Source organism: Williamsia sp. Y721 (assembly GCF_059683565.1).
In genome coordinates this window covers 459,519-517,189 of record NZ_JCASNH010000001.1, presented here as the reverse complement: position 1 = coordinate 517,189, position 57,671 = coordinate 459,519, and the positions used below count along the sequence as shown (strand labels likewise).

Annotated in this window: 51 protein-coding genes and 4 tRNA genes (2 of these 55 cut by a window edge); 22 read left to right on the top strand and 33 right to left on the bottom strand. The window is 63.7% G+C overall.

Annotated elements, in window-relative coordinates; translation table 11 throughout:
• Positions 1-113, bottom strand: the beginning of a protein-coding gene (locus AC56PL_RS02255) for an NAD(P)/FAD-dependent oxidoreductase (RefSeq protein WP_497152893.1). The gene continues 1,042 nt to the left of window position 1, outside the view; only the first 113 of its 1,155 coding nucleotides appear in the window; its start codon is at positions 111-113; the stop codon falls past the left edge of the window.
• A gap of 113 nt (positions 114-226) precedes the next feature.
• Between AC56PL_RS02255 and AC56PL_RS02250 the strand changes: the two genes are divergently transcribed.
• Positions 227-601, top strand: coding sequence for a VOC family protein (locus AC56PL_RS02250; protein ID WP_497152892.1), 375 nt, complete (start codon positions 227-229; stop codon positions 599-601).
• A gap of 95 nt (positions 602-696) precedes the next feature.
• Here AC56PL_RS02250 and AC56PL_RS02245 read toward each other — a convergent pair whose 3' ends face one another.
• The 16 genes from AC56PL_RS02245 to rplJ all read right to left on the bottom strand — a co-directional run bounded on the left by AC56PL_RS02245 (position 697) and on the right by rplJ (position 22,520).
• Positions 697-1,656: a hypothetical protein gene (locus tag AC56PL_RS02245; protein WP_495514795.1), complete on the bottom strand. Its 960-nt coding sequence runs from the start codon at positions 1,654-1,656 to the stop codon at positions 697-699.
• Positions 1,657-1,891: 235 nt separating this feature from the next.
• A complete protein-coding gene (locus tag AC56PL_RS02240) occupies positions 1,892-5,848 on the bottom strand; it encodes a DNA-directed RNA polymerase subunit beta' (RefSeq protein ID WP_495514794.1) in 3,957 nt (1,318 codons plus the stop codon).
• 40 nt (positions 5,849-5,888) lie between these two features.
• Positions 5,889-9,377 carry a DNA-directed RNA polymerase subunit beta gene (gene rpoB / locus AC56PL_RS02235; RefSeq protein WP_497152891.1) on the bottom strand — a complete coding sequence of 1,163 codons (3,489 nt, stop codon included), beginning with the start codon at positions 9,375-9,377 and terminating at the stop codon, positions 5,889-5,891.
• Positions 9,378-9,633: 256 nt separating this feature from the next.
• On the bottom strand, positions 9,634-10,344 hold the full coding sequence (locus tag AC56PL_RS02230; protein WP_497152890.1) for a hypothetical protein: 711 nt from the start codon (positions 10,342-10,344) through the stop codon (positions 9,634-9,636).
• Positions 10,344-10,967, bottom strand: a complete 624-nt coding sequence (locus AC56PL_RS02225) for a hypothetical protein (RefSeq protein WP_495514791.1) — start codon at positions 10,965-10,967, stop codon at positions 10,344-10,346. The genes AC56PL_RS02230 and AC56PL_RS02225 overlap by 1 nt, the downstream gene beginning before the upstream one ends.
• Positions 10,968-10,998: 31 nt before the next feature.
• Complete coding sequence (locus tag AC56PL_RS02220; protein ID WP_495514790.1) at positions 10,999-12,240, bottom strand: MCE family protein; 1,242 nt, start codon at positions 12,238-12,240, stop codon at positions 10,999-11,001.
• Positions 12,237-13,541: an MCE family protein gene (locus tag AC56PL_RS02215; protein ID WP_497152889.1), complete on the bottom strand. Its 1,305-nt coding sequence runs from the start codon at positions 13,539-13,541 to the stop codon at positions 12,237-12,239. Before AC56PL_RS02215 ends, AC56PL_RS02220 begins: the two co-directional genes overlap by 4 nt.
• Entirely contained in the window at positions 13,541-14,800 is a 1,260-nt protein-coding gene (locus AC56PL_RS02210; RefSeq protein WP_495516014.1) for an MCE family protein, read from the bottom strand. Before AC56PL_RS02210 ends, AC56PL_RS02215 begins: the two co-directional genes overlap by 1 nt.
• A complete protein-coding gene (locus AC56PL_RS02205) occupies positions 14,800-15,837 on the bottom strand; it encodes an MCE family protein (RefSeq protein WP_497152888.1) in 1,038 nt (345 codons plus the stop codon). The genes AC56PL_RS02210 and AC56PL_RS02205 overlap by 1 nt, the downstream gene beginning before the upstream one ends.
• 58 nt (positions 15,838-15,895) lie before the next feature.
• Positions 15,896-16,963, bottom strand: a complete 1,068-nt coding sequence (locus AC56PL_RS02200; RefSeq protein ID WP_495514787.1) for an MCE family protein — start codon at positions 16,961-16,963, stop codon at positions 15,896-15,898.
• On the bottom strand, positions 16,960-18,327 hold the full coding sequence (locus tag AC56PL_RS02195; RefSeq protein WP_497152887.1) for an MCE family protein: 1,368 nt from the start codon (positions 18,325-18,327) through the stop codon (positions 16,960-16,962). The genes AC56PL_RS02200 and AC56PL_RS02195 overlap by 4 nt, the downstream gene beginning before the upstream one ends.
• A 4-nt stretch (positions 18,328-18,331) precedes the next feature.
• Complete coding sequence (locus AC56PL_RS02190; protein ID WP_495516013.1) at positions 18,332-19,201, bottom strand: ABC transporter permease; 870 nt, start codon at positions 19,199-19,201, stop codon at positions 18,332-18,334.
• On the bottom strand, positions 19,198-20,004 hold the full coding sequence (locus AC56PL_RS02185; protein ID WP_482135614.1) for an MlaE family ABC transporter permease: 807 nt from the start codon (positions 20,002-20,004) through the stop codon (positions 19,198-19,200). Before AC56PL_RS02185 ends, AC56PL_RS02190 begins: the two co-directional genes overlap by 4 nt.
• Positions 20,005-21,171 (bottom strand): ATP-binding cassette domain-containing protein, encoded by a 1,167-nt coding sequence (locus AC56PL_RS02180; RefSeq protein WP_495514785.1) that lies wholly within the window; start codon positions 21,169-21,171, stop codon positions 20,005-20,007.
• Positions 21,172-21,512: 341 nt separating this feature from the next.
• Positions 21,513-21,893 carry a 50S ribosomal protein L7/L12 gene (gene rplL, locus AC56PL_RS02175; RefSeq protein WP_495516012.1) on the bottom strand — a complete coding sequence of 127 codons (381 nt, stop codon included), beginning with the start codon at positions 21,891-21,893 and terminating at the stop codon, positions 21,513-21,515.
• A gap of 66 nt (positions 21,894-21,959) precedes the next feature.
• The gene (rplJ, locus tag AC56PL_RS02170; protein WP_495514784.1) at positions 21,960-22,520 is read right to left on the bottom strand and encodes a 50S ribosomal protein L10; all 561 of its coding nucleotides are present in this window, start codon (positions 22,518-22,520) and stop codon (positions 21,960-21,962) included.
• 533 nt (positions 22,521-23,053) lie between these two features.
• Here rplJ and AC56PL_RS02165 point away from each other — a divergent pair.
• Positions 23,054-24,982, top strand: a complete 1,929-nt coding sequence (locus AC56PL_RS02165; RefSeq protein WP_497152886.1) for a CocE/NonD family hydrolase — start codon at positions 23,054-23,056, stop codon at positions 24,980-24,982.
• Between the two features lie 105 nt (positions 24,983-25,087).
• Entirely contained in the window at positions 25,088-25,762 is a 675-nt protein-coding gene (locus tag AC56PL_RS02160; RefSeq protein ID WP_497152885.1) for a GAP family protein, read from the top strand.
• Between the two features lie 4 nt (positions 25,763-25,766).
• Here AC56PL_RS02160 and AC56PL_RS02155 read toward each other — a convergent pair whose 3' ends face one another.
• The gene (locus tag AC56PL_RS02155; RefSeq protein ID WP_497152884.1) at positions 25,767-26,282 is read right to left on the bottom strand and encodes a TIGR04338 family metallohydrolase; all 516 of its coding nucleotides are present in this window, start codon (positions 26,280-26,282) and stop codon (positions 25,767-25,769) included.
• Positions 26,283-26,358: 76 nt separating this feature from the next.
• Positions 26,359-27,180 (bottom strand): DUF2786 domain-containing protein, encoded by an 822-nt coding sequence (locus AC56PL_RS02150; RefSeq protein WP_497152883.1) that lies wholly within the window; start codon positions 27,178-27,180, stop codon positions 26,359-26,361.
• A 132-nt stretch (positions 27,181-27,312) separates the two neighbouring features.
• Here AC56PL_RS02150 and AC56PL_RS02145 point away from each other — a divergent pair, with 132 nt between their 5' ends.
• From AC56PL_RS02145 to AC56PL_RS02075, 15 genes are all read left to right on the top strand, one after another.
• Positions 27,313-27,888 carry a TetR family transcriptional regulator C-terminal domain-containing protein gene (locus tag AC56PL_RS02145; RefSeq protein ID WP_495514779.1) on the top strand — a complete coding sequence of 192 codons (576 nt, stop codon included), beginning with the start codon at positions 27,313-27,315 and terminating at the stop codon, positions 27,886-27,888.
• 12 nt (positions 27,889-27,900) lie between these two features.
• Positions 27,901-28,455 carry a dihydrofolate reductase family protein gene (locus AC56PL_RS02140; protein WP_497152882.1) on the top strand — a complete coding sequence of 185 codons (555 nt, stop codon included), beginning with the start codon at positions 27,901-27,903 and terminating at the stop codon, positions 28,453-28,455.
• Positions 28,452-29,069, top strand: coding sequence for a flavin reductase family protein (locus tag AC56PL_RS02135; protein ID WP_497152881.1), 618 nt, complete (start codon positions 28,452-28,454; stop codon positions 29,067-29,069). The genes AC56PL_RS02140 and AC56PL_RS02135 overlap by 4 nt, the downstream gene beginning before the upstream one ends.
• 142 nt (positions 29,070-29,211) lie before the next feature.
• Positions 29,212-30,195 carry a substrate-binding domain-containing protein gene (locus AC56PL_RS02130; protein ID WP_497152880.1) on the top strand — a complete coding sequence of 328 codons (984 nt, stop codon included), beginning with the start codon at positions 29,212-29,214 and terminating at the stop codon, positions 30,193-30,195.
• Positions 30,195-31,757, top strand: coding sequence for a sugar ABC transporter ATP-binding protein (locus AC56PL_RS02125; protein WP_497152879.1), 1,563 nt, complete (start codon positions 30,195-30,197; stop codon positions 31,755-31,757). Before AC56PL_RS02130 ends, AC56PL_RS02125 begins: the two co-directional genes overlap by 1 nt.
• A 30-nt stretch (positions 31,758-31,787) precedes the next feature.
• Positions 31,788-32,804 carry an ABC transporter permease gene (locus AC56PL_RS02120; RefSeq protein ID WP_497152878.1) on the top strand — a complete coding sequence of 339 codons (1,017 nt, stop codon included), beginning with the start codon at positions 31,788-31,790 and terminating at the stop codon, positions 32,802-32,804.
• Positions 32,805-32,857: 53 nt separating this feature from the next.
• A complete protein-coding gene (locus tag AC56PL_RS02115) occupies positions 32,858-33,952 on the top strand; it encodes a zinc-dependent alcohol dehydrogenase family protein (RefSeq protein WP_497152877.1) in 1,095 nt (364 codons plus the stop codon).
• Entirely contained in the window at positions 33,949-35,142 is a 1,194-nt protein-coding gene (locus AC56PL_RS02110) for a DUF4380 domain-containing protein (RefSeq protein ID WP_497152876.1), read from the top strand. The genes AC56PL_RS02115 and AC56PL_RS02110 overlap by 4 nt, the downstream gene beginning before the upstream one ends.
• Entirely contained in the window at positions 35,139-35,894 is a 756-nt protein-coding gene (locus AC56PL_RS02105; RefSeq protein ID WP_495514771.1) for an SDR family oxidoreductase, read from the top strand. Before AC56PL_RS02110 ends, AC56PL_RS02105 begins: the two co-directional genes overlap by 4 nt.
• 38 nt (positions 35,895-35,932) lie before the next feature.
• Positions 35,933-36,646 carry an FCD domain-containing protein gene (locus AC56PL_RS02100; RefSeq protein ID WP_495514770.1) on the top strand — a complete coding sequence of 238 codons (714 nt, stop codon included), beginning with the start codon at positions 35,933-35,935 and terminating at the stop codon, positions 36,644-36,646.
• On the top strand, positions 36,643-37,791 hold the full coding sequence (gene dgoD, locus AC56PL_RS02095; protein WP_495514769.1) for a galactonate dehydratase: 1,149 nt from the start codon (positions 36,643-36,645) through the stop codon (positions 37,789-37,791). The genes AC56PL_RS02100 and dgoD overlap by 4 nt, the downstream gene beginning before the upstream one ends.
• A gap of 34 nt (positions 37,792-37,825) precedes the next feature.
• Positions 37,826-38,452 carry a bifunctional 4-hydroxy-2-oxoglutarate aldolase/2-dehydro-3-deoxy-phosphogluconate aldolase gene (locus tag AC56PL_RS02090; RefSeq protein ID WP_495514768.1) on the top strand — a complete coding sequence of 209 codons (627 nt, stop codon included), beginning with the start codon at positions 37,826-37,828 and terminating at the stop codon, positions 38,450-38,452.
• The gene (locus AC56PL_RS02085; RefSeq protein WP_497152875.1) at positions 38,449-39,399 is read left to right on the top strand and encodes a sugar kinase; all 951 of its coding nucleotides are present in this window, start codon (positions 38,449-38,451) and stop codon (positions 39,397-39,399) included. Before AC56PL_RS02090 ends, AC56PL_RS02085 begins: the two co-directional genes overlap by 4 nt.
• Positions 39,396-40,256 (top strand): SMP-30/gluconolactonase/LRE family protein, encoded by an 861-nt coding sequence (locus AC56PL_RS02080; protein ID WP_497152874.1) that lies wholly within the window; start codon positions 39,396-39,398, stop codon positions 40,254-40,256. Before AC56PL_RS02085 ends, AC56PL_RS02080 begins: the two co-directional genes overlap by 4 nt.
• Before the next feature lie 119 nt (positions 40,257-40,375).
• Positions 40,376-41,374 (top strand): MsnO8 family LLM class oxidoreductase, encoded by a 999-nt coding sequence (locus tag AC56PL_RS02075; RefSeq protein ID WP_495514765.1) that lies wholly within the window; start codon positions 40,376-40,378, stop codon positions 41,372-41,374.
• A gap of 147 nt (positions 41,375-41,521) precedes the next feature.
• Here AC56PL_RS02075 and rplA read toward each other — a convergent pair whose 3' ends face one another.
• From rplA to AC56PL_RS02025, 10 genes are all read right to left on the bottom strand, one after another.
• Complete coding sequence (gene rplA, locus AC56PL_RS02070) at positions 41,522-42,235, bottom strand: 50S ribosomal protein L1 (protein WP_495514764.1); 714 nt, start codon at positions 42,233-42,235, stop codon at positions 41,522-41,524.
• Positions 42,236-42,319: 84 nt separating this feature from the next.
• Positions 42,320-42,757 carry a 50S ribosomal protein L11 gene (rplK, locus tag AC56PL_RS02065; protein WP_495514763.1) on the bottom strand — a complete coding sequence of 146 codons (438 nt, stop codon included), beginning with the start codon at positions 42,755-42,757 and terminating at the stop codon, positions 42,320-42,322.
• Positions 42,758-42,861: 104 nt separating this feature from the next.
• Positions 42,862-43,719, bottom strand: a complete 858-nt coding sequence (gene nusG, locus AC56PL_RS02060) for a transcription termination/antitermination protein NusG (protein WP_495514762.1) — start codon at positions 43,717-43,719, stop codon at positions 42,862-42,864.
• A 43-nt stretch (positions 43,720-43,762) separates the two neighbouring features.
• A complete protein-coding gene (gene secE, locus AC56PL_RS02055) occupies positions 43,763-44,254 on the bottom strand; it encodes a preprotein translocase subunit SecE (protein WP_497152873.1) in 492 nt (163 codons plus the stop codon).
• 109 nt (positions 44,255-44,363) lie between these two features.
• Positions 44,364-44,436: transfer RNA gene (locus AC56PL_RS02050), tRNA-Trp, on the bottom strand.
• Between the two features lie 215 nt (positions 44,437-44,651).
• Positions 44,652-45,737 carry a fused (3R)-hydroxyacyl-ACP dehydratase subunits HadA/HadB gene (locus AC56PL_RS02045; RefSeq protein ID WP_497152872.1) on the bottom strand — a complete coding sequence of 362 codons (1,086 nt, stop codon included), beginning with the start codon at positions 45,735-45,737 and terminating at the stop codon, positions 44,652-44,654.
• Between the two features lie 162 nt (positions 45,738-45,899).
• Positions 45,900-46,067, bottom strand: a complete 168-nt coding sequence (gene rpmG, locus AC56PL_RS02040; RefSeq protein WP_028463290.1) for a 50S ribosomal protein L33 — start codon at positions 46,065-46,067, stop codon at positions 45,900-45,902.
• A gap of 178 nt (positions 46,068-46,245) precedes the next feature.
• Positions 46,246-46,322, bottom strand: a tRNA-Met gene (locus AC56PL_RS02035).
• A 66-nt stretch (positions 46,323-46,388) separates the two neighbouring features.
• Positions 46,389-46,461 (bottom strand) — tRNA-Thr (locus tag AC56PL_RS02030).
• Positions 46,462-46,620: 159 nt separating this feature from the next.
• Positions 46,621-46,701: transfer RNA gene (locus tag AC56PL_RS02025), tRNA-Tyr, on the bottom strand.
• A 162-nt stretch (positions 46,702-46,863) separates the two neighbouring features.
• Here AC56PL_RS02025 and AC56PL_RS02020 point away from each other — a divergent pair.
• Entirely contained in the window at positions 46,864-47,355 is a 492-nt protein-coding gene (locus AC56PL_RS02020) for a YajQ family cyclic di-GMP-binding protein (RefSeq protein WP_020107934.1), read from the top strand.
• Positions 47,356-47,487: 132 nt separating this feature from the next.
• The gene (locus tag AC56PL_RS02015; protein ID WP_497153548.1) at positions 47,488-48,387 is read left to right on the top strand and encodes an LLM class flavin-dependent oxidoreductase; all 900 of its coding nucleotides are present in this window, start codon (positions 47,488-47,490) and stop codon (positions 48,385-48,387) included.
• A gap of 53 nt (positions 48,388-48,440) precedes the next feature.
• Here AC56PL_RS02015 and AC56PL_RS02010 read toward each other — a convergent pair whose 3' ends face one another.
• Positions 48,441-49,460: an Lrp/AsnC family transcriptional regulator gene (locus AC56PL_RS02010; RefSeq protein WP_497152871.1), complete on the bottom strand. Its 1,020-nt coding sequence runs from the start codon at positions 49,458-49,460 to the stop codon at positions 48,441-48,443.
• Positions 49,461-49,591: 131 nt separating this feature from the next.
• Between AC56PL_RS02010 and AC56PL_RS02005 the strand changes: the two genes are divergently transcribed.
• A complete protein-coding gene (locus AC56PL_RS02005) occupies positions 49,592-50,983 on the top strand; it encodes a DHA2 family efflux MFS transporter permease subunit (RefSeq protein ID WP_495514758.1) in 1,392 nt (463 codons plus the stop codon).
• A 7-nt stretch (positions 50,984-50,990) separates the two neighbouring features.
• On the opposite strand, the gene htpX is transcribed toward AC56PL_RS02005, so the two are convergent.
• Together htpX and AC56PL_RS01995 are read right to left on the bottom strand one after the other, a co-directional pair.
• The gene (gene htpX / locus AC56PL_RS02000) at positions 50,991-51,848 is read right to left on the bottom strand and encodes a zinc metalloprotease HtpX (RefSeq protein ID WP_497152870.1); all 858 of its coding nucleotides are present in this window, start codon (positions 51,846-51,848) and stop codon (positions 50,991-50,993) included.
• A gap of 138 nt (positions 51,849-51,986) precedes the next feature.
• Positions 51,987-52,997, bottom strand: coding sequence for a polyprenyl synthetase family protein (locus AC56PL_RS01995; protein ID WP_497152869.1), 1,011 nt, complete (start codon positions 52,995-52,997; stop codon positions 51,987-51,989).
• A 53-nt stretch (positions 52,998-53,050) separates the two neighbouring features.
• Between AC56PL_RS01995 and AC56PL_RS01990 the strand changes: the two genes are divergently transcribed.
• Positions 53,051-54,304, top strand: coding sequence for a geranylgeranyl reductase family protein (locus tag AC56PL_RS01990; RefSeq protein WP_497152868.1), 1,254 nt, complete (start codon positions 53,051-53,053; stop codon positions 54,302-54,304).
• A gap of 77 nt (positions 54,305-54,381) precedes the next feature.
• Here the strand turns inward: AC56PL_RS01990 and AC56PL_RS01985 are convergent, their stop codons facing one another.
• On the bottom strand, positions 54,382-57,671 hold the 3' portion of the coding sequence (locus tag AC56PL_RS01985; protein WP_497152867.1) for a DEAD/DEAH box helicase. 49 nt of this gene lie beyond the right edge of the window; only the last 3,290 of its 3,339 coding nucleotides appear in the window; its start codon lies beyond the right edge, outside the window; its stop codon occupies positions 54,382-54,384.

Genomic DNA, 57,671 nt, shown 5'->3' with positions numbered 1-57,671 from the left:
GCGTCGGTCGTGACCATCAGAACATGCGCGCTGCCACCGTTGTCCCGGTAACCCTCTGCTGCGCCGATCGCGCCGGGTCCACTACCGATGATCAGTACGTCGCTGCTGTCCATATGTGGTCGCGTACCCGAATTCGAGATCCGTGAACCTCAACGGACCAAAACTGTCCGCAATTGCTGGGAAGCTGATTTCAGTCCCCGAAGAGCCCGCAATCAGGAGGAAAATCATGGACTGGACACTCGAAGTCATCACGTTGCCGGTCACCGACGTCGACCGGACGAAGGACTTCTACGAAAAGATCGGCTTCAACCCCGACCACGACCACACCGTGTCCGAGGACATCCGTTTTGTGCAGATGACCCCACCCGGATCGGCCTGCTCCATCGCTTTCGGCAAAGGAATCGTCGACGGCGAACCCGGGTCGGTGAAAGGCCTGATGGTCTGTGTCTCCGACATCAACAAGGCCCGCGACCATCTCCTCTCGGTCGGCGTCGACCCGGGAGAAGTACAAATCCAGCCCTGGGGTCACTTCGTCTACTTCGACGACCCCGACGGCAACCGCTGGTCCGTCCAGTACCTGCCCTACCGCGACAACGCCTGACCCCCGTCCCCCACCCTTCCCAAATTCGCGCCACTTGCCTGCGTTCGCGCCTGTTGCAACCGGCGCGAACGCAGGTAAGTGGCGCGAATTTGGGGTCAGGCAGCAGCCATCAGGCCGTGTACGGTCAGCGCCTCCACCAAGATCCGGTGCAGACGTTCCGGCTTCTCCAGATCGCGCCAGTTCCAGCGCACGACAAAGACCCCTATACGACGCAGCCTCTGCTCACGCCACTTCTCCCGCTCGTACGCCTGCTCAGTCGTTTCACCGGGACGGAGGTAGCGGATGTATTTCGCGTAGCCGTCGAACTCGCCGGCCACCAGACCATCCCAGTCGAAATCGGTGCGGGCCACAAAAGTTCCATCGGGGGTCAGGAACTCGTGCTGCAGACGTGGAACCGGTATGTCACCGAAGCTCAACATCAATGCGCGAGAGAGGGATTCACCAATGCTCTCGGACTTCCCGTCGGCCACCGCGAGTGCTGCGCGAGCAATCGAGACGCCGGTCCTCCCTGCGCTACGTCGTAAAACGGTCTCGAGCTCGGATCGCGACACGCCCGCGTACATCGCACCATCGAGCACACACACCGCCTGAAAGAACGTCCCGCAGCGCGCGACATCGATTGCCGTCCTCGCCGGCGAGGTCACCAGGAACTCACCAACCGTGACCACCTCGTCGGGCTCCCATTTTGCCCCGTGCACGACACATGCCCGGCCCTTCCGGTGGCCTCCCCCGATTCGGTTTGCAGTGAAGTGGACCCGGGTTTGGTCACCATCAAGCGCCGGTAGTCCGTGCAGGACTGCGGCAGACCAGTGACTGATCGCCTTGCCCGGCTCGCCATTGTCGGCCGCCGCGAGGACCTGCCGCCGATAGATCTCCCTTTCGCGCACAAAACGATCGAGCGCAGCCAGATCTGCGCTGAAGGTGTAGAAGCCGCGGTACAAGCGGCGTATCTCACCTGTCTTGACGCGGGTGGCCAGCTGCCGGTCGAGTTCGCCGATCTGGACTGCATCACGGCGACGGACGAGGTTGGGGTCTTCGATGTTGGGTTCGCTCATGCACCGACCTTCAGCGGCGGCACCGACCGAAACCGCGCTCACACGAGGCCCAGTCGCCCAGCCTGTGGATAGGAACCGCCCCTGTGCACAACCGAATTCGCGCCACTTGCCAACACATGCGCCGGTTGCAACCGGCGCGAACGCAGGTAAGTGGCGCGAATTTGGGGGTGGGGGTATCAACACAAAAAAGCGGGCGCCCCCTCGAAAGGGAGCGCCCGCTTTTGGTTGCGTTTACCTAGCGGTAGTCGCTGCTGAAACCGTAATCGTCCAGCGGGACAGCCGCACCCGACGGGGCACCGAAGGTGCCGTCCGGGCTGTAGTAGGTGTCGTCGTAAGACGGCACCGCGTACGCAGCTGCACGTGCTTCTTCGGTCGGCTGCACCTGGATGTTCCGGTACCGGTTGATACCGGTTCCGGCCGGGATGAGCTTACCGATGATCACGTTCTCCTTGAGGCCGACGAGCTTGTCGCTACGGCTGTTGATGGCCGCATCGGTGAGCACGCGAGTGGTCTCCTGGAACGACGCCGCCGACAACCAGGACTCGGTTGCGAGCGATGCCTTGGTGATACCCATGAGCACCGGACGTCCGGCAGCGGGCTCGCCACCTTCGGCCACGACGCGACGGTTGGCCGCTTCGAAGTCGGCACGCTCGGTGAGCGAGCCGGGCAGGAACTCGGTGGCACCGGAATCGATGATCGTCACACGACGCAGCATCTGACGAACAATCGTCTCGATGTGCTTGTCGTGGATCGACACACCCTGGCTCCGGTAGACCTCCTGGACCTCGTTGACCAGGTGGACCTGCACCTGACGGGGACCCATCACGCGCAGCACCTCGTGCGGATCGGCAGCACCTTCCATGAGCTGCTGGCCGACCTCGACATGATCGCCGTCGGCGAGCAGACGCTCACTGCCGTCTTCATGCTTGAACACGCGCAGACGCTGACGCTTCGAGATCTTGTCGTAGATGACCTCTTCCGAGCCGTCGTCCGGGATGATCGTCATCTTGTAGAAGCGATCATCGTCTTCCAGGCGAATGCGTCCGGAAACCTCGGCGATCGGGGCCTTGCCCTTGGGGACACGGGCCTCGAACAGCTCCTGGACACGCGGCAGACCACCGGTGATGTCGTCACCGACACCACCCTGGTGGAACGTACGCATGGTCAGCTGGGTACCGGGCTCACCGATCGACTGGGCCGCGACGATACCGACGGCCTCACCGATGTCGACGAGCTTGCCGGTGGCCATCGACCGTCCGTAACACGTGGCGCAGACACCGGTGCCGGTGCCACAGGTCAGGACCGAACGGACCTTCACCTGCGAGATGCCGGCCTCGAGCAGAGCCTCGATCGCGGGATCACCGAGATCGAATCCACGGTTGATGATGACCTTGCCGTTTTCGTCGATCGCGTCGGTGGCCAATGTCCTTGCGAACGTTGACGTCTCGACGTGAGCGTCACGGATCAGCGAGCCATCGGCCTGCTTCTCGGCGATGATCGTGTTGATGCCACGCTCGGTGCCACAGTCGGTCTCACGCACGATGACGTCCTGCGAGACGTCCACCAGACGACGGGTCAGGTAACCCGAGTCGGCGGTACGAAGCGCGGTGTCGGCCAGACCCTTACGGGCGCCGTGCGTGTTGATGAAGTACTCGGCGACGGTCAGACCCTCACGGAACGAGGACTTGATCGGACGCGGGATGAACTCACCCTTCGGGTTCGTCACCAGACCCTTCATACCCGCAAGCGAGCGAATCTGGGTCATGTTGCCCGCGGCACCGGACTGCACGATCATCGGGATCGGGTTGTCGTCGGGGTAGTGACGCTCCATGTCGGTGCCGACCTCTTCGGTGGCCTGTTTCCAGATCTCCACCAGAGCGTCACGACGCTCGGCAGCGGTCAGGGCACCACGCTGGAACTTGCGCTCCAGACCATCGGCCCGATCCTCGTACCTTTCGAGGATCTCACCCTTGTTCGGCGACACGAGCACGTCGGACATCGCGATGGTGACACCCGAGCGGGTGGCCCAGTGGAAACCGGCGTCCTTGAGCTTGTCGACGGTCTGCGCGACAACGATCATCGGGTAGCGCTCGGCCATGTCGTTGATGATCGTGGCCTGACGCTTCTTCGGCATCTGCTCGTTGACGAACGGGTAATCGTTCGGCAGGAGCTCGTTGAACAGCACGCGACCCAAAGTGGTCTCGATGATCCACGGGGTGCCGAACTTCCAGCCCTCCGGGAACTGCTCCCGCTCGATCGCCCGGGTCGGACGCTGGTGCGTCAGCCGGACCTTGATCGGAGCCTGAACGCTGAGCACGCCACGGTCGACGGCCATCTGAGCCTCGGACGGCGTCGAGTAGACGCCGCGCTCGACGTCGTCGCCGGTCGATGCGCTGTACGCGCCGACCGCCTCGGGCTTGAGCGTGGTCAGGTGGAACAGACCGGTCACCATGTCCAGACGCGGCATGGCGAGCGGACGGCCCGATGCCGGCGACAGGATGTTGTTCGACGACAGCATCAGGATGCGGGCCTCGGCCTGCGCCTCGGCGGACAGCGGCAGGTGAACTGCCATCTGGTCACCGTCGAAGTCGGCGTTGAAGGCCTCACACACGAGCGGGTGCAGCTGGATGGCCTTGCCTTCCACCAGCTGGGGCTCGAATGCCTGGATGCCCAAGCGGTGCAGGGTCGGCGCACGGTTCAGCAGAACCGGGTGCTCGGCAATGACCTCTTCGAGGACGTCCCACACGGCCGGGCGCTGACGCTCGACCATCCGCTTGGCGGACTTGATGTTCTGCGCCTGGTTCAGATCGACGAGACGCTTCATCACGAACGGCTTGAACAGCTCGAGTGCCATCAGCTTGGGCAGACCACACTGATGCAGCTTGAGCTGCGGGCCGACGACGATGACCGAACGGCCCGAGTAGTCGACGCGCTTGCCGAGCAGGTTCTGACGGAAACGACCCTGCTTGCCCTTGAGCAGATCGCTCAACGACTTCAGCGGGCGGTTACCCGGTCCGGTGACCGGACGGCCACGACGGCCGTTGTCGAACAGTGCGTCGACGGACTCCTGCAGCATCCGCTTCTCATTGTTGACGATGATCTCGGGGGCACCGAGATCGATCAGTCGCTTGAGGCGGTTGTTGCGGTTGATCACGCGACGGTACAGGTCGTTCAGGTCGGAGGTCGCGAAGCGGCCACCATCGAGCTGGACCATCGGACGCAGCTCCGGCGGGATCACCGGCACAGCGTCGAGGACCATACCCAGCGGCGAGTTGCCCGACCGGTGGAACGCTGCCACGACCTTGAGCCGCTTGAGGGCGCGGAGCTTCTTCTGCCCCTTGCCGTTGCGGATCGTGTCACGCAGGATCTCGACCTCGGCGGCGATGTCGAAGTCCTCGAGCAGACGCTTGATGGCCTCGGCACCCATGGCTCCGGTGAAGTACTCGCCGTAGCGGTCCTGGATCTCGCGGTACAGCTTCTCGTCGATGATCATCTGCTTGGGAGCAAGCTTCACGAACTTGTCCCAGATCTCATCGAGATCGTCGAGGGCGCGCTGCGCGGTGTCACGGATACGGCGCATCTCGCGCTCGCCGGCATCCTTCACCTTGCGACGGGCATCGGCCTTGGCGCCTTCGCGCTCCAGCTCTGCCAGGTCCTCTTCGAGCTTCTTGGCGCGCTCTTCGAGGTCGGAATCCCGAGTGTCTGCGACACCCTTCTTCTCGACCTCCATCTCGGCCTCGAGCGTGGACTTCTCGTTGTGGCGCAGTTCGTCGTCCACAGCGGTGATCACGTAGGCAGCGAAGTAGATGATCTTCTCGAGATCCTTCGGCGCCAGGTCGAGCAGGTAACCCAACCGGCTCGGCACACCCTTGAAGTACCAGATGTGGGTGACCGGTGCGGCCAGCTCGATGTGACCCATCCGCTCACGACGCACCTTGGCGCGAGTGACCTCGACGCCGCAACGCTCACAGATGATGCCCTTGAAGCGGACACGCTTGTACTTGCCGCAGTAGCACTCCCAGTCCCGGGTGGGACCGAAGATCTTCTCGCAGAACAAGCCATCCTTCTCGGGCTTGAGCGTGCGGTAGTTGATCGTCTCCGGCTTCTTCACCTCTCCGAACGACCAGTTGTGGATGTCGTCGGCGGTGGCCAGGCCAATCTTCAGTTCATCGAAAAAGTTGACGTCGAGCACTATTTACCTTTCAGTAGCTCAGTCAGAAAAAGCTGGGTGATCAGTTGGCCAGGTCATCGACGGTGGCGGCTTCGTTGCGCGAGAGGTTGATACCCAGGTTGGCCGCAGCCCGCTCCAGGTCCTCGTCGTCGCCGTCACGCATCTCGATGGCGGCACCGTCGGAGCTGAGTACCTCGACGTTCAGGCACAGCGACTGAAGTTCCTTCAGCAGCACCTTGAACGATTCGGGGATACCCGGTTCCGGGATGTTCTCGCCCTTGACGATTGCCTCGTAGACCTTCACGCGGCCGACAACGTCGTCCGACTTGATGGTCAGAAGCTCCTGCAGCGTGTACGCCGCACCGTAGGCCTGCATGGCCCAGCACTCCATCTCACCGAAACGCTGACCACCGAACTGAGCTTTACCACCGAGTGGCTGCTGGGTGATCATCGAGTACGGCCCGGTCGAACGCGCGTGGATCTTGTCGTCGACCAAGTGATGCAGCTTGATGATGTACATGTAACCGACCGAGACCGGGTACGGGAACGGCTCGCCACTACGACCGTCGAACAATGTGGCCTTGCCGTCAGCGTTGACCATCACCTCGCCGTCGCGGTTCGGAAGCGTCGAGGCCAGCAGGCCCGTCAGTTCCTCTTCGCGAGCGCCGTCGAACACCGGGGTGGCGGTGTTGGTGCCGGCCTCGACCGAGAGCATGTCCTCGGGCAGACGCGACGCCCACTCCGGCACGCCCTCGGCGACGTTGATGTTCCAGCCGGTCTTGGCGATCCACCCGAGGTGGGTCTCCAGGATCTGACCGATGTTCATACGTCGCGGCACACCGTGGGTGTTCAGGATGATGTCGACCGGGGTGCCGTCAGGCAGGAAGGGCATGTCCTCGGCGGGCAGGATCTTGCCGATGACGCCCTTGTTGCCGTGGCGGCCGGCGAGCTTGTCGCCGTCCTGGATCTTGCGCTTCTGGGCCACGTACACCCGGACCAGCTCGTTGACACCGGGAGGCAGATCGTCGTCGTCATCACGCGAGAAGACGCGGATGCCGATGACCTTGCCGGTCTCACCGTGCGGAACCTTGAGCGAGGTGTCGCGAACTTCGCGGGCCTTCTCACCGAAGATGGCACGCAGCAGACGCTCTTCCGGGGTCAGCTCGGTCTCGCCCTTCGGCGTGACCTTTCCGACCAGGATGTCGCCGTCGCGGACCTCGGCACCGATGCGGATGATGCCGCGCTCGTCGAGATCGGCGAGCACCTCATCGGAGACGTTCGGGATGTCCCGGGTGATCTCCTCGGCACCGAGCTTGGTGTCGCGCGCGTCGATTTCATGCTCTTCGATGTGAATCGAGGTGAGCACGTCCTCTTCGACGAGACGCTGGCTCAGGATGATCGCGTCCTCGTAGTTGTGGCCTTCCCACGGCATGATCGCCACGAGAAGGTTCTTTCCGAGGGCCATCTCACCGTTCTCGGTGCAAGGTCCATCGGCGAGGACCTGTCCGACCTCGACCCGCTGACCCTCGTCCACGATCGGACGCTGGTTGGCACAGGTGCCCTGGTTCGAGCGTGCGAACTTGCGCATCTGGAAGGTGTCACGGGTGCCGTCGTCTGCCATCACGGTGATGTAGTCGGCGGAAACCTCTTCGACAACACCGTTCTTCGGCGTCAGGATCACGTCACCGGCGTCGACAGCAGCACGGAGCTCCATGCCGGTACCGACCAACGGCGACTCGCTGCGAACCAGCGGCACCGCCTGACGCTGCATGTTGGCACCCATCAGGGCACGGTTGGCATCGTCATGCTCGAGGAACGGGATCATGGCCGTGGCCACGGACACCATCTGACGCGGGCTGACGTCGAGGTACTCGACCTGGCTCGACGTCACGAACTCGACCTCGGCGCCCTTCTTACGGACGAGCACACGCTCATCCGTGATGACACCGCTGGCATCGAAATTGGTGTTGGCCTGACCGATGAGGAAGCGATCTTCTTCGTCGGCGGTCATGTACTGGATCTCGTCGGTGACGACACCCTCGGTGACCTTGCGGTACGGGGTCTCGATGAAGCCGAACGGGTTGACCCGTGCGTACACCGACAGCGAACCGATCAGGCCGATGTTCGGGCCTTCCGGGGTCTCGATCGGGCACATACGGCCGTAGTGCGACGGGTGGACGTCACGGACTTCGAGGCCGGCACGCTCACGGGACAGACCACCGGGGCCCAGCGCCGACAGGCGGCGCTTGTGGGTCAGACCCGACAGCGGGTTGTTCTGGTCCATGAACTGCGACAGCTGCGAGGTTCCGAAGAACTCCTTGATCGCGGCGACCACGGGACGGATGTTGATCAGGGTCTGCGGCGTGATGGCCTCGACGTCCTGGGTCGTCATACGTTCGCGGACAACACGCTCCATGCGGGACAGGCCCACGCGGATCTGGTTCTGGATGAGCTCGCCGACGGTACGCAGGCGACGGTTGCCGAAGTGGTCGATGTCGTCGACCTCGACCGGAACCTCGACGCCACCGGGCACGGTCATGGTGCTGGTGACGTTGGGGTCGGCCTCGTGCAGACGCACCAGGTACTCGACGGTGGCGACGATGTCTTCTTCGGTCAGCACCGGAGCACCGGCCATCGGGTTCTCGACCAGACCGAGCTTCTTGTTGACCTTGTAACGGCCGACCTTGGCCAGGTCGTAACGCTTCTCCTTGAAGAACAGGTTCTCCAGCAGGGTCTGCGCAGACTCCTTGGTCGGGGGCTCGCCCGGACGCAGCTTGCGGTAGACCTCGAGCAGGGCCTCGTCGGTGCCTGCGGTGTTGTCCTTCTCCAGCGTCGACATCATGATCTCGGAGAAGCCGAAGCGCTCCTCGATCTGCTCCTTGGTCCAACCGAGCGCCTTGAGCAGCACGGTGACCGACTGGCGACGCTTGCGGTCGATACGAACACCGACGGTGTCACGCTTGTCGATGTCGAACTCGAGCCAGGCGCCGCGACCCGGTATGACCTTGACGCTGTGCAGGGTCTTCTCGGTGGCCTTGTCGATGTTCGCATCGAAGTAGACGCCGGGGCTACGGACCAGCTGGCTCACGACGACACGCTCGGTGCCGTTGATGATGAAGCTGCCCTTGTCGGTCATGATCGGGAAATCGCCCATGAACACTGTCTGGGACTTGATTTCGCCGGTGTTGTTGTTGATGAACTCGGCGGTGACGAACAGCGGAGCCGCGTAGGTCATGTCTTTGTCTTTGCACTCCGCGACAGAGGCCTTGACCTCATCGAAACGCGGGTCGGAGAAAGACAGCGACATGGAACCGGAGAAGTCCTCAATCGGGGACAGTTCGGCGAGGATGTCCTCCAGGCCGCCGGTAGGGTTTCCATCGCCGCGAGATGCAGCGCGCTCACGCCATTCCGCGGAACCGACCAACCACTCAAAGGACTCGAGCTGCACATCAAGCAGTCCGGGTACTTCCAGTGGCTCGCTGATCTTTGCGAAAGAGGCGCGCCGAGGCGCACCTGGAATGGTTGAGGTGGACTGGCGGGTGACTGCCAAGATATGTCCTTCCAACACGAATAACTCGTTAGTGCCCTAATGGTGTTTCGCTGCTGTACAACCTGGTCAACGGCGATCACCCGGGACGCCACAAGCTCTGTGGTCGGAAGGTGAAATCGTGAGGTGGACAGGACGCAGCCAGCGCAACGTCCAACTGTACCAGAAAATGGGCGCACGTAAACAACCCCACGGAGTTACTGCGAACAGACTGCAACCAAGAAGGCCCCGCGTCAAGAGGAACGCGCGGTTTTTGAGGTTAAAAGTCAGAGATGCGGCTGATCAACCACTGGCCATCTATCTTCTGTAGGCCGAGTTCGGTACGCGCCTGACCGGGTCCACCCATGACCGCCACACCCTGCTGGGTGCTGCTGATGATCATGGTGGTGATGACGGTCGCATTCGAGTCGTCCAGATGGCTCACCGCAACCATGTCGACCTGGCATTCGGCGCCCTGCCCGCTCTGCGCGGCCAGGTCCTTCGTGGTCGTCTGATACTCGTTGAACTGCGTCAAGGCCTCACCGGTGAGACCGGTCTTGGCGTTGTTGGCCCAGTCGTCGAACTTCGTGGGATCCACCGACAGCACCGCACAGATCCGGTCGCCGGCCTGCGCCTTGAGCGCGCTGGTATCCGATGCACTGGTGAACGCGAGGTTCGATCCGGATTCCGAGACACCGGGCTTGAACGCCGCGATGATCGCAAACACCCCGACCACCAGCGCGATACCGGCAACAACCACGACCTTGCGCCAGGTCAGGAATCCCGACTCGGCAGTCGGGGCCGACGGGGCACGTGGACCGGCCTTCGGCGAGGCCTTCGCCGATGAGGACGACTTCGTGAGAGAGACGGACTTGTCGTCGACGGTGTCCGCGGCCTGACCGGCCGCATTGCCGGTCGACGGCCCGCTACCGGCGACCCGCACCTTGCCGCGCGGCGCATTCGGACGAGCCGGCTTACGTGGAGTGGACATCAGTTACCCCCTGTGGTCGGGGCGGTGGTGGTGCCGGCCGGATCCTGCAGTCCGATCGCGTCGATCGATTGGATGTCCGAGGCCTTCCACCCGCCATCGACGTCGACCACATCAACCGAGAAACCCATGTTCGACGTCGCCGGCTCCGCGCCTGGGACGGCACTGGTGACATCCACGTACACGAGCACCTTGGCGGTCTTGTCCTCTTTGTTGAACTCGACCACGCCGCTGCGCTTGATCACGGACGTCAGCGTTGCGGTGTTGTCGCCGTTCTCGTCCACCTGAGTGGTGAGCGTCTCGAAGTCTTCCGCGGTGATCTGCGTGCGGGCCTTGCCCGTCAACGACGAGTCCACCTGCTCACGGAATGCCGTCAGATTCTTCGGGTCGATGTTGGTGACATTGAGAATCACCTGCTCGGCGCCGTCCTGTGCATCGTCCCGGATCTCCTGAGTGTTCTGCACACCGAAAAAGGCGGAGTCGATCCACCGGTAGCCGAAGACACCGGCACACACCACTGCCGCCACGAGAGCGACCGCCGCGAGGGCAGCACACACTCGCAGCCACAGTTGCTGCGAACCGAGATGTTGCTTGCCGCCGGGCTCAGAAGTCGAAGTCGTAGTCATCGCCCGCCAAAGGTACACACTTTTGAAACACTCACTTCTCCCGCACGCCCAACAGCGCAGCCATCTGTTTCGCAATCGGATTCAGATTGAGGGTGTCGGGCATCTTCTTCGGGTTGTTGTCCCACGGCTGAGGCGTGTTCGGGTCAGCGAACTGAGCCCGGTCCGCACTTCGCACACCAGTCGGATTTCCCTGTGCCACATCACAATTGGCCTCGGTGTTGAATGGGAAGTCGTCGTAGTTGGGATCGAAGTCGGGGTTCTTGGCCTTCTCCGCCTCGATGATCGCCTCGGTGCTCTCGTACCCGACCGTGCAGGCGGGTGGATTGTTGACCTCGAGCACGATTCCGAAGTGGATGGTGCCATCACCGGGGGTCGGTCCGTAGCTACCGCTCGACAGCGCCGAGAGCAACGACAGCGCCGGGCTGATGCCATAGAACGTCGGCGCGATCGTGTTGACCGTCTCGGCGAGATTGCGGACCACCGTGGTGAGGTCGCCGCCGCTGTCCTGCAACAGTTGTGAGATCTGTGTGGCGCTTGCGGTACCGGTCGTCAACAGTCGCCGGATGGCCGGATCAGAGGCCTGCAGTGTCTGTGTCACCAGTTCCAGATTGCGTGACCACGCCAGGATCTCGTCCGACTGGTCGGCTTGGGTTCCGAGCACGGTGTCACTGTTCTGGATCAACGAAATCGTCTGCGGCAGATTGTCCAGACCCGCCTCGGACAGGTTCGCCAGCGAATCGACCAACGACTCCAGATTATCGGCATTGCCGTTGAATGCCTTGCCCAATTCCGTCACCACGGTCCGCAGATCGTCCACCGGAATCGAGCCGGTGAAATCGACCGCGGACTTCAGCACATCCTGCAACGGTGGCGGGATCTGCGTGTCGGTGATGACCGACCCCTCCTTGAGATATGGCCCGGAGTTGTTCTTGGGCCGCAGATCCACGTACTGCTCACCGATCGCAGAACGGTTGGCGACGACTGCTATCGCCGAATCCGGGATCTTCGGGCCACCGGAGTCGAGGACCAGTTCAACCTGGACACCGTCGGGTTGCAGCGTCAACGGCCCGACGCGGCCGACGGGCACACCGCGATACGTCACCTCGCCGTTGGTGAAGATGCCACCGGAATCGGGGAACTCGGCCTTGACCGTGTACGAACCGACGCCCACGAGCCGGTCCAGCCGGGCATATGTGGCACCGACGTAGACCAGCGCGATCAAACCGACGACCACAAAGACGATGAGCTGCCACTTCGCGACCTTGGAGATCATGACCCACCACCTTCCAATGGTCCGGCATTGGCATTGGTCAACAGGTTCATCGGACCCTCGATGAAGCTCTGTTGGCCCCGTTCATCCGGCATCAGCGCGTACTGCCCACCCGAGGGCGGGGTGTCTGGGCCCGGCTGTGCGTTGGGCAGCGGCAGCAACGTGATGGTCGGCCACCCCAGACGCGGTCCGTTGCCGTTGTAGTACGGATTCTTCGGATCGATCTTGGGTGTCGGCCCGGTCCGCGGTGGGCTGTACACCGGTTCGCCCTGCCCGACGCCGAGTGCCTCGAGCTGATTGAGCAGCCGTAGGTCGAGGTTGGCGAACAGGTTGGTCGAATCACCGATGACAGCGGGCAACAGGTTGTCCGGGAACGGGTACGTGAACAACAGCGGCGCCGCGGTGACGATGTCCGGAGCAGCCCCCGCGAGGGACTGCAGCACCGGTCGCAATGCCTTGAGATCGGTGATGATCTCGTCGCGGGCAGTCCCGAGGACCGCAACCCCGGCGTCGCCGAGGCTGTCGAGTTGCTGGAGCATCGTCACGAACTGCGGCCGCTGCTCCTCGAGAACCTTGACGCCCTTCGGCAATTCATCGAGCACCCGATTGATCTGGTCGGTCTGGGCGCGCGCCCGGGTCGACAGGGCGTCGAGTCCGTCGAGCGCGGTGACGATATTGTTCTTCTGCTCGTCGAGCCCGTTGATCAGGCGCGCGGTCTCGTCGAGAAGACCCTTGACCTCGGTCTGACGACCCTCGAGCGCCGTGTTCAGCTCGTCGACGATCGGCTTGATCTGTGCGACGCCACCGCCGTTGAGCAGCAACGACAACGCACCCAGGACCTGTTCGATGTCCGTTGCCGTGCGGGTGCGACAGTCGGCGTCCCCGACACCGGGACATCCGATGACCTCGGCCGGATTCTGCCGGGGCAGATCTGCGTTCTCTTGCGGATCTTCCAGCGCCACGTACTTCTCACCGAGGAGGTTCGTCTGCTGGATCTCGGCACGCGCCTGGTCGGAGAGGTCGACGCGATTCTGCACCTCGATGGTGATCTCGGCCGTCCACTTGTCGGGCGCGACCTTGATCTCCTGGACCCGTCCCACCTCGACGCCGTTGAACTTGACCGTCGACTGCGGCACCAGATCGAGCACATCGAGGAACTGGAGCTTGTACGTCCGCGGGTTGTCCCCCAACGGCGCACCGCCGGGAAGCGGGACCGACTGGAGTCCCTGACTTCCGCAACCACCCACCGCGATCACCGCAGCGCCGATCAGCGCTGCAGCGCCCGCCTTGAACCACCGGTTCATCAGTTGCCACCCAATCCCGGTGCCGGAGTACCGGGCACCGTTCCTGGGACGGGGCCGCGATTCTGGTTGTTCTCGTTACTCATGATGCCGAACGGCAGGTTCAGCGTCGGCGTCGTGATGCCGTCGTTGATCTGCTCGGCAACGTCCTTGCACTGGTCGATGATCGGCCGCAGGGTCGAGCTGAACTGTTCGAATGCCGGGTCGCCGGGCTTCAGCTTGCCCAGATCGAGCAGGCCACACTGCGCACCGAGCAAGTTCTGCAACTCGGGCAGGGTCAGATGCAGGTCGAGTGTCCCCGACTCCGCGTTGTAGGCATTGACCAGGTTCGACAATGTCACCGGGAGCACTTCCAGGATTTCCTTCTGGTATTCCTTTGTGTCCACCAACATCTGGGTCGTCGGGATCAGGCCTTCGACCGCGTCGCCGAGCGCCTCACGGTTGTCCTGCACGAATCCCGCGACATCACCGAGCGCCACCGACAGCTTGTCCAGGGCGGTACCGAGCTGTTCGCGTTCGCCGGCCAGGAAGGTGTTGAACGAGGACATCTGGGTGTTGAATCGCCGCACCTGCTGGTCGTTTTCGGCCAGCATCCCGACAAAGCTGTCGAGGTTCTTGATCGTGTCGACGATGTTGCCGCGCGAGTCGCTGAGGGTGTCCGCGGCTTTCGACAGTCCGCGGATGGTCTCCCCCAGCGCCTCACCGTTGTCGCCAAGGTTCTCGGCGCCGGTGGCCACCAGTTCCGAGACCGCACCGTCCTTGTTGGCACCTTCGGGCCCGAGTGCAGTCGACAGCTTCTCGACGCTGGCATAGAGCTCGTCGACCTCCACCGGGACCATCGTCTTCTCGATGGGAAGGGTGAAGCTCTTCGGAGCCTTGGGGCCTTCCGTGTAGACCGGGGTGAGCTGAACGTATCGGTCGGCGACCACGGACGGCGTGATCTGCGCGGCACCGACGTCGGCGGGCAGGTTCACATCGCCGTCGACGCGCATCTTCACGCGGACCTGGTCACCCTGCGGGGTCACCTCGGTCACCCGGCCCACGGCAACACCGAGCACCCGGACATCGCTGCCCTCGTAGATACCGACGCTGCTCCGGAAATCCGCTGTCACCGTGGTGCTGGTGACGCGCTTGAAAACCCACCACAACGAGCCGGCGATCAGCAGCGCCAGGATCAGCGCGATGACGATGAACACGATGTGTTTGGGAGTGAACCAGCGCCCGGGTCCCCGGGTGCCCTGGAGGTCGCGTGCCGTGGTCATCATCCGCCGGCCTCCGTTCCGCCGCTGTTGAGTGTTGTCGTGTTCATGACCGGGGGCCGCGTGGTGTTCTGTTGCGGCAATGCCGGCGGCAGGATGTTGGTGACCACGGACTCGAACCAGCGACCGTTACCAAGAACGTTGGTGTACAGCCGATAGAACGGTGCCATGTAGGTCAACGACTGCCGCAGGTTCTCGTTCTGATCCTGAAGGATCACAATCACCTGCTTGAGGGTTTCGAGCGTCGGACCGATCTGCTCCTGGTTGTCTTTGACGATGCCCGACAACGCATCCGACAACGTGATCGTGCTCGACAACAGGGTCGAGATCGACTGCTGACGATTGTTGAGTTCGGTCAGCAACTCCCCCGCTCCGGAGATCAGCCGTTCGAACTCGTTGTTCCGGTCGGCCAGGAGCTTGGAGGTGTCCTTGGTGGCGGCCAGCAACTCCTGCACCTTCTGGTCGCGGCTGGCGATGGTCTCCGAGAGCCGGGTCAGACCGTCGAGCGACGACCGCAGGTCTGCAGGTGTTCCCGAAAAAGCATCCGAGAGCGTGCGCATGCTCTTCGCCAGCTGGTCGGTGTCGAGGTCGTCGACCTGTTCGGCTGCATCAGAGAACGCCTCGATCACGTCGTAGGGCGAGGTGGTCCGACTGAGCGGGATGACCTCGTCGGGGTCGGCGATCTTGTTGCCCTGCGGATCGAGCGCGATGTACTTCTGTCCCAGAACGGTTTTGATCTGGATGGACGCCTTGGTCTGGTTGCCGATCCAGGCGTTGGTCACGCGCATCTCGACCCGGACCTTGTCGCCGTCGAGGTCGACCGTGCGCACATCGCCCACCTTGACGCCGGCGACGCGCACCTCGGCACCGGGTTTGAGCCCGGCCGCCTCGGAGAAGTTCGCGGCATAGGTGACACCCGCCCCGATCAGCGGCAACGAGTTGAGGAAGAAGGCGGACAACGACACCATCACCAGGATCAGGATGCCGAGGAACCCCACGGTCACCGGGCTCCTGCCCTCACCTGGCCGTCGATCACTCATAGCGTCACCCCCCTACCGTGCGTCAGTCTGCGCGTTGTCATGTTCCTGTTTGTCGACCTCACGGCGGGTCCTGGTTCGCCCAGCACCGCGTCGCAGCGCTGGTGTAGAGGACATGGTTGATGTCCGGCAACGGGATCAGTGGCTGTGTCAGCAGCACACTCGTACCGTTTCCGGCGGTCACATCCAAGCCACAGAGATAGAACTGGAACCACGAGCCGAAGGTGGCCGCCCGACCGATCTTCTGGAGCTTGACAGGCAGGGTGGTCAGCGTCTGTTTGATCGAGTCCTGCTGCTCCACGACCGTGGTTCCGAGGTCGTTGAGGGCTGCGATCGAACCCTGGATGGACGACCGGGTGGGCTGCAGGATCGAGGCCGTCACCGCGGTCAGGTTGGACAACGATGTGATCGCCGACCCGACCGATTCCTTCTGCGAGGCAAGACCGGTCACGAACTTCTCGGTGTTGGTAAGCAACGAGGTGAACTGGTCGTCATGCGCGTTCAGGTTGCCGAGCACCACATTGAGGTTGTCGATCAGGCTGCCGATCACCGCGTCTCTGTCGGCGATCGTGTTGGTCAGGCTGGCGGTGTCGCGGACCAGCTCCGAGATCGTGCCGCTCTCCCCTTGGAAGACCTGGATGATCGACGCCGACAGCTTGTTCACATCGTCGGCCGTCAGTTGCTGGAACAACGGCTTGAATCCGTTGAACAGCTCGGTGAGGTTGATCGCCTCGACCGTGTTGGGCAGTCCGATGGTGGATCCGCCACCGATGGTCTGGGTCTGATCGCCCGGCCCCTTCTCGAGGGCCAGATAGCGCTGGCCGGTGAGGTTTCGGAGCTTGATCACAACCCTGACCCCGGCCGGGAGCCGGTCTCGGTCGACCGAGAAGCTGACCTTGGCCTGGGTGCGATCGTGGATCTCGACGCCGCTGACCTGGCCGACGCGGACGCCCGCGATCCGGACGTCGTCGCCGGGTGCCACCTGGGTCGCGTCCTCGAAGATCGCCTTGAAATCGGTGCCGCCTCCGGCCCCACCGTTGGCGACCGCAAACGCGAGCACCGACGTCGCGAACACGGTGACCACCGCAAACACGATCAGTTTGATCAGTGGCGCAATCAAGCCCTTCATTTGATGGTCACCTGCGCTCCCTGCACGGTGGGCGCGGCGAGCAGCGTGATCCAGCCCGGAACCTCGGATGGATCCTTACCGGCCGAGGCCGCCACGATGGCCTGCATCTGGAGCTTGTTCCGCGGATCGTTGTAGTTCGTGACCCGCTTTTCTTCGGGCGCAGTCTGTTCCGATGCCGAGCCCTCGGGCATCGTCGAGTACTGCGCGGCCGGCATCTGGGGAATGTTGCGCGGACCGGCGTTGCGGGACGGCGGCTGATAGGAGCCGTCGTTCACCGAACCACCCGGGTACTGCGGGAACGGCCTGCCATTGGTCGCAGGCGCGTAGCAGATCGGTCCACGTTCATCGAAAAAGCGCGGTTCGTCCTGGTTGGGCAGATACCGGCCTCTCGGGTTCACGAACTGCAGGTTCACCCGGACGCCGGGGTTCTCGGTGCCCAGCCCGGTGATGACATTGGCCTCCGGCACGAGTCCGGCGAAGTTCTCGAACGTGCAACCGAACGCCGGGGACTGCGCGGCCAGGGCCGTGAGCAGTGGCTCGGATTCGATGGCCAGATCGACCAGGTCCTGCCGGTTGGTCACCAGGAAGTTGGTGCCGTCGATGGCGACCTGGGTGACCGCGGCGATGGTGGTCCGCAGATCACCTTGCTTCTCGTACAGCGTGTTGGTTGTCGTGCGCAGGTTGTCCAACGAATCCACCAGGTCGGGCAGAGCCTCGGAGTAGGTCTGGGAGAAACTCGCCAGTCCTCGCAGAGTGCCCTGCAGTTCGGGCATGTTCTCGTTGATCTCGGAGAAGATCGTGTTGAGCTCGGACAGGCTCGTCCCCAACTTCTCACCGTTTCCGGCCAACGCCTTCGACAACGCCGACAACGTCACGTTCAGATCGGCAGGCGGGATGGCGTCAAGGACCGGCAGCAGCTCGTCGAACAGTTCCTGGAGTTCGACGGCGTTACCCGACTGGTCCTGTTCGATGGTCGCCCCGTTGGACAGATGATCGGCCGAAGAGCCCTCCTGGCCTTCGGGGATCTGCAAAGCCACGTAGCGCTCGCCGAAAAGGGTCTTGGGCAGGATGCGCGCGGTGGTGTCGGTCGGCAGCAACTCGACCTTGTCGGGCTGCAGCGCGAGCGTGACGATGACCGAGCCGTCTTCGATGTCCGGTGCGACGTTGCTGACCTCACCGATGATGAGTCCGCGGACCTTCACATCGGCGCTGGTCGGAAGTGCGTTGCCCGCCGACGTGGTCAGAAGTTTCACATCCACCGTGCTGGTGAACGACTTGTTGTACTGCATGATCGTCAACGTCAAGAACAATGCGACAACGAGGAAGAACACCAGGCCCAGGGCCCGGCGGCGTAGTGCCTGCATCGGGTTAGCCCCCCACTCGTACGGAGGTCGTGGTGCCCCAGATTGCCAGTCCCAGGAAGAAGTCGAGAAGCGCGATGATCACCAGGGCCGCGCGCACGGCGTGCCCGACCGCCACACCGACACCGGCGGGACCGCCGGTGGCGTAGTAGCCGTAGTAGCAGTGCACGAGGATGATCACGAAGGCAAAGATCAGCACCTTGCCAAACGACCAGAGCACATCTTCCGGGGGTAGGAACAGGTTGAAGTAGTGGTCGTAGGAACCGGACGACTGGCCGGTGAACTGCGTGGCTATCAGTCTCGATGCAAAGTAGGCCGACAACAGTCCGAGCACGTACAGCGGGATGACGGCAACAAAGCCGGCCAGCACGCGGGTGGTCACGAGGAACGGGATCGACGGCACGGCCATCGTCTCGAGTGCGTCGATTTCTTCCGAGATCCGCATGGCGCCGAGCTGCGCGGTGAAACCACAACCCACGGTCGCCGACAACGCGAGGCCGGCGACGAGCGGCGCGACCTCACGGGTGTTGGCATATGCGGCAAGGAATCCGGTCAGGGCCTGCGAACCGAGCTGGTCGAGCGCGTTGGCGCCCTGCAGCCCGACGACGACACCGGTGAAGCCGGACATCAGCACCATCACGCCGATGGTGCCGCCGATGACGGCGAGTCCACCCGATCCGAATGCGACCTCGGCGAGCAGCCGCAGCAGCTCTTTGGGGTAGCGGCGGATGGTGCGCGGCGACCACCCGATGGCGCGTCCGTAGAACGACATCTGGTCGCCCGCACCATCGAGGACCCGCAACGGAATGCGCGCGATCTTGCCTGCGCGGTAGCCGAGCTCTCCTCTGCCTTTGGCGATCGTCACCTGTTCTCCTATGAACCCTTGGCCGGAACGATCTGCAGGTAGACCGCAGTGATGATCAAGTTCGCGAAGAACAACAGCAGGAAGGTGATGACGACACCCTGATTGACCGCGTCACCGACACCCTTGGGACCACCCTTGGGATTGAGTCCCTTGTACGCCGCGACCACTCCGGCGATCACACCGAACACCGCGGCCTTGATCTCGGCCACATAAATGTCCGGCAATTGCGCAAGCGCGCTGAACGACGCCAGGTAGGCACCCGGTGTTCCGTCTTGCACGATGACGTTGAAGAAATACCCTCCGCCGATGCCGACAACAGAGACCAGGCCACACAGCAGCACGGCCACCAGGATCATGGCCAACACACGCGGGACGACAAGACGCTGAACCGGGTTGATACCCAACACCTTCATCGCGTCGATCTCTTCACGAATCGTCCGCGAACCGAGGTCGGCGGTGACCGCCGATCCGGCGGCACCTGCCACCAGCAGCGACGTCACCAGGGGTGCGCCCTGCTGGATCACCACCAGCACGCTGGCGGCACCGGTGAACGATTCGGCACCGAGCTGCCGGATCAGCGATCCGGTCTGCAGTGACACGATCGCGCCGAACGGGATGGCGACAAGCGCGGTCGGCAGGATGGTCACACTTGCGATGAACCAGGCCTGCTGGATGAACTCGCGCCATTGAAAAGGGCGCACGAATGTCTGGCGTGCAACATCGACGAACAGTTGGACAATGTTGCCGGTTTGAGCGAGCGCGCCCGTACCGGCTTTTGCAACCCGATCGACACCACGCGTGGTGGCACTGGTCATCTACAGAGCCTTGTCCCCGGGGCGGTACGGGGGGAACTGCTCGGTCTGAGCATCAGAATCGGCGAATTGGGGTTGAGTCTGGTCATATCCCTGCGTCTGCTCGTAACCCTGGGTCTGTTCATAAGCGGGAGCACCTGCCGGGGCCATCCGATGCGCGGCCTGGCGCTGATTCTCCTGCGCAGCGTCTTCCTGCACAAAGCTCTCCTCGATCGCCTTCTGCGCGGCAGGCGGCAGGGTATGCAAGATCTCACGGACCCGGGCCTGACGACGTCCGACAGCCTTACGCTCGGGCAGTCCCGGGGTGGCCTGTAGCTGCGGAACGATACCGCGGACATCCTCAGCAGTACCGCCGTCGGAGTGGCCTGCGTCGACCATCTCCTGCTCGCGCTTCTGCTGCGCGTCGTCCTTCTCCTCGGACATACCGATGGGTCCGATACGACGGCCATTGAGGAACTGATCGACCACCGGCTCGTCCGAGGTCAGCAGCACCTCGCGCGGACCGAACATCACCAGTTCTTTGCGGAAGAGCATGCCGATGTTGTCGGGCACGGTCCGAGCGACCTGGATGTTGTGGGTCACGATCAGAATCGTGGCGTCGATCTGGGCATTGATGTCGATGAGGAGCTGCGACAGGTAGGCGGTGCGGACCGGGTCCAGACCCGAGTCGGGCTCGTCGCACAGGATGATCTGAGGATCGAGGACCAGGGCACGGGCCAGGCCGGCACGCTTGCGCATACCGCCGGAGATCTCACCGGGCAGCTTGTGCTCGGCTCCGGTCAGACCGACCAGCTCGATCTTGTCCATCACGATCTGACGGATCTCGTCTTCCTTCTTCTTCGTGTGCTCACGAAGCGGGAACGCGATGTTGTCGAACAGGCTCATCGACCCGAACAACGCGCCGTCCTGGAACAGGACGCCGAACAGTTTGCGGATCTCATAGAGCTCACGCGAGGAACATTTCGTGATGTCGGTTCCGTCGACGATCACCGACCCCTGTTCGGGGTGCAGCAATCCGATCAGCGACTTGAGGAACACCGACTTACCCGTACCGGACGGGCCCAACAGAACACTCACCTCACCCTGCGGCAGGGTCAGCGAGACATCACGCCAAATATTCTGCGACCCGAACGACTTCGTGAGTCCCTCGACACTGACCTCAACACCCACTTAAATGTCCCTCCAAATGAAGTCCGCCCCCGTCGCGGAACCTGTGGTTCGGCTCACTCTAACCCACAGAACGTAATGAATAAACGCGCTGTCGCGGTTTCACAGACTCGGTCATACCGGAGCCTCGACAACGGCGACACCGTCCGGCCTCGGTTGCCGCAGGTAGAGGAAAAATTCAGTTACCCGCGAGTAACTTCCGTCGCCACCCGCCGTCGTCCAAAAATTTCTGCCGACGCCCAAAAATTTGCTGAGGCGAAAAAACAAAACGACCCGCAGCCGAAGCTGCGGGTCGTTGTGCGCTCTGAGTGGATCCGGCGAACCAGACCGTCGTCAGATCAGAATTACTTGACGGAAACCTTGGCGCCGGCCTCTTCGAGCTTGGCCTTGGCTGCCTCGGCGGAATCCTTGTCGACCTTCTCGAGCAGTGCCTTGGGGGCAGACTCGACGAGATCCTTGGCTTCCTTCAGACCCAGTCCGGAGACGACCTCGCGGACGACCTTGATGACCTGGATCTTCTTGTCGCCGGCCGACTCGAGCACGACGTCGAACTCGTCCTGCTCAGCAGCGGCTTCAGCGGCAGCCGGAGCGGCAGCAGCAGCGGCGACCGGAGCAGCCGCGGTGACCTCGAAGACGTCTTCGAACTTCTTCACGAACTCGCTGAGTTCCAGCAGGGTCAGTTCTTTGAACTGCTCGATGAGCTCGTCAGATGAGAGTTTCGCCATGGTGGCAATCCTTTCTGTCTTTCCCATGGGCGCACGGTGACGCGCGCCGGGAATGTTGGTGGGGTTTTATTCGGCCGCTTCTGCGGGTGCGACCGCGGCTTCTTCGCTGCCCGAGGCAGCTTTCTTTTCCTGCAGTGCGGCCGCAAGACGTGCGACCTGGGATGCGGGCTGTGTGAACAGACCCGCGGCCTTTGCCAAGTTGCCCTTCATGGCACCGGCGAGCTGCGCAAGGAGTACCTCACGGGTTTCGAGGTCGGCGATCCGATTGACCTCATCCACGGACAGCGCGCGGCCATCCATGAATCCACCCTTGATGACGAGAGCCTTGTTGTCCTTGGCGAAGTTCTTGATCGCCTTGGCCGCCACAACCGGCTCACCCTCGATGAAGGCGATAGCGGTGGGGCCAGTGAACAGCTCGTCCAGACCGGTCACGCCCGCATCAGCTGCGGCACGCTTGACCAGGGTGTTCTTGGCGACGGAGTAGACGGCGCCTTCGCCGAGTGAACGACGCAGCTCAGAGATCTGCTTGACCGACAGGCCACGGTATTCCGTGACAACTGCTGCGGTGGCTCCCTTGAACTGCTCGGTGATCTCCGCAACCGCGGAAACCTTTTCGGTGTTTGCCATACTTCGCCTCCTCTCATGACGTGTCGGTTGGCACGTTGGAGCGCGACGTATCGGATGGGCCAAGTGCCCCACCAACGACAAACGCCCCGGCACAGGGCACGGGGCGCACACGAGCGAAGTGGCATGATGCCACCTGACTGCGATACCTCGTTCTCCCTGCGTGGGCCGCCGACGAAAGTCGGGCCTTCGGCCGATCCGCGATGATCGCGTACCGGTAACCAACGGTCTCTGGTTGAACTGGCGTCCGCAGGCATATGACCCGCGAACACCAAGGGGCAACACTACCGGTAAGTGCCTCCCGGTCACAAATCGGCCACATCCGGATCAATTTGTGAAGCCGGATTAACCCGATTGTCGCGACCGAACGCCCGCTCGGCTACATTGATGCAACCAGTCCAGTGTGAGCCGGGTCACGAATACCGGGTAGCACTGTCCAGCAGCACGATGGAGTGTTGTCGCGACCTGGATTCCCCGGTCAGCACCGGGGTTTTCAGATTTCGCCGCATCCCTCCCGGCAGTGGAGAGGGAGCGCCATGGTCTACCAGTTGAGCCCGTACGAGTCCGCGGTGAGCCGTGGGGTCAGCCGGACCGCTCCTACACTCCCCCTCGGCGATCCGACCGGTGGCGCGAACGCCCGTTGGTGGCGCGAACTGGTCGACGGCGAGCCGGAGTTCGCTTCGGTGTCGATCGATCGGTCCGTCGACCTGGAGATGAGCGACGGTGTCCGGTTGCGTGCGACGTTGATCCGGCCGGTCGACAAGTCCGGCGAGGCTGTCACCACCGCGCTGCCCACCGTCGTCAGCATCAATCCCTATAACCGCGCGTTCCTCGACGTCATCGACCAGGCCACCCACCACCTGCCACTGCCGCCGCTGTCCGGCGGCATCCTCGATGTCTTCGGCATCAACCGCAAGCTGGTCCAGAGCGGATATGTACAGCTGGTGGTCGATGTCCGCGGTACCGGTTCGTCTCATGGCCGCTGGCAAATCCTCGGCGACCGCGAGCAGCAGGACTCGATCGAGATCATCGATTGGGCCGCCTGCCAACAGTGGTGCGATGGCAACGTCGGTATGGCCGGTTGGTCATATTCGGCGATCAACTCGCTGCAGGCCGCGGGCAACGGATCACCACACCTCAAGGCCGTCTTCGCGGTGGAGGGTTGCGAAGACATCGTTCGCGACATCTACATCACCGGCGGCGCCCCGTCTGTGTTCATTCCGATCTGGCTGGCCGGGGTGAACCTGCTCAAGTGGCTTCCCAATCCGTCCACCGTGCTCGGTGACGTGCTCGGCACGAACGGGCTCACCTGGCTCAAGGATCGCCTCGCCTCCCCTGCGACCGAGATCGGCTCTTTGGCAAGAGGATTCCTCACCGGCACCGATCCCCGGATCTACGACGATCCGTACTTCGACGAACGCGATCCGAACATCGATCAGATCACCGCACCGACGTTCGTCTTCGGCGGTTGGCACGACCTGTTCGGCCGCAGCGCAACCCGGATCTACAACCAGCTCAACCTGCCTCCCGGCCAGAAGCAGCTCGTCATGGCCGACGGCTATCACATCGATGCCGGTCTCGGCTTCGGCGGACGGGTCTCGCCGCCGCGGGTCGATGTTCTCGAGCGGGCCTGGTTCGACCGCTGGCTCAAGGGCATCGACAACGGTGTCGACGAATACGGTCCGGTGACGCTGCAGCAGCAGGGTGGTTCGTGGACGTCGGGACAGTCGTTCCCGCGCAACGACTCCCGAGTGCAGCGCCTCTATCTGTCGGCGGCTCATTCGGATACGTCGAAGCACAGCGTCCACGACGGAAGTCTCGGCACCACCGTCAACACCGAGCCGGCCGCGCTGGGCATTCGCCCCGACGCCCGCGGGCTGGTGTCGCGGGACATGACGCAGGTGACCGCAGGCGCGACGCGGGTGCTGGGCAAACGGTTCACCACCGACGCCCGGTTCCAGGAACGGGGCGCACTGTCGTTCACCACGGCGCCGGTATCCGATTCCGTTCAGATCTCCGGCTCGGTCAACCTGCACCTGCGCACCACTTGCGCCGGAACCGATGCCTTGTGGGCGGTCACGCTCAATGATGTTGCACCGGACGGCACCTCGACCGTGCTGTCGAACGGATCACTGACCTCATCGAATCGCTCGCTGGATCCGGAGTTGTGTGAGTACGCCGAAGACGGGTCGCTACTCCTGGCCCACCATCCGCTGACTTTCAAGCGCAAGCTCAAGGTCGAACCGCACCTGCCGGTCGACCTCGACATCGACCTGGTCGCAACCGATGCCATCCTCGAGCCCGGACACCGACTGCGTGTCGATGTGTACGCCGCCAGCCTGCCGCGGTTCCTTGCGGTCCTCCCCGACCTGATCAAGGCCGGATTCCGGACCCAGAAAATCGTCCTCGACCCATTTCATCAGAGCTACCTGACCTTCCAGGCGGTCGGCACACCCGCCTGGTAATACCTCGACCGAACTCGAAACCCCCCGCGTCGCAGTTACCATCGACCGTGCCGACCCCACAGCAGAGTGCGCCCATGGCCCCGACCACACGAGGGGCAGTTGGTCGTGGTTGACGCGATCGCCCAGACCATCCCGATCGGGATCGGCCTCACCCTGATCTCGCTGCCGGTCGCCGTCATGGTCCTGGTCTTGATGTCGGCGGGTGAGCACCGCGCGGTCGCCGCGTTCCTGGCCGGCTGGGTCGCCGGGATCGTGGTGTTGTCGGTGGTTGCGATCGCCATTGTCGATGCACCGGTGGACGACTCCGCGGACAGCTCGACCCGATGGGCAGACATCGTGCGGATCGTGGTCGGCGCGGCCGCACTGGCGTTGGCGGCGAAGAACTGGTCCGGGCGACCGAAGGGTGACTCGGCGCCACCGATGCCCAAGTGGATGGCCTCATTCGAGGCCATCACCCCGTCAAAGGCGGGCGGACTGGGCTTTCTCCTGGTCACCACCAACCCGAAAAATGCGGTGGTGGTCGTCTCGGGAGCGACAACCATTGCGGCAGCCACCGAAATTGTTGCCCACCAGTCCATCTCGGTGGCAGTTCTCGCTGTGCTCGGCACCCTGGGTGTCGCGGCACCGGTCATCGCGAAGGCGATTCTCGGGGACCGGGCATCGTCGGTGCTCGATGCCACCAAGGACCAGATGATCCGGCACAACAGTCTCATCATGGCGGCGGTGCTGACAATCATCGGCGCCGTGCTGATCGTCAACGGCATCACCGGACTCCTCTGAGTGCTCAGCCGACGCGGATCCCGCTGTCGCCGAAGGTGACCCGATAGACCAACGCCGCCTCCGGCCCCAACACCAGACCCACCAGGTCGATGAGGGTGCCTGCGAACCGCGGTCCGTGTTTGTCGATTGCCGATCCCGGACTCAGGTGGTGGGCAAGCTCGTGCAGAACCACCAACTCCCGCATCGCCCAACGTCCCTGCGTCGCAACCGGAACCGCGATCATTCCCGCGCCGCCGCCCGGGTCGTATTCGTAGTGCGCCTGATGTTGTCCGCGGCGGGTTCGTACGCTGACCGGGATGGCTGCCCGCGCGAATCGGGCGATGACGCTCTCCATCGTCAGCACCCGCCCGACGTAGTCGCGGACCGAGTCGACCGATCCGAACTTCGCCTCGGGCGGCAAGGTGACCGTGGTCCCGGCGATGGCCAGGACGTTCCCGCCACCTGCGGCCCGCTCGAACACATTGTGGACCAGCCGTTCTGCCGCATACAACGCCGACCGCTGACTGTCGCGCTCGCTCACCGCCAAACGCTCCGCTTGTTCGAAGACGCTCCACATATACGTGGAGCATCTTGACAAAAGCGGAGCGTTTGCGTGGTCACGCCTCGAGTGCCCCGCGAGGGCCACCCAGTGCGATGTCTTCGCCCAGTCGTGCACGACGCCCGGCCCGGTCACCTGCCCGGCGCGCACCTTCGGAGTAACCGGCCGATGCACTGTGGGAGCGCCAGGTTCCCCTGGCCGTCGAGACGTCCCGATGGAAATCCCGGACCTCGATCTCCTTGTTGCGCAGGACCAATGCCGTCCCCGACTCGGTGTTGCCACCGTCGGCGGCGACCGCCTGCTCCCGTGCCTCGTCGCGAGCGGCGGCGAGCCGCTTGCCGATCCGTTCGGCGAATGCGGACTGAAAGTTCAGCCGGGCCGTGATCGGTGAGAGCTGCTTCTCCTCGACGACCCGGCGCGCATATCGGCCTCGACGCTCGGTGACCACCCGGGCGAACGTCTCACCCTTGTAATCCCCCGACTTCAGGTAGGCGTCACTGGCGGCGACCATCTGCACCACGAGCGAGCTGTACAACGCCTCACACGAGTCGATGTCGCCGGGAAATCCGTAGGCGTAGACAAAGGTCGAGTTGCTCGCGACGTCGCACGTGATGTCGTTGGCCCTGGCGATCGCGACAAACAGCTGCACGTACGTGCGCAGACCGCGTTTGCCCGCCTCACCGATCGCGATGTTCCGTTGCTCCGGTGCCACTCGCCGGTTGCCGTTGCCGTGCGCCCTGGCCACGGCGAGGTCGATGGACGCCGCGGTGGCCAGCCGCTGTGCCGCCTGCATGAATGCCTGCGCCTCGTGTTCGTTGTCTGTGCCCTCGGCTTGGCGGAGCAGACCCGCGATCTTGGTCAGAAGTTTGTTGTCCTGCACCCGTCCAACCTTAGGTGTTGGCCCCGACCTCACCATTCGGGCGGCGTCGCATTGTGGACCGGGTCTTCTGGTGGGGACAAATGCCGGCAGCACACCTGGCCCGAATTAGGAAATAGTGATTTACTAACTCCTGTGGCCAGACCGCGCGTGAATACCGATACCGCACTCATCGACGCTGCTGCCGCGGTGCTCGCCCGGACCGGCAGCGCCCGATTCACCCTCGAACTCGCAGGTCAGGAGGCGGGAGTATCGGCCGCGACGCTGGTCAAACGGTTCGGCTCCAAGCGTGGACTCCTCATCGCGTCCTCCCAGCGCTGGATCGATTCCATCGACGCCGACCCGGCACCGCTAGCCGGCGAAACGCCGTTGGCGACGCTGCATCGGCTGTCGGTGCGGTCCTATATCGACCACTCCCACCCCGACGAGGCCGCAAACCATGTCTCGTCACTGGCCGCCGACCTCGGCGATCCCGAGCTGACCCGGCTGTTGGCGCTGGGGTGGCAGCGCAAACGCTCACAGCTCGAACTTCTCATCGCCCGCGCGATCGAGGCTGGGGAACTCCCCCACGCCCCCGACCCAGCGGCGGCTGCACGCACCCTGTTCGCCCTGCTCGAGGGCAGTTTCCTCGGATGGACCATCGATCCGACCAACCCCCTGGTGTCAATCCTCGACACCGAGTTCAACAACCTCACCTCCGCGTGGAGATGAAAGGAAGCTCCCATGACCTCGACCACCGACATCACCGGCGCTGTGTTCATCGCGACCAGCGTCGACGGCTACATCGCCCGTGAGGACGGCGGCATCGACTGGCTCACCAGCCGTGATGACGACATGAGTGAAACCGGCTACGACGAGTTCGCCGCATCGATCGATGCAATTGCCATGGGCCGCAACACCTACGAGGTCGGCCTGTCGTTCGAGCAGTGGCCGTACGAGGGTATGCGCGTCCTCGTCGTCAGCTCGCAACTCGACGCAGGCGTCGACGATCGCATAACCGTGCACCGCAGCATCGACGACGTGCTCGCGACCGCGAAATACGAGGGCCTACGACGCCTGTATGTCGACGGCGGGCGGCTGATCACCGGATTCCTGGACCGCAAGATCATCACCGAACTGACCATCACGACGGTGCCCGTCATCCTCGGTTCGGGACTACCGCTGTTCGGATTCATCGACGAAGACATCCTCCTCGAACACACCCGGACCGTGACACTGAGCAAGGGCCTGGTGCAGTCTGTGTACCGGGTGATACCGGATGCCATGCTGAAACGGTGAAACAAAATCTCGAGCCGAACAGCGAACGCAAGCTCTTCGACCACAGCAACACCTCGTCGAGAGAGTTCTATCGGCTGCTCACCTCGTCGGTCGTGCCGCGCCCGATCGCCTGGGTATCGTCCCGTAGCGCCGCCGGTGTCGACAACCTGGCGCCCTTCAGCTTCTTCTCCGTCAGTTCGACGGATCCGCCGATCGTGCAGTTCACGACGGTGGGCGGCTTCAAACACAGTTCCGACAACGCCAGGGCCACCGGCCAGTTCGTGATCAACGTCGCGACCGAGTCGATGATGCACGCAGTGAACGCGACTTCGGCCGGATTCGATGAAGACGTCAATGAATTCGAGGCCGTCGGGGTCGCTTCCGCACCCGCGTCGGTTGTCGACTGCCTGCGCGTGCGCGACAGCCCGGTCGCAATCGAATGTGTCCTGCATCAGATCGTCGAAGTCGGCAACTCACAGGTCGTGATGGGTCGGGTGGTCGCGGTGTCCGTCGATCCGGCCGTTGCCGCCGACGACGGTCACCCTGACTTCACCAAGCTCGCCCCGATGGCCCGCCTGGGCCGCACGGAGTGGGGACTGCCGGGCGAGGTGGTCAACCTCGAGCGGCCAAAGTAGCACCACCTCACTTGCGTTGGTTCGAAACTTGCAGGTGAGAGGGCCTGTCCACAAATAAATAATAATTTAGTATTGACATCGATCCGTGTCTTGGGTCACTCTTTCCACAGCACAGTTACCAAGGCGAAACATCGAGGTCACATTGCAGTTCAACAAGAAGTGGCGAGCCGTTCTCGGCACCGCACTGGTCGCGGTCACGCTGGCCGGTTGCTCTGGCACTGTCGGCGAACACGGACGGATCGGCGTTGTCTACCTCAACGCCGAGGGTTACTACGCCGGAGTTGCGCGAGGGGTCACCGACACTTTCGCGGGCACGGGCGACGCGCCCCAACTCCTCGAAGCCAACATCCAGTCGGACGCGTCGAAGGAGAGCACCTTCGTCGACACCATCGCGTCGGTCAAAGCCGACGCGCTCATCATCTCTCCCGCGTCGAGCACGGCCTCGATTCCTGCACTGGAACTCGCGCACGAGAACGGTGTCCCCATCGTCTGCTACAACACCTGCGTCGAGGACGAGGCGGCCGAAAAGCTGGTCTCGGCGTACATCCTCGGCGATCCGAAGGAGTTCGGCGCCGCATCCGGCAGGCAGATGGCAGCGTACTTCCAGGAAAAGGGCGTCGCCGCACCCAATGTCGGCGTGATCAACTGCGAGCAGTTCGAGGTCTGCATCGAGCGGCGTATCGGTTTCGAGGAGGCCCTCCTGGCCGGCGTACCCGGCGCCAAGATCGTTGCGAACCAGCAGGGCCTGACGCTCGATGACGCCGTCGAGAAGGCCGAGCAGATGCTCACCGCCAATCCGGAGATCGAGGCGTTCTACGGCGAGGCCGGGTCCCAGATCATCGGGGCGGTCCGGGCGGTTCAAGCACGCGGAAAGACCGGACGGATTGCCGTCTTCGGTGGCGACATGTCCACCCAGGCGGCAGAAATGTTGCAGGACAACAGCATCCTGAAAGGTGTCACGGACATATCGGGCATCAAGGTCGGAGAGCTAGCCGGCCGCGCAGCGTTCGACATCCTCGACGGTAGGGAGCCTGAGAGATTCCTCATCAACGTGCCGATCGACGAGTACGTCGGACCAGAGGCGGGCGCGCAGTGGGTCGAGGCACATCCCGACGGCATTCCGTGATGACCGACTCCCACTCCGTCGACCCGATCCAGCAACGGAAGGCCACCATGACCGAACACACCGATCAGACCTCGACCGCAGTGGTCGCCCAGATCGATGGCCTGACAAAGCATTACACCGGCGTTCAAGCGCTCACCGATGCCTCGATCACCATCCACCGCGGCGAGGTCCGGGCGCTCCTCGGACGCAACGGCGCGGGTAAGTCGACGATGATCCGGATCTTGTCCGGGGTCGAAACGGCCGATCGCGGGACGATTCGGATCAACGGTGAACCGCTGGACAACGGTGGAGTGCGTCGGTCGACGACGCTCGGCGTCGAGACAGTTCATCAGGAACTCAGTCTGGTACCCCAACTGACGGTGGCGGAGAACATGTTTCTCGGCGCTTGGCCGCGGGCGCACGGCCGGATCGACTACGAGACGATGCGGCGCGAGACCGCAGCAGTTCTCGAGGAGCTCGAGTTGACCATCGACCCATCGAGTCGTATCGAGGACCTTCCGCTTGCCGAGCAGCAGCTCGTCGAGATCTGTCGGGCGGTCCGCCGCCGTCCGCATCTGCTCATCCTCGACGAGCCGACGAGCGCACTCGCGGCGGCCGAGGTACAGATCGTGCTGAGCACCGTCACTCGGATCGCATCACGCGGCGTCGCAGTCATTTACGTCAGTCATCGCCTCGACGAGATCCGCCAGGTCGCGTCCACCGCGACGGTCTTGCGCGATGGCCGTGTCATCGAAACGGTGTCGCTACAGGACGCGAGCACGGCGCATGTGGTCGCCCTGATGGTGGGTTCGGTCACCGAGGTGCAAGAACGCACCGAGCGCGTCGTCGACCGGTCCGGGGTGCCGCTGCTGTCCGTACGAGACCTCAGACTTCCTCCCAAGGTCGACGGCGTGTCATTCGACGTTCACGCCGGTGAGGTCCTCGGACTCGCGGGCCTGATGGGGTCCGGACGGAGCGAGGTCTTACGCGCGATCGCCGGATTCGATCCGGTCGCGTCCGGATCGATCTCCGTGCAGGGCAAAGCGATCGACGGACTGACCGCGGCCAGGATGAAGCGCCTCGGAGTGGGCATGACCCCCGAGGACCGCAAGGGTTCGGGAATCGTTCCGATGCTCGGCGTGGACGAGAACATGATGATGTCGGACTTCGGTGCCGTCAGCACCGGCCCGACCATCGATTACCGGCGTGTGCGGGCCGCGGCCTCGGCGTTGATCTCCAAACTCACCATCGCAACCGCAACAGGCCAAACGCCAATCGTCAACCTCAGCGGTGGCAACCAGCAGAAGGCGGTCATCGGCCGCCTGCTGCATGCCGGTAGCCGAATCCTGTTGCTGGACGAACCCACTCGCGGCGTCGACGTCACCGCGAAAGGTGAAATCTACCGGCTGGTCCGCGAACTCGCCGACGGTGGCGCCGCCGTCATCTTCGTGTCAGGAGAGCTCGAGGAGCTACCCCTCGTCTGCGACCGGGTCATCGCACTTCGCAACGGCACCATCGCCGACGAGATGACGGGCTCAGCCATCACCATCGATTCCGTTCTCGCCGCGGCGATGGCGGCGTAGCACCACCCAACACTTACGAAAAGAGGACCTGTGGTCATCACCGAGAAGAGCCGTCCGACGGGCGGCAACGAGACCAAGGGCAGCTGGCTGAGCAAGCGCACCCATCAACTGAACGAGATCGGCCTCGTGATTGCCATCGCGGTGCTCTACGTCGTGCTCGGTCTCAGTGCCGCGGGATTCACGGACGGTGCGAATCAGCTGGGCATCCTGCGTGACGCTGCGACGATCGGCATCGCCGCATGGGGCGTGACGCTGGTGATCATCGCAGGTGACATCGACATCAGCATCGGACCCGCGGTCGCGTTCGCCTCTGTGCTGGTGGCGATGGGCAGCACGCAGTGGGGATTCGGCGTCGGCGGCGCGGTGTTGATGACTCTCGTTCTCGGCGCTTCGTGGGGCGCTCTCGCCGGCTGGCTACGAGCGTCATTCGGCGTACCGTCTTTCATTGCGACACTGGGCTTGTGGAGCGTTCTGGGTGGCCTCGGTCTCTACCTGACCGACGCACTGCCCGTGGTGTTGCCGGACAGCGCCCTGTTCGACCTGCTCGGCGGCTCGATACTGGGCATCCCGACGTCCGCGGTCGTCATGTTCGCACTGTTCGCCATCTTCGTGTACATCTCCAAGTTCACCGCATACGGCCGCTCGGTCTACGCCATCGGTGGCAACGCGGCCGCGGCGCGCCTGTCCGGTATCAACCTCACCAAGGTGCGAATCCTGTTGTTCGCCACCACCGGCCTGCTCTCCGCCATCACCGGCATCTTGCTCGCTGCCCGCCTCGGTGCCGGATCGGGCAGCGCAGGAAGTGGCCTCGAATTCGACATCATCGCTGCCGTGGTGATCGGCGGCGCCGCACTCGCCGGCGGCCGTGGGACGATGCTCGGCACCTTCCTCGGGGTCGTGTTCATCACCGTCATCGGCAACGGTTTGGTGCTACTGGGCGTGAACTCGTTTCTCCAGGACGTCATTCGCGGTGTCATCATCGTCGGAGCCGTGCTGATCAATGCACTGATCGGCCGGCGCAGCGCCGCGGCCACACGCACCACGTAGGGCTCACCATGATCAACCGTCAACACCAAACACACAGGCCTGCAGGAGGAATCGTGACCACAGTCGACTCAGAATCTCCGGCCATCGCGAAGTCGATGATCGGCGTCTACCTCCCCGGCAACTCGACAACTGAGCGTCGAGAGGTCGTGGTCCCCACACCGGGACCCGGACAGCTACTCGTCGAGGTGGGTGCGGCAGGCATCTGCGGCACCGACATCAGCTACATCTACCGCGAATACAAGACACATCGCGGAGTCGACGGGCCTGCCTATCGCGGCGTCGTCTCCGGCCACGAGCCGTCCGGACGAGTGGTCGCCGCGGGTCCGGGCTGCGCGCGCTTCGGCGTAGGTGACCGCGTCATCGTCTATCACATCGCTGGTTGCGGACTGTGTGACAACTGCAGGCGCGGCTACTACATCAGCTGCACCTCCCCCGCCCGGGAGTCCTACGGTTGGCAGCGCGACGGTGGCAACGCACGATACGTGCTCGTCGAGGAGCGCACCTGTGTGCCCTTGCCGCAGCAGCTGTCCTATGTCGACGGAGCGTTGATCGCCTGCGGATTCGGCACCGCGTATGAGGGGCTTCGCCGCATCGGTGTCAGCGGCGAAGGTGACCTCCTGGTCGTAGGGCTCGGACCCGTCGGTCTCGCGGCCGGGATGATCGGTCGCGGCATGGGTGCCCGCCGGGTCATCGGTGTCGAGCTGTCCGAGGTTCGCCGCGACTGGGCCGACTCACTGGATATCTTTGATGCCACCGTCGCGCCCGAAGACGCTGAATCCGCGCTGACCGAACTGACCGATGGCGCCGGGTTCGCCTTCACCATCGACGCGTCGGGTTCGGAGCCCGGACGCGCCACCGCCGTGCGACATGCCGCCGAATGGGGCCATGTGTCGTTCATCGGTGAGGGTGGCCGGTTCGACACCGAGGTCTCGGATGCCCTGTTGCACAAGCAGTTGACATTGCACGCGTCCTGGGTGACTTCCCTGCAGGCCATGTCCGACCTTGCCCACAACCTCGTCGCGTGGGGCCTACGACCCGAGGCGATCGTGAGTGATCGTTTCACGCTAGAGGAGTCGGAGGGCGCGTTTGCGTTGGCCGCAGGCGGAAGTCGCGGCAAGGTCGTGTTCGTCTCGGATTCGGTGCAGTGACGCCGCATCTGCCGCACCCCGACATCCTCGTCGACATCGACAGGGGCAGTTCAGCGCGCCCCGACGTCGTCTGGCTGGACAATTCCGTGCTCCGGCTCGGCTTTGTGCCGGCACTGGGTGGGCGACTCCTGTCCATCCGGCTCAAAGGCCGAGAAACACTGTGGCGCAACAACGCCCTCCTCGACGACAACCTGCATCCGCAAGAAGGCCACGTGCCCGTCCCGGTGTCCGGACCGATGAGCACCTGGAACAACTACGGGGGCGACAAGACCTGGCCCGCACCGCAGGGCTGGTCGGGACCAACCGAGTGGGCAGGTCCGCCGGATCCGGTCCTCGACTCGGGTGGTTATGACTGGAACCTGACGCACACAACTGATTCGGTGACGCTGACCATGACCAGCGGGCACGATCCACGCACCGGGTTGACACTGAGCCGGGCGATGACCTTGCACGAGGGACGCAGCTGTTTCGACACCCGACTCGGCGCGCTCAACACCTCTTTCGACCCCGTCCGGTGGTCGCTGTGGAATGTCACCCAACGCGCCGGGGGTGGGCCTGGCAGCGGTGGCGTCGATGTCGGTGTCGAACGCGGCGACCACCGCGGTATCCCACTCGCGGTGGGTACCGGTGTCCCCCGCTTCGAGATCCGCGATGATGCGCGCGTGCACGTGCCCCACCAGGATGTCGTCGGCAAGGTCGGGTTTCCCGGTGCCGCAGGGTGGTTGACGCATACAGCCTTCGGGGTGACTGCGACACAGGGGTTCGCGGTCGACCCACACGGCGGCTACCCCGACGACGGGTCACGTGTCGAGGTGTGGATGGAGCACCCGTTGACCGAACCGATCACGCATCTCGGTGATCTCCAACCGCGTCACCGGATCGTCGAGACCGAGGTACTCGGCCCCGCCACAACGTTGGGTCCGGGAGAACACACCCGTCTGGACTTTCGCAGTGGCGTCACCGACGGCAACTCGGAGGTCACGGCACTCACCCCCGTCGGTCACTGGACCGACCAGGGCCAATTCGGCGCCTACACGTCCGGCGACATCTTCGTCGACGGGGTGTTCACCACAGCGGTTTTCGCAGGTACCACGTCAACGGACGCCGGCGCGACCGGCGGGCGGTCAGTCACGATTCGCGAGCATCGCTCCGGCACCGAGCACGACCTCGGCAGAATGGAAGAATCATGACCCCACGGCTCAACCCAGGAACCGTCCTCATCACAGGCGCTGCGCGCGGAATCGGTGCCGCGACCGCACGGGCGATGGCGACTTCGGGCTGGGCGGTGTCGCTGCTGGACCGCGACGACGCCGTGCGCGCTGTTGCATCCGACATCGAGGAGACGGGCGGACGCGCGGTGGCCTACCGCGGCGACGTCACGTCCGAATCCGATTGGGCCGCAACCCTCGAGCGCACCCATGAATTGCTCGGCCCGGTCGACGCACTGGTGAGCAACGCGCTCGCCACCGACCACACGCCGATCCACGAGATGACGCTGGAGTCCTGGCAACGCCAACTCGACGTGAACTTGACCGGTACATTCCACGGGGTGCGCGCCTGCCTGGAGGATCTGCGCCGGGACAATCGCGGGTCTGTGGTCCTGGTCTCGTCGGTCCACGCAAACTTCGGACTCCCGAACGTACCCGGCTATGCCGCGACCAAAGCCGGCCTCACCGGTCTGACCCGACAACTGGCGGTGCAGTACGGCGGACAGGTCCGCGTGAATTGCGTCTTGCCGGGACCGATCCTGACGGCACAGTGGGACGGGGTCGGCGCCGACGACCGTGTTTCCAGTGCGGAAGAGACCGTCATGGGCAGGCTGGGAGACCCCCGAGAGGTCGCGGGTCCCATCGAGTTCCTGCTCGGCCCGTCCGCGTCCTTCATCACCGGGGCGGCCATCGCCGTCGATGGTGGGTGGAGCATCACGAAGAACTCGTCCTGAGTGAAAGGCCTGCCAATGAACCGATACGGTGTCGAAGGATGACCGGCTACACAGGGCGTGGATTGCACGGCACCACGGTCGAGGTGCTGGGTTCGCGCATCGTCGCGGGCAGCATCCCCCCGGGCGAGATCCTCGACCTCCGGGCACTCGGGTCCGAACTGGATCTGTCCATGACCGCGCTGCGCGAGGCCATCAAAGTGTTGGCTGCCAAAGGTTTACTCGACTCCCGGCAGCGGCGTGGGACATATGTGCGAGAGCGTGCGGCATGGAATGTGCTGGACACGGACGTAATACGTTGGCGGCATTCCGCCGGCGACGCCGCCGCCATGCTCACCGAACTCGCCGAGGTGCGGGCCATTCTCGAACCCTCCGCCGCCGGACTGGCCGCGCTGCGCCGCACGGACACCGATCTCGCAGACTTCGACGTCGCCCTCGCCGCCATGGCAACCGCGAAGTCCGTGGAGGAAGCCGCGGCAGCCGACCTCAGTTGGCACGGACTTCTGCTGCGCGCCGCGCACAACGAAATGCTCGCCAGTATGAGTGTGCTCATCGAGCCGGCATTGCTGGTCCGAGACTCCTTGGTACACAACCACAGCACCGAAGACCCCGTCCCCGTTCACCAGGCGGTCGTCGATGCCATCCGCAACAGGGATGCCGCGGGTGCGGTATCGCTGACAAGGGCCCTGCTCGACAAATCGGTCGACGACCTGTCGAGCGTGCTCGGTCTGCTCGACAGTGAGGAAACACAGTGAAGGTCACCGCAATCGAAACGTTCGCGGTCGCGCCACGGTGGCTGTTCTGCCGCATCGAGACCGACGACGGCATCGTGGGGTGGGGTGAGCCCGTCATCGAAGGTCGGGCCGACACCGTCCGCGCTGCCGTTCACGAGCTCGGCGAACTACTGATCGGGCGTGATCCTCGCACGATCGAAGCGCATTGGCAGGTGCTCACCAAGGGGGGATTCTACCGAGGTGGACCGATCCTCTCCAGTGCCGTCGCCGGAATCGATCAGGCTCTGTGGGACATTCTCGGCAAGTCTCTCGGAGTCCCGGTTCACCAGCTGCTCGGCGGTGCGGTGCGCGAACGGGTTCGCGTATACGGGTGGATTGGTGGCGACGAACCGAACGAAATCGCGGATGCGGCACGGGCACAGGTCGAATCGGGCCTGACGGCGCTGAAGATGAACGCCTGCGGCAAGTTCGGCCGACTGGCCACCGCGGCAGAATTGGACGGTGTCGTCGACCGTCTGTCGCAGGTGCGAGACGCCATCGGGAACGACAACGATGTCGCGGTCGACTTCCACGGGCGTGTCGGTGTCGCGGATGCGCGCCGACTGCTTCCGATGCTCGAGCCGTTGCGACCCCTGTTCGTCGAAGAGCCGGTCCTCCCGGAGTTCGGCCACCGCCTGCGTGATGTCGTTCAGTCGAGCACCGTCCCGATCGCCACGGGTGAACGTCTCTTCAGTCGAGGTGAATTCCTTCCTGTACTCGAGGCCGGCGTGTCCGTGGTCCAGCCCGATATCTCGCACGCAGGCGGTATTTCTGAAGTCCGCCGGATCGCTTCGCTTGCGGAGCCGTTCGGTGCGCTGCTGGCACCACACTGTCCACTCGGCCCCCTCGCGCTGGCCGCGAGTCTCCAGGTCGCTTTTGCAACACCCAATTTCCTCATCCAGGAACAGTCCATCGGTATCCACTACAACGACGGCGCCCCGCAACTACTCGACTACGTCCTCGACCGGGCACCGCTGCAATTCACCAACGGTCACGTCGAACGATGGGATGCCCCGGGCCTCGGTATCGAGATCGACGAGGCCGCTGTCCGAGCGGCTGACGAGACAGCGGTCAGCTGGCACGGCCCGATCTGGCATCACCCCGATGGGTCATTCGCCGAATGGTGACTTCCCACAACGCGATCGAAAGAAAGGCAACTCAATGACACTGCTCGACGACTTTCGTGAACACCGCCTTCTCGGCATCATTCGCGGAAATGATGCCGCGGCCTCCATAGACACCGCCTCGGCACTAGCCGATGAAGGTGTGCGGATGTTCGAGGTGTCGCTGACCTCCGCAGACGCGTTGCACGTCATCGAGGCCATCGCCGCTCGCCTCGACGGTCGGGTCCAACTCGGCGCCGGCACGGTTCTCACCGCCGACGATGTCCGACGCGTCCGGGATGCGGGTGCGACCTACGTCGTCACACCGGCGCTCGCCCCGTCCGTCACGACGGCCGTCGACGCCGGGATTCCCGTCTTGTGTGGGGCACTGACCCCGACCGAGATCGTGGCTGCAGTCGCCCTCGGCGTCGACGCGGTGAAGATTTTTCCCGCCTCAGTGATGGGTCCGAAGTACATCAAAGACCTTCGCGCGCCGTTCCCGGACGTACCGTTCATCCCTGTTGGTGGGGTCGATGCGGACTCGATCGCCGCCTATCTTTCCTATGGTGCAACGGGTGTTGGGGTGGCCAGCCCGTTGTGCGGGGACGCACCCGATGGCGGCGACCTCGACGCCCTGCGCGGTCGTGCGCGCGCCTTCCTGGCGGCCGTGCAGGCCTCACGATGAGCTCAGATATCTCTGCCGCAGCGCAACTCGACGTGGTCACGGTCGGTGAGACCATGATCGCGGTTCGGTGCTCGGGGCGGATCAGCCTCGGAGCCGACGCAACTCTCGCTGTGGCGGGAGCGGAGTCGAATGTGGCAATCGGGCTCGCCCGGCTCGGGCACCGTGTCAAGTGGGGTGGTCGACTCGGTGACGACGAATCGGGCGAGTTCGTCCTTCGCACTCTTCGGGCCGAGAACGTTCTGGTCGACAGCGTTTCCCGCGACACCGAACGTGCTACCGGCCTGGTGATGTTCGAACAGCGGCTACCGGACGTCACACGCGTCGAGTACCACCGGCATGATTCTGCGGGCGCGCGTCTGAGCTCGACGGATTCTCTGGCAGCACTGGATCAGCGACCCCGGATTTTGCACGTCACCGGGGTGACGCCCGCTCTTTCCCCGAGTGCTGCCGAGTCTGTCCGCGAGGCCATGCGGCGGGCGCGTGAGATCGGTACCTTGATCTCGTTCGACGTGAACTACCGTTCGCGCCTGTGGGATTCGGCAACCGCCGCCATGGTGCTCAGACCGCTGGCCCGGTCCGCCGACATCGTCATCGCATCTGCGGACGAGTTGCCGCTCGTCGCAGACACTCCCACGGAACTGCTCGACTCCGGCGTGGTCGAGGTCGTGGTCAAACTCGGCGCCCGCGGAGCGGTCGCACACACCGCCGGGGCGGTCGTCGAGGCACCAGGTCACCGCGTCACGGTCGTCGATTCGATCGGTGCGGGCGACGCCTTTTGTGCCGGATACCTCTCCGCACACCTCGACGGCGCCGACCTGCCCTCCCGGCTCGCTCGCGCAAACACGCTGGGCGCCTTCGCCGTATCCAGTTCCGGTGACTGGGAAGGACTGCCTCGGCGCGACGAGCTCGACCTCATCGCCGCGGAGTCCGGGTCGGCGCTGAGATGAGCGTGGTCGGAGACTGGTCGGCAGTCGGAAACAGCCGATACGAGCTCGGCGAGGGCGCACGGTGGATCGGATCCGAGTTCCTGTTCGTCGACCTGCTTGCCGGAAAGCTGTTGAGTATCAACGCAGACGGGTCGGGCAGCCCACGTCAACGACTCGGCCTCGACGTGCCTTTGGGCGCAGTGGCCCCACGGGCCGCGGGCGGACTGATCGCCGCGGCCGGGACCGGAATCGTCGTCCTCGACGACCAAGATGGCGTCGATTGGTTGGCGCAACCCTTCGCCGATTCGTCGGTCGAGACCCGGATGAACGACGGCGCCGCGGATCCGCTCGGTCGTTTCTGGGCGGGCGCGATGCCCTACGACGGCACACCGGGCGCGGGGCGGCTGGTCCGCGTGGACCCGAGCGGCGAGGTGCACGTCGTGTTGGACGGGCTCACCACCCCGAACGGTCCGGTCTTCTCGTCGGACGCGCGGACCATGTATCTGGCGGACAGTGCGCGCGGATTGATCCTTCGTTTCGAGCTCTCCCCGAGCGGCGTACTCGATCCCGAACCCCAGATCTTCGCCACGGTTGACGATGCCAGTCCGGACGGGATGACCGTCGACTCGGACGGTCACCTGTGGTCAGCGCTCTGGGGTGGTCACCGTCTTCACCGGTATTCACCCAGCGGCGAGCTCGTGGACGTCATCGAGATTCCGGCGGCGCAGCCGACGAGTATCGCCCTGAGCACCGACAAGCCCGGCCGAATCCTCGTGACCACTGCCACTCACGGGCTCCGGTCGCCCGGCCCACTCGACGGGGCACTCTTGACGGCATCGACAACCGCAGTGGGTGTTCCGACCGCCGTTTTCGGGTGACGAGCCTCTCGGCTATCTGGAGTGATACACGCCGTTCGGGAAGGGACTGGCCCGCCGGGGCGTTGTCTCTCTTGTACGTCTTGTTCACACATATACGCGGATTAAGAAGGCCCCAAGGCATGTCTCCTACCCTGTCCATTCTCGACCTCGCCCCTATTGCCCCCGGGCAGAGTGCTCGCGAAAGTTTCGCAGGCAGTGTGCAACTCGCCCGCGCCGCCGAACGGCATGGCTACAAGCGCGTTTGGTATGCCGAGCACCACAACATGGCAACGATTGCGTCTTCGGCCACCAGCGTCCTGATCGCACACATCGCCGCGCATACCGAGACCATTCGACTCGGCGCCGGCGGCATCATGCTCCCGAACCATGCGCCTCTGACCATCGCAGAACAGTTCGGGACGTTGGAAACGCTGCATCCGGGCCGGATCGACCTCGGCCTGGGCCGGGCACCCGGCAGCGATCAGGCCACCATGCGCGCCCTGCGCCGCGACAACAGCTCAGCCGATCGGTTTCCCCAGGATGTGCTCGAGCTGCAGGGTTTTCTGGGTGACGAGTCCCGGATTCCGGGGATCACCGCAGTCCCCGGGGCCGGAACCCATGTGCCGCTGTACATCCTCGGCTCGTCGTTGTTCGGTGCCCAGCTCGCGGCGCACCTCGGTCTGCCGTACGCGTTTGCCTCGCACTTCTCCCCCGATGCCCTGCAACAGGCAGTGACCCTGTACCGCCGCGACTTCAAGCCGTCGGAACAACTGTCCGAGCCCTACGTCATCGCCGGCGTGAACATTGTCGCCGCCGACGATCCCGACGCTGCCGCCGCGGACTTCGAGGCGTTGCGACGAATCCGCGTTCGTGGCCTGATCTCCAGAGGACCGTCGACGCCGCAGTACAGCGACGAAGAGATCGACGCCTTTTTGACCACACGCGAGGGACATCAAATCGCCACGATGATGAAGTACACCGGAGTCGGAACCGGCGACGATGCCCGCCGCTATCTCGAGGACTTCGCCGAGATCGCACAGGCCGACGAACTGATGGTCTGCCATCAGTCCGTCTCCATCGAAGGCCGTCTGCGTTCACTCGAACTCACCGCCGACGCGATGAAGGCCGCTCAGGTCTGATCCACCCTGAAGTCTGTCGAATATGGGGGGTCAGAGGGAAATACTCCCTCTGACCCCCCATATTTGACGGATTTCAGGGCCAACAACAACAAAGGCCGGGACCCCCCGTGGGGAGTCCCGGCCTCATGTCAGTTCAGACGTGCGTGCTCAGACGTCTTCGTTGTTGTAATTGCGGTTCACCGACGGATCCACCGGGATGCCCGGTCCGGTGGTGGTCGAGACGGTGACCTTCTTCAGGTACCGGCCCTTGGCCGCCGACGGCTTCGCACGCAGGATCTCGTCCAGCGCAGCGCCGTAGTTCTCGGCCAGCTGCTTCTCGTCGAACGAAGCCTTGCCGATGACGAAGTGCAGGTTCGAGGCCTTGTCGACACGGAAGTTGATCTTTCCGCCCTTGATCTCGTTGACGGCCTTGGTCACGTCAGTGGTGACGGTGCCCGTCTTCGGGTTCGGCATCAGGCCACGCGGTCCGAGGATGCGGGCGATGCGGCCGACCTTGGCCATCTGATCCGGGGTGGCGATCGCGGCGTCGAAGTCGAGCCAGCCTCCCTGGATCTTCTCGATCAGGTCCTCGGCGCCGACCTCGTCAGCTCCGGCAGCGAGGGCCTCATTGGCCTTGTCGCCGGCGGCGAAAACGATCACACGGGCGGTCTTACCGGTGCCGTGCGGAAGGTTGACGGTGCCGCGCACCATTTGGTCGGCCTTACGGGGGTCGACACCGAGACGGACTGCAACCTCAACGGTCGCGTCGGTCTTGGTCGAAGAGGTCTCCTTGGCCAGCTTTGCAGCCTCCAGCGGACTGTAGAGCTTGGACTTGTCGACCTTTTCAGCTGCGGCCTTGTATGCCTTGCTGTTCCTGCTCATATTTGCTCTGTCTTTCTCCGCAACACATGCGGTTTGGTGGTGCGGACCGAGCCGGCCCTGCCACGATTACTTGGGTTTGGAAGCTCAGGCCTCGACGGTGATGCCCATGGAGCGGGCGGTTCCGGCGATGATCTTCGCGGCCTGCTCAACGTCGTTGGCGTTGAGGTCTTCCTGCTTGGTCTTTGCGATCTCACGGACCTGATCCATGGTGACCTTGCCGACCTTGGTCTTGTGCGGCTCTCCCGAGCCCTTCTGCAGACCAGCAGCCTTGAGCAGCAGCTTCGCGGCCGGCGGGGTCTTCAACTTGAAGTCGAAGGACCGATCTTCGTAGACGAAGATCTCCACAGGCACGACATTGCCGCGCTGGCTTTCTGTCGCGGCGTTGTACGCCTTGCAGAACTCCATGATGTTCACACCGTGCTGACCAAGTGCCGGACCCACGGGCGGTGCCGGGTTGGCGGCGCCTGCGTTGATCTGGAGCTTGATGATCCCGGTGATCTTCTTCTTCTTCTTGGGGGGCATCCTTTTCCCTGTTTCTGATTGATGTCGCTTGGGCTGATGACTTGCTTCAGCCCGGTTTCACGCCCGCTGGAGACGTGAAAGTCTGTTGGGCCGGAAAAGACCTGCTAGATCTTTTCGACCTGGTTGAAGGCGAGCTCGACCGGGGTCTCACGACCGAAGATCGAAACCAGCACCTTCACCTTGCGCTGCTCTGCGTTGACCTCGCTGATCGACGCAGGCAGCGTTGCAAACGGTCCGTCCATGACGGTGACCGACTCGCCGACCGTGAAGTCGACCTCGACGACCGGCGCGCTTGCGGCGGCCAGGTCTCCTCCACCCTCGGCGCCCGATTTGGCCGAAGCCTTCTTCGGCTCGGTGCGGGGCATCAGGAACTTGAGGACGTCGTCCATCGACAACGGGGACGGACGCGAGGTCAGTCCCACGAAGCCGGTGACGCCGGGCGTGTTGCGCACTGCGCCCCACGACTCGTCGTTGAGTTCCATGCGAACGAGGATGTAGCCGGGCAGCACCTTGCGGTTGACCTTCTTGGGCTGACCATTCTTGATCTCGGTGACCTCTTCGGTCGGAACCTCGACCTGGAAGATGTAGTCGCCGACATCGAGGTTCTGCACGCGGGTCTCGAGGTTGGCTTTCACCTTGTTCTCGTAACCGGCGTAGGAGTGGATCACGTACCAGTCGCCGGCAGCCTTCTTGAGAGACTTCCGCAGTGCCTCGACCGGGTCTTCTTCTTCCTCGGGCTCGGCAACTTCTGGGGCATCGACAACTTCTGCGGCGTCGGCAGCCTCGTCGAGGGTCTCTTCGGCGGCGTCGTCGTCGCTGTCGGAGGTCTCGGTGTCGGGGGCCTCGTCGGTCGGTTCGGAGTCGGAGACGCCACTGTCAACAGCGCCCGAATCACCGGCCGCCTGATCGATGGTGTCGGTTTCGGTCTCGCTGATTTCAGCGTCGTTCTCGGGGGTGCTCACTGCAGCCCACGCTCCCTTTCTTCGAAGCAGTCGCTCGGGTTGGTTACCCGAACAACCACAAAACTCCCTTGGCAAAGCCCAGGTCCAGCGCAGAGATGAACGCAACCATCACGATCACGAAGATCAGCACGATGATCGTGTACTGGATCAGCTGCTTCTGGGTCGGCCAAATGACTTTCTTGAGCTCACTGACAACCTGCGTCAGGAACACGTAGAGCCGCATGAACGGATTGCGGCTGTCTTCCGGCTTGACCCGCTTGCGCGCGCCGTTCTTTTTCTTGTCTTTGCCGGCGTCTTTGGTGGTGACGGCCGACGAAGTGGAATCGTCATCATCGCCACTGTCGCTCTTCGCGAGGTTTGGTCGCTTGCCACGCGGCGAACGCTTGCCCGAAGGACGCGCCTGCGTTGCGGTATCACCGCTGGCGGCGTCGTCGTCCACCGAATCCGTTGCGGAGTCCACAGAAGCGTCGAGCTCGACCTCGTCGGTCGGCTCGGCCGCGTTCTTGGCGCGTTCGGCGCGGTCGCGCTTGCTCAACTTGATCCTCTCGTGGCTGAAGTCCGTTGCTGGCGTGCCGGGCCTGGGCCCTGCCACACAACAACTGACATCGGTTGCCCTTCCGGTGTGTGAAACACACCGCCAAGGGCAGGGGCGACAGGACTTGAACCTGCAACCTGCGGTTTTGGAGACCGCTGCTCTGCCAGTTGAGCTACGCCCCTTTGGGTCGTCTCGGCTTCGCTGACCACGTGATGGCCCTCGAGTCCTCGTCGACCCGGCGTCTGGACTACACAAAACCAACGCGCCACCCTTAGGGCAGCGCGCAAGTTTGAGTAAATCTCAGACTTTAGAAGTGTACGTCACCAGGTGGGTCGAACTCCAACCAGCTCTGTGAGCTGGGCTTTGTCCGTCGATTACCCGGGTCGGTACGAGAGATTCAGTTGAACTGCACTGTGGCGAGCGCGCGCCCGAAGATCTTGCGCTCACCTTGTTTTGCGACCATCGAGATCTGCCCGCGCCGGGTTTCCGGATCGAGCGACTTCACCTTGCCGGTGAAATCGACAGATGCGTAGTCGTCTGCGGGTACGTACACGGGGCTGGTGAAGCGCACGTTGTACTCGCAGATTGCCGCCGGGTCGCCGATGAACTCGCCGAGGAAACTTGCTCCAAGGCCCATCGATTGCATGCCATGGGCGACGACGTCGTCCAGGCCGGCGACCTTGATGACCTCATCACTGTAGTGGATGGGGTTCGGGTCTCCGGCAACCCCTGCATAGTTGATCAGGTTGCCACGGGTGAGCTTGAAGGTCCGCGGCGGGAGTTCCTGGCCGACGGTGAGCTCATCGAAGTTGACGGCACCGTAGGCCTGGGGCGACATGATGGGGTCCGGTTCGTCATACCGGGCGAACGGCCCTTCGACCGTCTTGCCCGGGTTGATACCGGCGGGTTCCTTCATCATCACGTGCTCGAGTTTGTCGACCAGCGCCGGGTCTGCCTCCACCGCGGCGCGTGCGGCCAGGCTGGTGAAGGTGGTCATCACCGGTTCATTGCGCTGATTCCAGATGACGTTCTTGGTGACCATCAGGTCGGTTCCCGACATCTGACGGAAGGATTCGAGGGAGACGTCGCACACCAGCTGGTCGCCGACCCTGATCGGCTGATGGAAGACCAGCCGCTGATCGCTCTGCATGATCTGCCAGAGGTCGTAGCCTGTGACAACGTCTTCGAACAGGCGCCGCTGCGCGATGATGCCGAGTACCGAGACGAACGTGGGAGCGGCCACGAGGGTGTCGTGACCCATCTCGCGGGCCTTCTCCTCGTTCCAGTGCACGGGGTTGGTGTCCTGCACGGCGCGGGCGTGTTCGCGTACCTTCTCGCGTCCGACCTCGTAGTAGTCGTCGACGGTGTACTTGAAGCCGACCATCTTCTGCGTGTGCTCGGCGATCTGTTCGGGGGTCTGCTTCTCGCCGTCCCCGAGCGGTTCGAGGCGCTGCTCGACCTTGGCTTCGCTCGCATTCGTCACTCGACCGACCTCATCTTTCAACTATCCATTGGACGCGGGCGGGGCGATCATCGATCAGAGCTGGGGTGCCGCGGCGCCATTTTCTTCTTCAACACCAAAGACCGGGAACACTGGCGCGTCCCCGGTCGAATAGGCAGTCAGCGACTGACCACCAGATGGTGGCTAGCGCGATTCCTTGTGGTTCTGGTGAGTTCCGCAGTTAGGGCAGAACTTCTTGATCTCAAGGCGATCGGGGTCGTTACGCCGATTCTTCTTGGTGATGTAGTTGCGGTGTTTGCAAACCTCGCAGGCCAAGGTGATCTTGGGGCGCACGTCTGTTGAGGAGGCCACGGGATTGCCTTTCAGGTGGATCGTGTGGTGTGTCTCCTTGAGGGGAGACACTCGGTGGTCATCGCCGGAGCGATACTGCTAGCGCGTTGCCGCAGGCGGCAGTGGTGGTGCATTGCCGCAAGCGGCACTGCTAGCGCGTTGCCGGAGGCGACCTGCTAGCGCGTTGCCGGAGGCGACCTGGTAGCGATGGCCGGACTCGAACCGGCGACCTAACGATTATGAGTCGTTCGCTCTAACCAACTGAGCTACACCGCCATGGCCCGGAATCGACTACGGCGGGGCGGCGTCTAGCAGTCCCACCGCTCGATCCTGAGTCCAGCGAGCCCCCTGACGGAATCGAACCGTCGACCTTTTCCTTACCATGGAAACGCTCTACCGACTGAGCTAAGGGGGCGTGGCTCTTTGCTCCGGCGCCTTGCGGCACCCTTGCTTCAGGGCCTCATCGAGATTACACAGCGCGCCCGGCTGGTGCCAAATCCGCTGTTCGTCCCTCTTTCGCACCAAACGGCCTCTCACTGAAAAAACTCAGCTCGAGGCGGCTTTTCTGGCGCTGTGGCAGGTATAGGATTCGAACCTATGTAGCTTGCGCGGCGGATTTACAATCCGCTCCCTTTGGCCGCTCGGGCAACCTGCCGTGCCACTTTCCGTTGTCTTTTGGACCGTCGGAAAGCAACGCGGGAAACATTACATTGGGTACCCCCCAGATTCACAAATGCGCTGCTCAGCGGCACCGGATCTGAAGCTTTTGGACCGGGATGCAACGTTTCGGGCGCGGACCCGACTACCCTTCTCGGTTATGGCAGATTCAAGTTTCGACGTGGTCAGCAAGCTCGACCGCCAGGAAGTCGACAACGCGCTCAACCAGGCCGCCAAAGAGCTGTCTCAGCGTTACGACTTCCGCGGTACCAACACCACGATCGAGTGGTCCGGCGAAGAGAACATCGTGATCACCTCCGATGCCGAGGAGCGGGCCCAGGCCGGGCTCGAGGTGTTCAAAGAGAAGCTCATCCGCCGGGACATCTCGCTCAAGGCGTTCGACGCCGGCGACGTGGTGGGCTCGGGCAAGACGTACAAGATCACCGGTTCGCTGGTCCAGGGCATCGACTCGGAGAAGGCAAAGAAGATCACCAAGGCCATCCGCGACGAGGGCCCCAAGGGCGTCAAGGCTCAGATCCAGGGCGAAGAACTCCGGGTGTCGAGCAAGAAGCGCGACGACCTCCAAGAAGTGATCAACCTCCTCAAGGGCAAAGATTTCGAGATCGCCCTGCAGTTCGTGAACTACCGGTAACCCAGGCTCCCCCGACTTCGTCCCCCTGAAGTGCCCTCCGAGGGCAAATTGCCCTCGGAGACCGGTCCGGGGGGACGAATTCGGTGACGCCCGGTTGGTCGATGCCGCAGAATCAGGCCCGTGCAGGTCGGAATGACGATGCCGGTGATGGAACCGGACCTTGATGCGGCAATGCTCAGATCCTGGGCGAGGGCAATCGACGAAGGCCCGTTTTCGTCGCTCTGCTGGGGTGAACGGATCGCCTTCGACAATCCCGACAGCCTGACGCTGCTGGGCGCGGTGGCAGCGTGGACCGAGCGGGTACGTCTGGTGACCACCGTGATCGTGCCGCAATTGCACGATCCGGTGATGCTGGCGAAAGCACTCGCCACCGGAGACGTGCTCAGCGGCGGCAGGCTCACCGTCGGTATCGGCGTGGGTGGTCGACACGAGGATTACCGGGCGGTGGGTGCTGATCCGAAAACCCAGACGATGCGGCAGATGGCCGACCGCGTCGACGTCATGAAACGCGTGTGGGCCGGGCAGCGCCAGACCGATTCGGTACTCCCGGTCGGGCCCATGCCGATTCAAGAGGGCGGTCCCCCGCTGCTCGTCGGGACGATCGGACCCAAGACACTGCGCAGCGCAGCCGCATGGGCCGACGGATTGGCCGGCATCACACTGGACATCGACGTCGGCAAGCAGCGGGAGCTGTTCGAGATCGCCTCCACCGCATGGTCAGAGGCCGGCGCGAAGCCACCCCACCTCGCCACGTCATTCTGGTTCGCGCTCGGCGACCCCGAACCCGCTCGCGCCCAGATACATCAGCACCTGCGCCACTACATGAACTGGATTCCGGCCGAGTTCGTGGACGCGATTGCACCCACAACGGGTTGGTCCGGCTCCGACGCCGAACTCGCCATCGTGCTCGAGAAGTTCGCCGCGATCGGCACCGACGAGATCCACCTCATACCAACCAGTTCCGACATCGGGCAGCTCGATCGGGTCGCGGAGATCGTCAAAGACCTTCGACTACAGGACCGTTCGGCCTGATCAGACCGAAATCGCCTGCGGAGACGGCCCGCGTAATCCTGCGTTCCTTTGGATCAACGAACCGCCACCTGCTGCACCCGGCCTGCGCTGACGAAGGCCCTTGCCTGTTTGATCTGGCGGACGACAGGGGTCACCTCGATGTCATCGATACCCGCGACGCCTCCGAACCCGGCCGTCATCACCTCGTAGAGATGGCTGGTGTCGCGACACAGCGCCGACGCCATCAGATTCGTGGTTCCGGTGGTGGCGCAGACGAAGGGGACCTCGGGTAGCGTCCCGACAGCACTGCCTGCGGCATCGAGTTGGCTGACCGGAACCTTCCCCCAGATGATGGCCGCCAAGCTGACCCCGAGTTGCGGCAGCGATACATCGAGATCGAGGTACACCACGCCACTGTCGACGAGTTCACGTAGTCGATGCGCGGCCCGCGCGGGCGTCCACCCGAGGTTGTCCGCGATCTTCGCGTAGGGCATTCGCGCGTCCCGCTCCAGCATATTCACCATCTTGCGATCGTCAGCGTCGGGCTGAAGCGTTGCGCGACAGGATCTTTCGTCCCGCTCATGCTCCACGATGATCGAAAATCGCGTCTCGGCAGCATCTTTCAATGCTTCGAGTTGTTCGGGTTCGAACAGCTCCGGAAAACTCGGCATGCGGGCTACCAGCGGATATCGACGCACCACCGTGTGCGACGATATCGACTGCACCAGAGATGTTTTCGGAAGCAGATCGGTGACCATCTGATCGCGCTCCCCTGTCGACTTGGGGCGATGGACCGCCATCACCTGAGAACTGGTGAGGTTCACCCAGCTCATATCCGGATGCCGCCCGAGCGCCGTTGCGAGCGTGCCGCCGCTGCCCGGAACCGGCGTGATTCGCAGGACGCTCTGACTGACACCGAGCGCAAGGGAGTCGATCAGTGCGGTGCATTGCAGGACCCCACCGCGCACCATCGCCTGATAGCGCCGCGCGACTGTTTGCTCCGCCATGCCCAGCACCGCACCGATCTTGGCGAACGACATCCGGATGTCGTAACCGAGAGCATGGATGATTCTGCGGTCATTGTCATCGATCATCGCTGATTCCTCCAGATCGTCCCATGGGAATGGAGGTTATCTCGATTATCGACGTCAGGCTTGCTGGATTGTCGGCGGGAGTCCGCACACTCAGGGACAACAAACTACGGCTCGACCGAAAGGACCTGACCATGCGCAAGTGGACACCACTCGTCGCCGCCTGTCTCGGCACATTCATGCTGCTGATCGACATCACCATCGTCAACATCGCCCTCCCCGACATCCAGTCAGACCTCGACACCAGCTTCTCTGCACTCCAATGGGTGCTTGATTCCTACGCACTCGTGCTTGCCGCGCTGGTTCTCGCCGCCGGCAGCCTGTCCGACGGTGTCGGACACAAAAAGATCTACCTCATCGGTATCGCGGTGTTCGCGCTCGCTTCGCTGGCGTGCGGACTGGCGCCCAATGTCGCCGTGTTGATCGCAGCCCGTTGCGTCCAGGGCATCGGCGGCGCCGCCATGTTCGCGACCACCCTCGCCCTACTGCACGCCACCTACACCGGGCGCGACCGCGGAACGGCCTTCGCAGCGTGGGGCGCTGTCAGCGGCGCCGCGGCCGGAGTAGGGGTCGTCCTCGGTGGCCTACTCACCGATCTGCTCGACTGGCGGTGGATCTTCTTTGTCAACCTGCCGCTCTCGGCGATCACCCTGTGGCTGGCGGCGACCGCGTTCAAGACCGACAACCGCCGCGCCCTGAGACTCGACATCCCCGGCGTGCTCACATTCAGCGTCGGCGCGGCATCACTGACCTACGCGATCATCCATGGTGGCGAGGACAGCTGGACCGCACCGGTCACCCTGGCCGCATTCGCGGTGGGCGCGGTGATGCTGGCTGCCTTTGTGCTCGTCGAGCGCAAGCAGGAAGCCCCGATGTTGCCGCTCGGCCTGTTCACCCACCGCGGCCTGACCGGCAGCGTGGTCGGAGCCCTCGGTATCAGCATCGCCGCGTTCTCGAGCTTGCCGCTGATCGCGATCTGGATGCAGGGCACAGTCGGATTGTCGCCGCTGAACAACGGACTGGCCGTTCTCCCCATGCCGGTGATGGCGTTCCTCGTCGCCGGTGTCGGCGGGAAGTTTCTGCATGATGTGTCCCCGCGTATCACCATCGGCGGCGGGCTTGTCATCGTCGGTGTCGGATCGCTGGCACTGATGCTCATCGGACCCGGGTCGGATTGGTATGCAGCAACTCCCGGCCTGCTGATCATCGGTATCGGCGTGGGTGTGATGTCACCGGCACTCAATGCCACCGCACTGGCTGCGGTACCGCCGCGGCAATCGGGCGTCGCCTCGGGTGCGGTGAACACAGCCCGCCAACTCGGCTTTGCGCTGGGTATCGCGGTCCTCGGGTCGGTCTTCCAGACGGTGACCGGCTCCGACACCGATCACAGTTCGACGAACTTCACGTCCGGACTGGACAGCGCCTTCGCCGTCGCGGGCATTGTCGGGATCATCGGTGGCGCCGTGGTGTTCGCACTGTTGAGCGGACGCACCAGCGCGCCGACCGCCGAGCCCGCCCGCGTGTAGGCAACGGTCAGCGGTGTCCGCGCGACATCTCTTCGAGCCGGCGGATGCGGTCCTCCATCGGCGGATGCGTGGCGAAAATCTTGCTCATCCGCTCCCCGGCCCGGAAGGGATTGGCGATCATCAGGTGTGACTGCGCAGCGATCTCCGGGTTCGGCGGCAGCGGTGCCTTCTGCACCCCTCCGGAGATCTTGCGCAGTGCCGAGGCCAATGCCAAAGGGTCACCGGTCAATTCGGCGCCGGAGGCGTCGGCCTGATATTCGCGAGACCGCGACACCGCGAGCTTGACCACCGTCGCCGCGATCGGACCGAGAATTGCGATCAGCAGCAGCACAACGGGATTCGCCCCGCCGTTGCGGTTGCCTCCCAGGATGAACGCGAAGTTGGCGATACCACTGATCACCGCCGCCATCGCACCGGCGATGGACGAGATCAGGATGTCGCGGTTGTAGACATGCGAGAGTTCGTGTCCGAGAACAGCTCTGAGCTCACGCTCGTTGAGGATCTGAAGGATGCCAGACGTGCAGCACACGGCCGCATTCTTGGGGTTACGGCCGGTCGCAAAAGCGTTGGGCGCCTCGGTGGGACTGATGTACAGCGCCGGCATCGGCTGGCGGGCAACGGTCGCGAGTTCCCGCACGATGCGATAGAGCACCGGCGCCTGGACTTCGGTGACCGGCTGCGCATGCATGGACTTCAGCGCCATCTTGGCGCTGTTGAAGTACACGTACCCGTTGACGCCGATGGCCAAGATGATCGCCACCACCAGGATGGCCGGACTCTGGAATGCCGCGCCGATCCCCACGATGATGGCCGACATGAGGCCCAGCAGCAGGGCCGTCTTCAGTCCGTTGGCATGGCTGCCCATTGGTCACTCCTGTTCTGTTGCACTGGAGGTTCAACGAACGAACCACACGGTGTGGTTCCCCGATGATGTGGCCTTTTGGCGAACAAAAGCCCAGGTGGGCTCCGCCAAAAGGGCACAGGATCGGGGTGGAGTGGAAGGTCAGCCGATACGGTCGATGGTGTAGCGAACCAGTGAGCTCATCGCGTCGTGTGCGGCGCCTTCGGGAAGCTCGGCCAGTTCCGCATAGGCGGCGTCGGCGTATCCCTTCAGCGTTGCCCTGGCCTTCACGAGACCTTCGGACTTGTTGAGCAACTTGAGGGCTTCTGCGACCTCGTCGTCCGTGGTGAGTGCGCGATTGCTGCCGTCGGCGGCCACCACGAGCTCCCGCAGGCGGGCCTCGGCCGGGTCGGCCAGCGCGTAGAGCACCGGAAGGGTGTGCACGCCCTCGCGCAGATCGGTTCCCGGGTTCTTGCCCGAGTCATCGGCGGCCGAGCTGATGTCGATGATGTCGTCGGAGACCTGGAATGCAACACCGACCGCGTCGCCGAGCCGTGAGAGCCGCTCGATCTGTTCGGTGTCAGCGCCCGATGCCATGGCACCGAACCGGCCACTGGCCGCGATCAACGAGCCGGTCTTTTCCCACACGACCCGCAGGTAGTGCTCCACCGGATCAACCTTGCCGCGGGCGCCGACGGTTTCGCGCATCTGACCGGTGACCAGCTCTGCGAAGGTGTCGGCGATGATCAGCACCGCGTGCGGGCCAAGGGTCGAGACCAGTCGCGATGCCCTGGCGAAGAGGAAGTCGCCTGCCAGGATGGCCACGCTGTTGCTCCACCGGCTGTTGGCACTGAGTGCACCGCGGCGCAGCTCGGCTTCATCCATCACGTCGTCGTGGTAGAGCGTCGCGAGGTGGATCATCTCGACAACGGTCGCCGAGGTGATCACCTCATCGGAGTGCGGCTGGGGGCCGAAATGCGCCGACAAGATGGCGAAGATCGGTCGGAACCGCTTGCCACCGGCCTTCGCGAGATGTGTGGCGGCCTCGGTCAGGAAGTCCTCGCCGGACGACAGCTCCTTGAGCAACAGCTCCTCGACACGCTCGAGTGACTGCCCCACATCCGTGGCAAAGGCCTCGGATCCCATTTCAAGACCTGCGAACGTTGTCTTCACGCCTGACCTGCTCCTGTCATAGGGAGAGCCTAGTGGTGCGGGATACTCAACGGGTGAGTGCACCCATCCGCGTTCCCGCGCGCACCGAGATTCTAGTCGTCGGCGCAGGTCCTGGTGGGTCGGCGGCCGCCGCAGCCGCCGCAGCCACCGGTCGAGAGGTCACCCTGCTCGATTCGGCGGTGTTTCCGCGCGACAAGACCTGCGGCGACGGGTTGACGCCGCGCGCCATCGCCGAACTCGATCTGCTGGGTCTCGCGGACGCGTTCAGCGGTCCCCGGATCGAGGGTCTGGACCTCCAGGGGTGGGGTGGACGGCAGCAGGTGCGGTGGCCGCAGAAGTCCGCCCACTTCCCCGCCTACGGCAGCGCCGTGGCCCGCACCGAACTCGATGACCGCATCCGGCATCACGCCCTGGCCGCGGGTGCGACGATGGTATCCGGCGTCAAGGCTGTAGGCGCGACCATCATCGGCGGCAAAATCACTGCAGTGCAATGCAACACGCCCGACGGACCGGCCCAGATCGAGGTCGACAAGGTGATCGTCGCCGACGGCGTCCGCTCGGCGCTCGGCACGTCACTGGGTCGCGCCTGGCATCGAAACACCGCTTACGGCGTGGCGGCGCGGGCATACGTGGAGTCGGGACGCTGCGACGACACCTGGATGGGATCACATCTCGAATTACGGGACGGGGCAGGCGAATTGCTGCCCGGCTACGGGTGGGTCTTCCCACTGGGCGCAGAGTCCGGGCTGGTGAACATCGGGGTCGGCGCGCTGGCCACCGAGAAACGTCCGGCCCACATGGCGCTACGGCCGATCATCGAGCACTACACCAACTCTCAGCGCGACGACTGGCAGCTGCGGGGCAAACCCCTGCGCATCGCCTCGGCGTTGTTGCCCATGGGTGGGGCCGTTTCCGGCGTGGCCGGGGCGAACTGGATGTTGATCGGTGATGCCGCGGCCTGCGTCAACCCACTCAACGGTGAAGGTATCGACTACGCCCTCGAAACCGCCCGTCTGGCCGTCGAAGTGCTTGGTGAGAACGACTATTCGACGTTGTGGCCGGATCTGTTGCGGTCGCGCTACGCGCTCGCCTTCTCTGCGGCCCGCCGTCTCGCCGCAGTGTTGACGGTGCCTCGGGTGGTGCCGATCCTGGGGCGTCCCGGTATCCGATCGGCCGCTTTGATGTCGATGGTGGTGCGGGTGATGGGCAACCTGATCACCGAGGACGATTCCGATCTCATCGCCCGCGCCTGGCACCTTGCCGGCCTGACGAGCAACAAACTCGACACCCGCCCACCCTTCACCTGACCCCAGACCCCCCATCTTGGTGGGTTCTGGCGAGTATTTCCGCAGGTCAGCCTCACCAGAAGCCACCAACTCCGGGGTTACTCGAGCATCTTGCGGATGTCGTCGGCGTCGACGGCGGTGGAGAACATTTCTCCGTCGTCGACCACCGCGTTGAACAACTCACGTTTGCGGTCCTGCAGTGCGACGACTTTCGCCTCGATGGTTCCGGCGGACACCAGTCGGTAGACGGTGACCGGCCGGGTTTGGCCGATCCGATGTGTCCGGTCGATGGCCTGGGCCTCCGCGGCCGGATTCCACCACGGGTCGCAGACGAAGCAGTAGTCGGCTTCGGTCAGGTTCAGTCCGAAGCCACCTGCTTTGAGACTGATCAGGAAGACCTGCGTTTTGCCGGAGGTGAAGTTGTCGATGGCGACGGTCCGCTCCTTCGCCGACAGCGACCCGTCGAGGTAGCTGTACCGGATATCGTCCGCTTCCAGCGCCTTTCGCAATATGCCGAGGAATCCGGTGAACTGACTGAAGACGAGCGCGCTGTGGCCTTCGGCGATCAATTCGGGGAGCTGCTCGCGGATGAAGTCGACTTTCGCCGACGCCACGTCGCTGTCGGCACTGTCCACCAGTCCGGCGTGCAAACTCAGTTGCCGCAGCATCGTCAACGACCGGAAGATCTGGAAGCGGTTCTTTTCCCAGTCCCCGAGTAGTCCGAGTACCACTTCGCGTTCCCGGACCAGCCGGGTGTCGTAGATCTTGCGGTGTTTCGGCGACAACTCGACCTGCAGGACCTGCTCCTGCTTGGCAGGCAAATCCCGCGCGACCTGGTCTTTGGTGCGGCGCAACATCACCGGTTTGATGCGTTTGCGCAGGACCGGCAACCGTTCGGGATCCTCGCCCTTTTCGATGGGTTTACGGAAGAACTCGCCGAACGACTTCGGACTCGGGAACAGCCCGGGCACGGTGATCGACAGCAGCGACCACAACTCCATCAGGTTGTTCTCCATCGGGGTACCGGTGACTGCGAGTTTGAACGGCACGGACAACCGGCGAGCACACTGATGGGCTTTCGAGTTGTGGTTCTTGACGAACTGGGCTTCGTCGAGAAGCATGCCCGCCCACTCCTGTTCGTCGTACGAGTCGAAGTCGATACGCAGCAGGGCGTACGTGGTGATCACCAGATCGGCATCGGCGATGAACTCCGCCAACGGTTTACGACTTCGCGCCGAGGTGGCCGTGACGGCCACCGCTTTCAGGTCGGTGAACCGATGGCACTCCGACACCCAGTTGCCGACCACACTCGTTGGCGCGACAACGAGAAACCTTCCGGTTTCCCCGTTCTCACGGGCGCGGGCGAACAGCGCCAGGGTCTGCAGGGTCTTGCCGAGTCCCATGTCGTCGGCCAGGACGCCGCCGAGTCCGTTGTCCCAGAGGAACGACAGCCAATCCAGCCCCTCGCGCTGGTAGTCACGCAGAGTGGCATCGAGCATCAGGGGCGGTTCGACCCGCTGCGGAGGTCGCGCGGCGCTGAGCTTTTCGACCCGTTCGCGCCACTGCCCGAGTTGCTCGTCGACGACACCGAGCTGCAGCAACTCTTCCCAGAGCGTTGCATTCGCCGGGATCGCAGGAACTCGGCCGGAGCCCAACTCCCCCAGAGTCTCGGCTTCGGCCATCAGCTTTTTGAGCTTGGTCAGCTCCGGTGTGTCCAGCGCGAAGTAGACCCCGGACGGAAGCAGCATATGTGTTGCGCCCGTGGACAATTCTGCGAGAACATCGGCCACCGCAACCTGCTCACCATCGACATCCATGGTGATCGCCAGGTCGAGCCAGTCGGACTCCGCCGAGTCCGAACCGGAAAACCTCACGCGCGCACGTTCGGTGACCTTCCGATACTGCGTGGCGACCTCGGCTACATCAAGGATCAGGTCGTCGCGGTCGCCGAGCGTCGGCAGGATCTCGGCGAACAGGCGCGCCGTCTCGACGGGGGCCAGTTGCAGGTCGCCCCGCAACGTTCTTGTCGTCGCAGCCGCTATCGCATGGTCATGATCGGCCGGTTGGAGTTCGTGGATCGGCGGGAAACCGTCGGTTCCCGGCACTCCCCCGATGTACGCGACGAGGATGCGATAGGTGGCGGTGCGCGACAGCAGTGCGACCGCACCCAACACGTCACGAAGCCGTTCCCACAGATCCTGCTCGGCGGCCACATCGCGCCATTGCGGCTCCGTCATCGGATTGTCGTTGAAGTCGCGGGGTTTGCCATTGACCAGATAGCGCATGGCCCATTGGATGTGGGCTGTGTCGTGAACGATGCGGACCGTGAGAACAGCGACCGGTCCGGTGATGACGGGTGGCCTGAGCACGGATTCGTCCACGCGCACCGACACCGATTCGCGCAGCCGCGGCAACATATCTGCGACGAACGCGGCGCCGTCGGAGGCCGGGATGACAATCGGTGGACCATCCAGCAGCTGCGCGACCGCGCCGTTGTCCGGTTCGAATGGTGCCAGCGTGAGCACACCTTCGTCGTCGATATATGAAACACCGTGCGGTGCCTTGTTTCCCAAGATTTCGACGCCATCGGACGGCAGCGTGACGCCGTCGACGTCGATTTCGATCACGACGCGGGCATCACCGCCGATGTCCCCGCCGATGTCGAGGGTGAGCCCGGCTCGCTTGCCGATGTGCACGTCGTCGATCCCGGTAGCCGGGTCACCGAGTATCGGGATCCCCGCCGCAAGCGCGGCGTCGAGCTGCTGCCAGATGGTGGCCGGGGCCGTGGTGAGGATCAATCCGTACGGGAGACCGTATCTGGTCGTCCGCATGGAGTCGGAGGCCATCGCCTGGAGCACGGAGACCTGCGCCATGTCGAAATGACCTGGTCCGAGCCCGACGATCATCGGCCAGTCGATACCCGATCTGATCCATTTCGACCGGGTTCCCGGACGCAACAGTCGCAACGCCAACTGGGCCGGTTTGGCCCGACGCCCCGCGGTGACACCATCGCTGTAAAAGACCTGCAAGGCCAGTGGTTCGGCGGGTTTGGGCCGGTTCTGCTCGAGCAGCGGACGCAGTCGGCGCTCCCACTGCGGGACCTGCTGAACGGGCAAGCGGGACAAGTCGGTGTCGACGCCTTCGGCAAAGGCGAGCAGTAGTGCCACGGCGTGTTTGCAGAAGTAGCCGACCGGACAGGTGCACGACGCATCCGCGATCTTCCAGTCCGCACCCAGTCCGCTGAATACAACGCGCATGCCATAGGTGGAGACGCCCGAACCCGTGCATCGTCCGGTCAATCGGTGCTTCGGCTCGTCCCACTTCATCGCGCTGACGCGGCGCTGCTTCGCATACGCCGCTCCACGACTGATCGTCCCCAGATCGAAGT

Excerpts from the sequence above, each read along its gene's own strand:
- AC56PL_RS02185 (WP_482135614.1), bottom strand. The coding sequence starts at position 20,004 with ATGACCAGTGCCACCACGCGTGGTGTCGATCGGGTTGCAAAAGCCGGT.
- AC56PL_RS02215 (WP_497152889.1), bottom strand. The coding sequence starts at position 13,541 with ATGAACCGGTGGTTCAAGGCGGGCGCTGCAGCGCTGATCGGCGCTGCG.
- AC56PL_RS02140 (WP_497152882.1), top strand. The coding sequence starts at position 27,901 with ATGACCTCGACCACCGACATCACCGGCGCTGTGTTCATCGCGACCAGC.
- AC56PL_RS02250 (WP_497152892.1), top strand. The coding sequence starts at position 227 with ATGGACTGGACACTCGAAGTCATCACGTTGCCGGTCACCGACGTCGAC.
- AC56PL_RS02005 (WP_495514758.1), top strand. The coding sequence starts at position 49,592 with ATGCGCAAGTGGACACCACTCGTCGCCGCCTGTCTCGGCACATTCATG.
- AC56PL_RS02195 (WP_497152887.1), bottom strand. The coding sequence starts at position 18,327 with ATGCAGGCACTACGCCGCCGGGCCCTGGGCCTGGTGTTCTTCCTCGTT.
- AC56PL_RS02205 (WP_497152888.1), bottom strand. The coding sequence starts at position 15,837 with ATGAGTGATCGACGGCCAGGTGAGGGCAGGAGCCCGGTGACCGTGGGG.
- AC56PL_RS02125 (WP_497152879.1), top strand. The coding sequence starts at position 30,195 with ATGACCGACTCCCACTCCGTCGACCCGATCCAGCAACGGAAGGCCACC.
- htpX (WP_497152870.1), bottom strand. The coding sequence starts at position 51,848 with ATGGGCAGCCATGCCAACGGACTGAAGACGGCCCTGCTGCTGGGCCTC.
- AC56PL_RS02225 (WP_495514791.1), bottom strand. The coding sequence starts at position 10,967 with ATGACTACGACTTCGACTTCTGAGCCCGGCGGCAAGCAACATCTCGGT.
- AC56PL_RS02105 (WP_495514771.1), top strand. The coding sequence starts at position 35,139 with ATGACCCCACGGCTCAACCCAGGAACCGTCCTCATCACAGGCGCTGCG.
- rplJ (WP_495514784.1), bottom strand. The coding sequence starts at position 22,520 with ATGGCAAACACCGAAAAGGTTTCCGCGGTTGCGGAGATCACCGAGCAG.
- rplA (WP_495514764.1), bottom strand. The coding sequence starts at position 42,235 with ATGAGCAGGAACAGCAAGGCATACAAGGCCGCAGCTGAAAAGGTCGAC.
- AC56PL_RS02165 (WP_497152886.1), top strand. The coding sequence starts at position 23,054 with ATGGTCTACCAGTTGAGCCCGTACGAGTCCGCGGTGAGCCGTGGGGTC.
- rplL (WP_495516012.1), bottom strand. The coding sequence starts at position 21,893 with ATGGCGAAACTCTCATCTGACGAGCTCATCGAGCAGTTCAAAGAACTG.
- AC56PL_RS02085 (WP_497152875.1), top strand. The coding sequence starts at position 38,449 with ATGAGCTCAGATATCTCTGCCGCAGCGCAACTCGACGTGGTCACGGTC.
- AC56PL_RS02090 (WP_495514768.1), top strand. The coding sequence starts at position 37,826 with ATGACACTGCTCGACGACTTTCGTGAACACCGCCTTCTCGGCATCATT.
- AC56PL_RS02075 (WP_495514765.1), top strand. The coding sequence starts at position 40,376 with ATGTCTCCTACCCTGTCCATTCTCGACCTCGCCCCTATTGCCCCCGGG.
- AC56PL_RS02245 (WP_495514795.1), bottom strand. The coding sequence starts at position 1,656 with ATGAGCGAACCCAACATCGAAGACCCCAACCTCGTCCGTCGCCGTGAT.
- AC56PL_RS02010 (WP_497152871.1), bottom strand. The coding sequence starts at position 49,460 with ATGATCGATGACAATGACCGCAGAATCATCCATGCTCTCGGTTACGAC.
- AC56PL_RS02080 (WP_497152874.1), top strand. The coding sequence starts at position 39,396 with ATGAGCGTGGTCGGAGACTGGTCGGCAGTCGGAAACAGCCGATACGAG.
- AC56PL_RS02210 (WP_495516014.1), bottom strand. The coding sequence starts at position 14,800 with ATGACCACGGCACGCGACCTCCAGGGCACCCGGGGACCCGGGCGCTGG.
- AC56PL_RS02230 (WP_497152890.1), bottom strand. The coding sequence starts at position 10,344 with ATGTCCACTCCACGTAAGCCGGCTCGTCCGAATGCGCCGCGCGGCAAG.
- AC56PL_RS02020 (WP_020107934.1), top strand. The coding sequence starts at position 46,864 with ATGGCAGATTCAAGTTTCGACGTGGTCAGCAAGCTCGACCGCCAGGAA.
- AC56PL_RS02100 (WP_495514770.1), top strand. The coding sequence starts at position 35,933 with ATGACCGGCTACACAGGGCGTGGATTGCACGGCACCACGGTCGAGGTG.
- AC56PL_RS02015 (WP_497153548.1), top strand. The coding sequence starts at position 47,488 with ATGACGATGCCGGTGATGGAACCGGACCTTGATGCGGCAATGCTCAGA.
- AC56PL_RS02220 (WP_495514790.1), bottom strand. The coding sequence starts at position 12,240 with ATGATCTCCAAGGTCGCGAAGTGGCAGCTCATCGTCTTTGTGGTCGTC.
- AC56PL_RS02200 (WP_495514787.1), bottom strand. The coding sequence starts at position 16,963 with ATGAAGGGCTTGATTGCGCCACTGATCAAACTGATCGTGTTTGCGGTG.
- rplK (WP_495514763.1), bottom strand. The coding sequence starts at position 42,757 with ATGCCCCCCAAGAAGAAGAAGAAGATCACCGGGATCATCAAGCTCCAG.